Source organism: Cupriavidus taiwanensis, from assembly GCF_900249755.1.
Lineage (GTDB): Bacteria > Pseudomonadota > Gammaproteobacteria > Burkholderiales > Burkholderiaceae > Cupriavidus > Cupriavidus taiwanensis_D.
Window position 1 is genome coordinate 1,945,628 of record NZ_LT976853.1, and the last position, 57,671, is coordinate 2,003,298.

General features: G+C 68.0%; 47 protein-coding genes and 3 tRNA genes (1 of these 50 cut by a window edge). 22 read left to right on the plus strand and 28 right to left on the minus strand.

The genetic code is table 11. The features are described from left to right. Nucleotides 1–132: 132 nt before the first annotated feature. Complete coding sequence (locus CBM2594_RS08895) at nt 133–1,134, plus strand: cysteine synthase A (RefSeq protein ID WP_116356515.1); 1,002 nt, start codon at nt 133–135, stop codon at nt 1,132–1,134. 9 nt (nt 1,135–1,143) lie between these two features. Here the strand turns inward: CBM2594_RS08895 and prpR are convergent, their stop codons facing one another. After that, a complete protein-coding gene (gene prpR, locus CBM2594_RS08900; RefSeq protein ID WP_116356516.1) occupies nt 1,144–3,105 on the minus strand; it encodes a propionate catabolism operon regulatory protein PrpR in 1,962 nt (653 codons plus the stop codon). Nucleotides 3,106–3,386: 281 nt separating this feature from the next. Between prpR and prpB the strand changes: the two genes are divergently transcribed. From prpB to CBM2594_RS08930, 6 genes are all read left to right on the plus strand, one after another. Then, the gene (prpB, locus tag CBM2594_RS08905; RefSeq protein ID WP_116356517.1) at nt 3,387–4,295 is read left to right on the plus strand and encodes a methylisocitrate lyase; all 909 of its coding nucleotides are present in this window, start codon (nt 3,387–3,389) and stop codon (nt 4,293–4,295) included. 88 nt (nt 4,296–4,383) lie between these two features. Next, nucleotides 4,384–5,541: a bifunctional 2-methylcitrate synthase/citrate synthase gene (prpC, locus tag CBM2594_RS08910; protein WP_116356518.1), complete on the plus strand. Its 1,158-nt coding sequence runs from the start codon at nt 4,384–4,386 to the stop codon at nt 5,539–5,541. Between the two features lie 121 nt (nt 5,542–5,662). After that, nucleotides 5,663–8,275 (plus strand): Fe/S-dependent 2-methylisocitrate dehydratase AcnD, encoded by a 2,613-nt coding sequence (gene acnD / locus CBM2594_RS08915; protein WP_116356519.1) that lies wholly within the window; start codon nt 5,663–5,665, stop codon nt 8,273–8,275. Between the two features lie 222 nt (nt 8,276–8,497). After that, nucleotides 8,498–9,688, plus strand: a complete 1,191-nt coding sequence (gene prpF / locus CBM2594_RS08920) for a 2-methylaconitate cis-trans isomerase PrpF (protein WP_116356520.1) — start codon at nt 8,498–8,500, stop codon at nt 9,686–9,688. A 26-nt stretch (nt 9,689–9,714) separates the two neighbouring features. After that, nucleotides 9,715–11,169 (plus strand): bifunctional 2-methylcitrate dehydratase/aconitate hydratase, encoded by a 1,455-nt coding sequence (locus tag CBM2594_RS08925; protein ID WP_116356521.1) that lies wholly within the window; start codon nt 9,715–9,717, stop codon nt 11,167–11,169. A 229-nt stretch (nt 11,170–11,398) separates the two neighbouring features. Then, nucleotides 11,399–12,523 (plus strand): asparaginase, encoded by a 1,125-nt coding sequence (locus CBM2594_RS08930; RefSeq protein WP_116356522.1) that lies wholly within the window; start codon nt 11,399–11,401, stop codon nt 12,521–12,523. 39 nt (nt 12,524–12,562) lie between these two features. Here CBM2594_RS08930 and CBM2594_RS08935 read toward each other — a convergent pair whose 3' ends face one another. Then, the gene (locus tag CBM2594_RS08935; protein WP_116356523.1) at nt 12,563–13,567 is read right to left on the minus strand and encodes a cation diffusion facilitator family transporter; all 1,005 of its coding nucleotides are present in this window, start codon (nt 13,565–13,567) and stop codon (nt 12,563–12,565) included. Between the two features lie 136 nt (nt 13,568–13,703). Beyond that, nucleotides 13,704–14,177, minus strand: coding sequence for a PaaI family thioesterase (locus CBM2594_RS08940; RefSeq protein ID WP_116356524.1), 474 nt, complete (start codon nt 14,175–14,177; stop codon nt 13,704–13,706). 168 nt (nt 14,178–14,345) lie between these two features. Between CBM2594_RS08940 and CBM2594_RS08945 the strand changes: the two genes are divergently transcribed. Then, on the plus strand, nt 14,346–14,597 hold the full coding sequence (locus CBM2594_RS08945; protein WP_116357749.1) for a DUF1289 domain-containing protein: 252 nt from the start codon (nt 14,346–14,348) through the stop codon (nt 14,595–14,597). A 21-nt stretch (nt 14,598–14,618) separates the two neighbouring features. Here the strand turns inward: CBM2594_RS08945 and CBM2594_RS08950 are convergent, their stop codons facing one another. From CBM2594_RS08950 to CBM2594_RS08965, 4 genes are all read right to left on the minus strand, one after another. Beyond that, nucleotides 14,619–15,338, minus strand: coding sequence for an MOSC domain-containing protein (locus tag CBM2594_RS08950; protein WP_116356525.1), 720 nt, complete (start codon nt 15,336–15,338; stop codon nt 14,619–14,621). Further along, nucleotides 15,335–16,042, minus strand: a complete 708-nt coding sequence (locus CBM2594_RS08955) for a glutamine amidotransferase (protein ID WP_116356526.1) — start codon at nt 16,040–16,042, stop codon at nt 15,335–15,337. Before CBM2594_RS08955 ends, CBM2594_RS08950 begins: the two co-directional genes overlap by 4 nt. A gap of 129 nt (nt 16,043–16,171) precedes the next feature. Further along, complete coding sequence (locus CBM2594_RS08960) at nt 16,172–18,628, minus strand: penicillin acylase family protein (protein ID WP_116356527.1); 2,457 nt, start codon at nt 18,626–18,628, stop codon at nt 16,172–16,174. Nucleotides 18,629–18,751: 123 nt separating this feature from the next. Next, nucleotides 18,752–20,185: an aldehyde dehydrogenase family protein gene (locus tag CBM2594_RS08965; RefSeq protein WP_116356528.1), complete on the minus strand. Its 1,434-nt coding sequence runs from the start codon at nt 20,183–20,185 to the stop codon at nt 18,752–18,754. Nucleotides 20,186–20,406: 221 nt separating this feature from the next. Between CBM2594_RS08965 and CBM2594_RS08970 the strand changes: the two genes are divergently transcribed. Continuing rightward, nucleotides 20,407–21,006: a hypothetical protein gene (locus CBM2594_RS08970; RefSeq protein ID WP_116356529.1), complete on the plus strand. Its 600-nt coding sequence runs from the start codon at nt 20,407–20,409 to the stop codon at nt 21,004–21,006. A 68-nt stretch (nt 21,007–21,074) separates the two neighbouring features. Here CBM2594_RS08970 and CBM2594_RS08975 read toward each other — a convergent pair whose 3' ends face one another. The 5 genes from CBM2594_RS08975 to queE all read right to left on the minus strand — a co-directional run bounded on the left by CBM2594_RS08975 (nt 21,075) and on the right by queE (nt 25,680). Then, nucleotides 21,075–22,697 carry an ABC-F family ATPase gene (locus CBM2594_RS08975; protein ID WP_116356530.1) on the minus strand — a complete coding sequence of 541 codons (1,623 nt, stop codon included), beginning with the start codon at nt 22,695–22,697 and terminating at the stop codon, nt 21,075–21,077. Between the two features lie 190 nt (nt 22,698–22,887). Further along, complete coding sequence (gene ldcA, locus CBM2594_RS08980; RefSeq protein ID WP_116356531.1) at nt 22,888–23,844, minus strand: muramoyltetrapeptide carboxypeptidase; 957 nt, start codon at nt 23,842–23,844, stop codon at nt 22,888–22,890. Then, nucleotides 23,841–24,425 carry a tRNA adenosine(34) deaminase TadA gene (tadA, locus tag CBM2594_RS08985; protein ID WP_116356532.1) on the minus strand — a complete coding sequence of 195 codons (585 nt, stop codon included), beginning with the start codon at nt 24,423–24,425 and terminating at the stop codon, nt 23,841–23,843. The genes ldcA and tadA overlap by 4 nt, the downstream gene beginning before the upstream one ends. A gap of 9 nt (nt 24,426–24,434) precedes the next feature. Beyond that, a complete protein-coding gene (locus tag CBM2594_RS08990) occupies nt 24,435–24,911 on the minus strand; it encodes a 6-pyruvoyl trahydropterin synthase family protein (protein WP_012352882.1) in 477 nt (158 codons plus the stop codon). A gap of 133 nt (nt 24,912–25,044) precedes the next feature. Further along, complete coding sequence (gene queE / locus CBM2594_RS08995; RefSeq protein ID WP_116356533.1) at nt 25,045–25,680, minus strand: 7-carboxy-7-deazaguanine synthase; 636 nt, start codon at nt 25,678–25,680, stop codon at nt 25,045–25,047. Nucleotides 25,681–26,137: 457 nt separating this feature from the next. On the opposite strand from queE, the gene CBM2594_RS09000 reads away from it, so the two are divergent. The 3 genes from CBM2594_RS09000 (at nt 26,138) to CBM2594_RS09010 (ending at nt 28,733) form a co-directional block, all read left to right on the plus strand. Then, nucleotides 26,138–26,539: a hypothetical protein gene (locus CBM2594_RS09000; protein WP_116356534.1), complete on the plus strand. Its 402-nt coding sequence runs from the start codon at nt 26,138–26,140 to the stop codon at nt 26,537–26,539. Nucleotides 26,540–26,667: 128 nt separating this feature from the next. Next, nucleotides 26,668–28,197, plus strand: a complete 1,530-nt coding sequence (locus tag CBM2594_RS09005) for an FAD-dependent oxidoreductase (RefSeq protein WP_116356535.1) — start codon at nt 26,668–26,670, stop codon at nt 28,195–28,197. Between the two features lie 95 nt (nt 28,198–28,292). After that, a complete protein-coding gene (locus CBM2594_RS09010; protein ID WP_116356536.1) occupies nt 28,293–28,733 on the plus strand; it encodes a DUF2231 domain-containing protein in 441 nt (146 codons plus the stop codon). Between the two features lie 12 nt (nt 28,734–28,745). On the opposite strand, the gene CBM2594_RS09015 is transcribed toward CBM2594_RS09010, so the two are convergent. Both CBM2594_RS09015 and CBM2594_RS09020 read right to left on the minus strand, forming a co-directional pair. After that, nucleotides 28,746–30,056, minus strand: a complete 1,311-nt coding sequence (locus CBM2594_RS09015; RefSeq protein ID WP_116356537.1) for an NAD(P)/FAD-dependent oxidoreductase — start codon at nt 30,054–30,056, stop codon at nt 28,746–28,748. Between the two features lie 32 nt (nt 30,057–30,088). Continuing rightward, complete coding sequence (locus CBM2594_RS09020; RefSeq protein ID WP_116356538.1) at nt 30,089–31,516, minus strand: homospermidine synthase; 1,428 nt, start codon at nt 31,514–31,516, stop codon at nt 30,089–30,091. Between the two features lie 251 nt (nt 31,517–31,767). On the opposite strand from CBM2594_RS09020, the gene CBM2594_RS09025 reads away from it, so the two are divergent. The 4 genes from CBM2594_RS09025 to CBM2594_RS09040 all read left to right on the plus strand — a co-directional run bounded on the left by CBM2594_RS09025 (nt 31,768) and on the right by CBM2594_RS09040 (nt 35,076). Then, nucleotides 31,768–32,214, plus strand: a complete 447-nt coding sequence (locus CBM2594_RS09025; RefSeq protein WP_232346587.1) for a hypothetical protein — start codon at nt 31,768–31,770, stop codon at nt 32,212–32,214. A gap of 283 nt (nt 32,215–32,497) precedes the next feature. Continuing rightward, the gene (locus CBM2594_RS09030; RefSeq protein ID WP_232346588.1) at nt 32,498–33,199 is read left to right on the plus strand and encodes a VTT domain-containing protein; all 702 of its coding nucleotides are present in this window, start codon (nt 32,498–32,500) and stop codon (nt 33,197–33,199) included. Nucleotides 33,200–33,394: 195 nt separating this feature from the next. After that, entirely contained in the window at nt 33,395–33,727 is a 333-nt protein-coding gene (locus CBM2594_RS09035) for a helix-turn-helix domain-containing protein (RefSeq protein ID WP_116356541.1), read from the plus strand. Nucleotides 33,728–33,729: 2 nt separating this feature from the next. Next, nucleotides 33,730–35,076 (plus strand): type II toxin-antitoxin system HipA family toxin, encoded by a 1,347-nt coding sequence (locus tag CBM2594_RS09040; protein ID WP_198048117.1) that lies wholly within the window; start codon nt 33,730–33,732, stop codon nt 35,074–35,076. A gap of 55 nt (nt 35,077–35,131) precedes the next feature. Here the strand turns inward: CBM2594_RS09040 and CBM2594_RS09045 are convergent. From CBM2594_RS09045 to CBM2594_RS09075, 7 genes are all read right to left on the minus strand, one after another. After that, nucleotides 35,132–35,206: transfer RNA gene (locus tag CBM2594_RS09045), tRNA-Thr, on the minus strand. 33 nt (nt 35,207–35,239) lie between these two features. Continuing rightward, a tRNA-Gly gene (locus CBM2594_RS09050) sits at nt 35,240–35,315 on the minus strand. A 4-nt stretch (nt 35,316–35,319) separates the two neighbouring features. Further along, a tRNA-Asn gene (locus CBM2594_RS09055) sits at nt 35,320–35,395 on the minus strand. 201 nt (nt 35,396–35,596) lie between these two features. After that, a complete protein-coding gene (locus CBM2594_RS09060) occupies nt 35,597–36,613 on the minus strand; it encodes a transcriptional regulator (protein WP_232346589.1) in 1,017 nt (338 codons plus the stop codon). Between the two features lie 554 nt (nt 36,614–37,167). Next, nucleotides 37,168–38,289 carry a hypothetical protein gene (locus tag CBM2594_RS09065; RefSeq protein ID WP_116356544.1) on the minus strand — a complete coding sequence of 374 codons (1,122 nt, stop codon included), beginning with the start codon at nt 38,287–38,289 and terminating at the stop codon, nt 37,168–37,170. Nucleotides 38,290–38,471: 182 nt separating this feature from the next. Further along, nucleotides 38,472–40,181: a hypothetical protein gene (locus CBM2594_RS09070; RefSeq protein ID WP_116356545.1), complete on the minus strand. Its 1,710-nt coding sequence runs from the start codon at nt 40,179–40,181 to the stop codon at nt 38,472–38,474. Nucleotides 40,182–40,462: 281 nt separating this feature from the next. Further along, nucleotides 40,463–41,284 (minus strand): transcriptional regulator, encoded by an 822-nt coding sequence (locus CBM2594_RS09075; protein ID WP_116356546.1) that lies wholly within the window; start codon nt 41,282–41,284, stop codon nt 40,463–40,465. A gap of 17 nt (nt 41,285–41,301) precedes the next feature. Between CBM2594_RS09075 and CBM2594_RS09080 the strand changes: the two genes are divergently transcribed. The 3 genes from CBM2594_RS09080 to CBM2594_RS09090 all read left to right on the plus strand — a co-directional run bounded on the left by CBM2594_RS09080 (nt 41,302) and on the right by CBM2594_RS09090 (nt 44,493). Beyond that, a complete protein-coding gene (locus CBM2594_RS09080) occupies nt 41,302–41,577 on the plus strand; it encodes a hypothetical protein (protein WP_147310418.1) in 276 nt (91 codons plus the stop codon). 368 nt (nt 41,578–41,945) lie between these two features. After that, nucleotides 41,946–43,325 carry an undecaprenyl-phosphate glucose phosphotransferase gene (locus CBM2594_RS09085; RefSeq protein ID WP_116356547.1) on the plus strand — a complete coding sequence of 460 codons (1,380 nt, stop codon included), beginning with the start codon at nt 41,946–41,948 and terminating at the stop codon, nt 43,323–43,325. A gap of 55 nt (nt 43,326–43,380) precedes the next feature. Further along, a complete protein-coding gene (locus CBM2594_RS09090; protein ID WP_116356548.1) occupies nt 43,381–44,493 on the plus strand; it encodes a glycosyltransferase in 1,113 nt (370 codons plus the stop codon). Nucleotides 44,494–44,513: 20 nt separating this feature from the next. Here the strand turns inward: CBM2594_RS09090 and CBM2594_RS09095 are convergent, their stop codons facing one another. From CBM2594_RS09095 to CBM2594_RS09125, 7 genes are read right to left on the minus strand one after another with little or no spacing between them, the layout of a single operon-like run. Continuing rightward, nucleotides 44,514–45,827: a hypothetical protein gene (locus CBM2594_RS09095; protein ID WP_116356549.1), complete on the minus strand. Its 1,314-nt coding sequence runs from the start codon at nt 45,825–45,827 to the stop codon at nt 44,514–44,516. Continuing rightward, nucleotides 45,814–47,013 carry a lipopolysaccharide biosynthesis protein gene (locus tag CBM2594_RS09100; protein WP_116356550.1) on the minus strand — a complete coding sequence of 400 codons (1,200 nt, stop codon included), beginning with the start codon at nt 47,011–47,013 and terminating at the stop codon, nt 45,814–45,816. The genes CBM2594_RS09095 and CBM2594_RS09100 overlap by 14 nt, the downstream gene beginning before the upstream one ends. Further along, a complete protein-coding gene (locus tag CBM2594_RS09105) occupies nt 47,013–48,242 on the minus strand; it encodes a polysaccharide pyruvyl transferase family protein (protein WP_116356551.1) in 1,230 nt (409 codons plus the stop codon). The genes CBM2594_RS09100 and CBM2594_RS09105 overlap by 1 nt, the downstream gene beginning before the upstream one ends. Next, complete coding sequence (locus CBM2594_RS09110; RefSeq protein WP_116356552.1) at nt 48,205–49,284, minus strand: hypothetical protein; 1,080 nt, start codon at nt 49,282–49,284, stop codon at nt 48,205–48,207. The genes CBM2594_RS09105 and CBM2594_RS09110 overlap by 38 nt, the downstream gene beginning before the upstream one ends. Nucleotides 49,285–49,287: 3 nt before the next feature. Further along, entirely contained in the window at nt 49,288–51,522 is a 2,235-nt protein-coding gene (locus CBM2594_RS09115) for a polysaccharide biosynthesis tyrosine autokinase (protein ID WP_116356553.1), read from the minus strand. A 21-nt stretch (nt 51,523–51,543) separates the two neighbouring features. Continuing rightward, entirely contained in the window at nt 51,544–51,981 is a 438-nt protein-coding gene (locus tag CBM2594_RS09120) for a low molecular weight protein-tyrosine-phosphatase (RefSeq protein ID WP_116356554.1), read from the minus strand. Beyond that, nucleotides 51,978–53,117 (minus strand): polysaccharide biosynthesis/export family protein, encoded by a 1,140-nt coding sequence (locus CBM2594_RS09125; protein WP_116356555.1) that lies wholly within the window; start codon nt 53,115–53,117, stop codon nt 51,978–51,980. Before CBM2594_RS09125 ends, CBM2594_RS09120 begins: the two co-directional genes overlap by 4 nt. 520 nt (nt 53,118–53,637) lie before the next feature. Between CBM2594_RS09125 and galU the strand changes: the two genes are divergently transcribed. The 3 genes from galU to bcsB all read left to right on the plus strand — a co-directional run. Next, nucleotides 53,638–54,534 carry a UTP--glucose-1-phosphate uridylyltransferase GalU gene (gene galU / locus CBM2594_RS09130; RefSeq protein ID WP_116356556.1) on the plus strand — a complete coding sequence of 299 codons (897 nt, stop codon included), beginning with the start codon at nt 53,638–53,640 and terminating at the stop codon, nt 54,532–54,534. Between the two features lie 69 nt (nt 54,535–54,603). Further along, complete coding sequence (locus CBM2594_RS09135) at nt 54,604–55,413, plus strand: undecaprenyl-diphosphate phosphatase (protein ID WP_116356557.1); 810 nt, start codon at nt 54,604–54,606, stop codon at nt 55,411–55,413. 441 nt (nt 55,414–55,854) lie between these two features. Continuing rightward, nucleotides 55,855–57,671: the 5' portion of a cellulose biosynthesis cyclic di-GMP-binding regulatory protein BcsB gene (gene bcsB, locus CBM2594_RS09140; protein ID WP_116356558.1), read on the plus strand. 490 nt of this gene lie beyond the right edge of the window; only the first 1,817 of its 2,307 coding nucleotides appear in the window; it begins with the start codon at nt 55,855–55,857; its stop codon lies beyond the right edge, outside the window.

Below are 57,671 nucleotides of genomic sequence, written 5' to 3' on the forward strand. Positions count from 1 at the left end.
CTGAGTGCAAGGCGATCCGGTCACTTCCCCGGCGTTGCCGCGCACCTGCCGCCGCCCTCCCCGCTTGTCATTCCCGCCGCACCGATCTATCACTCAAGGTGACGCCCGCCCCGGGCGCGGCAGGAGTGCACCATGGAAGTCAGGGATGGATTTGCCGGCACCATCGGCCACACGCCGCTGATCCGGCTGGCCGGCCTGAGCGCCGAGACCGGCTGCGACATCTACGGCAAGGCGGAATTCCTCAATCCCGGCGGCTCGGTCAAGGACCGCGCGGCGCTCTACATCATCCGCGACGCCGAGCGGCGCGGGCTGCTGAAGCCGGGCGGCACGGTGATCGAAGGCACCGCGGGCAATACCGGCATCGGCCTGGCGCACCTGTGCGCGGCGCGCGGCTACCGCTGCATCGTGGTGATTCCCGACACGCAATCGCCGGAAAAGATGGAGCGGCTGCGCATGCTTGGCGCCGAAGTGCGCGCGGTACCCGCCAGGCCCTACGCCGATCCCGGCAACTACCAGAAGATTGCCGGCCGGCTGGCCGACGAAACCGACAACGCGATCTGGGCCAACCAGTTCGACAACCTGGCCAACCGCCAGGCCCACTACGAAACCACCGGCCCCGAGATCTGGCAAGCCACCGCCGGCCATATCGACGCCTTCACCTGCGCCACCGGCACCGGCGGCTCGCTGGCGGGCATCGCGCGCTGCCTGAAGGAACACAAGCCCGGCGTGCGCATCGTGCTGGCCGACCCGCACGGCAGCGGCCTGTACCACTTCGTCAAGCACCGCGAGGTCAAGGCCGAAGGCAGCTCGATCACCGAAGGGATCGGCTCCAGCCGCGTCACCGCCAACCTGCAGGACACGCCGATCGACGATGCCGTGCGCATCGACGACCAGACCTGCGTCGACATGGTCTACCGGCTGCTGCGCGAGGAAGGGCTGTTCGTGGGCGGGTCGTCCGGCATCAACGTCGGCGCCGCGGTGGCGCTGGCGCGCGAGATGGGGCCGGGGCACACCATCGTGACGCTGCTGTGCGACCGCGGCGACCTGTACCTGGCACGGCTGTTCAATGCCGAATGGCTGCAGGGCAAGGGGCTGCAGCCGATTCCGTTCCGCCGGGCCAGCCCTGCCGGCTAGCCAGGCCAGCTACGCTGCCTTCAGCCGCCGCCACAGCGTGGTCGGGCTGATGCCGAGGATATGGCAGGCGGCGGTCCGGTCGCCGCCGCACTCCTCCAGCACGCGGCGGATATGGTCGACTTCGCTGGATTGCTTGACGCGCGCCAGCGAGCGGCGCGCGCGTGCGGGCGGCGCCGCAGGCGCGGCTTCGCGTTCAGCGGCAAGCGCGGCCTCGCCGAACAGCTCCGGCGCCGCCGCCTGCAGTTCGCACTGCAGGGCGTCGCCGTCGAGCCGGCGGCCGGCGACCAGCACCGCGATCCGTTCGGTCACGTTCTCCAGCTCGCGGATATTGCCGGGCCAGCGGTAGCGCGCCAGCCGCGCGCGCGCCGCCGCGGGCAGGCGCTGCGGGCGTTCCAGGCCGAGCCGGTCCTGCGCGCGGCGGTACAGCAGCTCGGCCAGTTCGGGCAGGTCTTCGGCGCGCTCGCGCAGCGGCGGCATGGCAATGCGCAGGATGTTGAGGCGGTAGTACAGGTCTTGCCGGAAGCTGCCGTCGCGCACCATCGCGGCCAGGTCGCGGTGGGTGGCGGCGATCACGCGCACGTTTACGGGCACCGCGTCGAGCCCGCCGATCGGCAGCACCTGTTTTTCCTGCAGCACGCGCAGCAGGCGCGTCTGCAGCGCAGGGGGCATGTCGCCCACCTCGTCGAGAAACAGCGTGCCGTTGTGGGCCGATTCGAACAGGCCGGCCTTGCCGCCGCGGCGCGCGCCGGTGAAGGCGCCCTCTTCATAGCCGAACAGCTCGCTTTCCAGCAGCGCCTCGGGAAAGGCGGCGCAGTTGACCGCGACGAACGGGAACGCGCGGCGCGGGCTGGCATCGTGCATGCCCTGCGCCAGCACCTCCTTGCCGGTGCCGCTCTCGCCGCCGATCAGCACGGTGGAATCGACCGCGGCGTAGCGCCGCGCCAGTTCGCGCAAGGCCGCCATTGCCGCCGAGTTGCCGGCCAGGTCGTCCAGGCTGTAGCGCACCGCCGCCGGGCGCGCGCGGCTGCGCGAACGCAGGTTGCGGTCGACGCGCTGGATCGCGCTGGCGTCCTGGATGGTCAGCACCGCGCCGCTGGTGCCGCCCTCGCCCAGGATGGGAATGCGGTTGACCACCACCATCTTGTCGCCCAGCTTGTGGATCGCCTCGAGCTCCTTGTCGCCGCTCTGCATCACGCCTTCCAGCGCCAGGCTCGGCGCCAGCGTCTGCAGCTTGCGCCCCACCGCGGCGGCGGCCGAGGTGCCGAGGAAGCGTTCCATCGCCGGGTTGAACGACTGGATGCGCCCTTGCGCGTCGACCGCCGCCACGCCCTCGTTCAGGTGCGCCAGGATGGTGTTGACGTAGTCGCGCCGGGTGGCCTCGATGCGGCGCAGGCGCGCGGCCTCGATCGCGTCTTCCAGCGCCATGCGCACCGAGTTGCCGGAGTACAGGAACACGCCGGTCAGGCCATGGCGGTCGGCCAGGTCGGTCACCAGGCCTGGGCCGACCACCACCTGGATGCCCTCCTGCTTCAGCGCCTTGACGCGCGCCACGGCGTCATCCTCGGTCAGGTAGGTGTAGGCCGGCACCGACAGCGAGAACGCGCGCACGAATTCATCGACCTCGGCATACGTTGCCGCGTGCGTGACCAGCGCCACCCGCGGCGAGATGCGTCGCGCCGTGGCCAGTGCGCTCATCACGTCGAAGCCGGTGACCTTGACCAGCACCACCGGCACGTCCACATGCTGGCGCAGGTACGCGCCGTTGGACCCGCCCGCCACCACCACGTCGAGCCGGCCTTCGCGCGCCTCGCGCGCCACGGCGCTGGCGGCGGCCTCGAAACCCTTGCCGACGATGCGGAATTCGGCGCGGTCGGCGTAGGCCGGGATCAGGTCGGCAAAGGCGCGCGCGAGGCGGCTGATGCCGATCGCCCAGATGCGCGGGCGGCCTTGCGCGGAAACGGGAGGAGCCATGATGCGGTGCAGTAGGAAAGCGTGATGAAACGCGGGTCGAACAGGCGTACAGTGCTGGCACATTGTCCGCCACGGCGCACCGGATTTCAACTTTGCATTCCAAAACACAGGGTTTGGATTTCAATTGTGATGAAAACCTTGCATGGCGCATCAGGTGCGGTCCCCCGCTTCGCCCGCCACGCTAGTATTGGCAAGGGATCGCGGGTTTTCCGGGGTGTGCCGGCAGCCTCTGGCACATCCCTTGCAGTATCCGGCTTGTCCTGTTCACCAACGCAAACGCCATGACCTACTCCGCTTCCGACCTCGCGCGCTCCGCTGGCGCCCGTTTCCGCCAGGCGCTTGCCGACGAGCATCCGCTGCAGGTGGTCGGCACCATCAACGCCAACCACGCCCTGCTGGCCAAGCGTGCCGGCTACCGCGCCATCTACCTGTCGGGCGGCGGCGTCGCGGCCGGCTCGCTGGGCCTGCCCGACCTGGGCATCTCGAACCTGGACGACGTGCTGACCGATATCCGCCGCATCACCGACGTGTGCGACACGCCGCTGCTGGTCGACGTCGACACCGGCTTCGGCGCGTCGGCCTTCAACGTGGCCCGCACCACCAAGTCGCTGATCAAGTTCGGCGCCGCCGCCATGCATATCGAGGACCAGGTCGGCGCCAAGCGCTGCGGCCACCGTCCCAACAAGGAGATCGTCACCCAGGGCGAGATGGTCGACCGCATCAAGGCCGCGGTCGACGCCCGCACCGACGACAACTTCGTCATCATGGCCCGCACCGACGCGCTCGCCGTCGAAGGCCTCGACAAGGCCATCGAGCGCGCCGTGGCGTGCGTGGAAGCCGGCGCCGACGCGATCTTCCCGGAAGCCATGACCGACCTCGGCATGTACCGCAAGTTCGTCGACGCGGTGAAGGTGCCGGTGCTGGCCAATATCACCGAGTTCGGCGCCACGCCGCTGTTCACCACCGAGGAACTGGGCGGCGCCGGCGTGTCGATGGTGCTGTACCCGCTGTCGGCCTTCCGCGCCATGAACAAGGCCGCGGAGAACGTCTACGCGGCCATCCGCCGCGACGGCACGCAGAAGAACGTGGTCGATACCATGCAGACCCGCGCCGAGCTCTACGAGAGCATCGGCTACCATGACTTCGAGCAGAAGCTCGACGCGCTCTTCGCACAAGGCAAGGGCAAGTAAGCAACACGCACGCGCGGCCGGGCTTTGTCCCGGCCGCTTGCACGACAACAGACAGGCAATACCAGGCATCACACAAAAGGAGACCCAGATGTCCGAAGCGCAACCGCTCGTCACTCCCAAGCCCAAGAAATCCGTCGCGCTGTCGGGCGTGACCGCCGGCAATACCGCGCTGTGCACCGTCGGCCGCACCGGCAATGACCTGCACTACCGCGGCTACGACATCCTCGATATCGCCGAGACCTGCGAGTTCGAGGAAATCGCCCACCTGCTGGTGCACGGCAAGCTGCCGACCAAGTCCGAACTGGCCGCGTACAAGGCCAAGCTGAAGTCGCTGCGCGGCCTGCCCGCCAATGTCAAGGCGGCGCTGGAATGGGTGCCCGCCAGTGCGCACCCGATGGACGTGATGCGCACCGGCGTGTCGGTGCTGGGCACCGTGCTGCCGGAGAAGGAAGACCACAACACCCCGGGCGCGCGCGATATCGCCGACCGCCTGATGGCGAGCCTCGGTTCGATGCTGCTGTACTGGTACCACTACAGCCACAACGGTCGCCGCATCGAAGTGGAAACCGACGATGATTCCATCGGCGCCCACTTCCTGCACCTGCTGCACGGCGAGAAGCCGTCGGCGCTGTGGGAGCGCGCCATGAACACCTCGCTCAACCTGTACGCCGAGCACGAGTTCAACGCGTCGACCTTCACCGCGCGCGTGATCGCCGGCACCGGCTCCGACATGTACTCGTCGATCGCCGGCGCGATCGGCGCGCTGCGCGGCCCCAAGCATGGCGGCGCCAACGAGGTCGCGTTCGAGATCCAGAAGCGCTACGACAACCCCGATGAGGCCCAGGCCGACATCACCCGCCGCGTCGAGAACAAGGAAGTCGTGATCGGCTTCGGCCACCCGGTCTACACCACCGGCGACCCGCGCAACCAGGTGATCAAGGAAGTGGCGAAGAAGCTGTCGAAGGATGCCGGCTCGATGAAGATGTTCGACATCGCCGAGCGGCTGGAAACGGTGATGTGGGATATCAAGAAGATGTTCCCGAACCTGGACTGGTTCAGCGCGGTCAGCTACCACATGATGGGCGTTCCCACCGCGATGTTCACGCCGCTGTTCGTGATCGCGCGCACGTCGGGCTGGGCCGCGCACATCATCGAGCAGCGCATCGACAACAAGATCATCCGCCCGAGTGCCAACTATACCGGTCCGGAGAACCTGAAGTTCGTGCCGATCAAGGATCGCAAGTAAGACCGGCTGCCGGTTTGCTCCGCGTCGGGTTGCATTGATCCGGGCCTGCGGGCAAGGGGTAGTTGGTCGCTTACATGGGACCACTACCCCTTTTTCATACCTATATTGATTTCCCTACACCATGAATTCTGCAAACCGCAAACCGCTACCGGGCACCAAGCTGGATTACTTCGACGCGCGCGCCGCGGTCGAGGCCATCGAGCCGGGTGCCTACGACAAGCTGCCGTACACGTCGCGCGTGCTGGCAGAAAACCTGGTGCGCCGCTGCGACCCCGCCACGCTGACGGCTTCGCTGAAGCAGCTGATCGAGCGCCGCCGCGACCTCGACTTCCCGTGGTTCCCCGCGCGCGTGGTGTGCCACGACATCCTCGGCCAGACCGCGCTGGTGGACCTGGCCGGCCTGCGCGACGCGATTGCCGACCAGGGCGGCGACCCGGCCAAGGTCAACCCGGTGGTGCCGGTGCAGCTGATCGTCGACCACTCGCTGGCGGTGGAATGCGGCGGCTTCGATCCCGATGCCTTCGCCAAGAACCGCGCCATCGAAGACCGTCGCAACGAAGACCGTTTCCATTTCATCGACTGGACCAAGAAGGCGTTCAAGAACGTCGACGTGATCCCGCCGGGCAACGGCATCATGCACCAGATCAACCTGGAGAAGATGTCGCCGGTGATCCACAACGACAACGGCGTGGCCTATCCCGACACCTGCGTCGGCACCGACAGCCACACCCCGCACGTGGATGCGCTGGGCGTGATCGCCATCGGCGTGGGCGGGCTGGAAGCCGAGAACGTGATGCTCGGCCGCGCCTCGTGGATGCGCCTGCCGGATATCGTCGGCGTCGAGCTGACCGGCAAGCGCCAGCCCGGCATCACCGCCACCGACATCGTGCTGGCCCTGACCGAATTCCTGCGCAAGGAGAAGGTGGTCGGCGCCTACCTGGAGTTCCGCGGCGAAGGCGCTTCGAGCCTGACGCTTGGCGACCGCGCCACGATCTCGAACATGGCGCCGGAATACGGCGCGACTGCCGCGATGTTCTTCATCGACGAGCAGACCATCGAATACCTGCGCCTGACCGGCCGCACCGACGAGCAGCTCAAGCTGGTCGAAACCTATGCGAAGGCCGCCGGCCTGTGGGCCGACTCGCTGCAAAACGCCGAATACGAGCGCGTGCTGCGCTTCGACCTGTCGACCGTGGTGCGCAACATGGCCGGCCCGTCGAACCCGCACAAGCGCCTGCCGACCTCGGCGCTGGCCGAGCGCGGCATCGCCGTGGACCTGGACAAGGCGCGCGCGCAGGAGGCCGAGGGCCTGATGCCCGATGGCGCGGTGATCATCGCCGCCATCACCAGCTGCACCAACACCAGCAACCCGCGCAACGTGATCGCCGCCGCGCTGCTGGCACGCAATGCCAACGCGCGCGGGCTGACGCGCAAGCCGTGGGTCAAGTCGTCGCTGGCGCCGGGATCCAAGGCGGTCGAGCTGTACCTGGAAGAAGCGAAGCTGCTGCCCGACCTGGAAAAGCTCGGTTTCGGCATCGTCGCCTTCGCCTGCACCACCTGCAACGGCATGTCCGGCGCGCTCGATCCCAAGATCCAGCAGGAAATCATCGACCGCGACCTGTACGCCACCGCGGTGCTGTCCGGCAACCGCAACTTCGACGGCCGCATCCACCCGTACGCCAAGCAGGCCTTCCTGGCGTCGCCGCCGCTGGTGGTCGCCTACGCCATCGCCGGCACCATCCGCTTCGATATCGAACGCGATGTGCTGGGCACCGACCCGGACGGCAAGCCGGTCTACCTGAAGGACATCTGGCCGAGCGACGAAGAGATCGACGCCATCGTCAGGCAGAGCGTGAAGCCCGAGCAGTTCCGCAAGGTCTATGAGCCGATGTTCGCGCTGACCGCCGACACCGGCGAGAGCGCCGCGCCGCTGTACGACTGGCGCCCGCAGAGCACCTATATCCGCCGCCCGCCGTACTGGGAAGGCGCGCTGGCCGGCGAGCGCACGCTGCGCGGCCTGCGTCCGCTGGCGCTGCTGGGCGACAACATCACCACCGACCACCTGTCGCCGTCCAACGCCATCCTGCTCGACAGCGCTGCGGGTGAATACCTGGCGAAGATGGGCCTGCCGGAAGAGGACTTCAACTCGTACGCCACGCACCGCGGCGATCACCTGACCGCGCAGCGCGCCACCTTTGCCAACCCGACGCTGGTCAATGAAATGGCCGTGGTCGACGGGCAGGTCAAGAAGGGTTCGCTGGCGCGCATCGAGCCCGAGGGCAAGGTCGTGCGCATGTGGGAAGCGATCGAGACCTACATGGAGCGCAAGCAGCCGCTGATCATCATCGCCGGCGCCGACTACGGCCAGGGCTCGTCGCGCGACTGGGCCGCCAAGGGCGTGCGCCTGGCCGGCGTCGAGGTCATCGTCGCCGAGGGTTTCGAGCGCATCCACCGCACCAACCTGATCGGCATGGGCGTGCTGCCGCTGGAGTTCAAGCCGGGCGTGAACCGCCTGACGCTGGGGCTGGACGGCACCGAGACCTATGACGTGACCGGCGAGCGCCAGCCGCGCGCGACGCTGACGCTGGTAATCCATCGCAAGAATGGCGAGCGCGTGGAAGTGCCGGTGACGTGCCGCCTGGACAGCGATGAAGAGGTGTCGATCTACGAAGCGGGTGGCGTGCTGCAGCGGTTTGCGCAGGACTTTCTGGAGTCGAGCAAGGCGGCGGCTTAGGACCGCGGCGTAACTGGTTGCCAAGTGTTTGCTCCCCTCTCCCGCGCGCGGGAGAGGGGCCAGGGGTGAGGGCCAGCGCGTGCAGTACCCAAGCGCTTCACTCCGTGGGGGGCTCCCACCCTCACCCCCACCCCTCTCCCACTTCGCGGGAGAGGGGAGCCTCCGCCAGGGGTGTCGGCTCGATCGGCTTCTTTCGCATACCTAACCAAGACATTCACTCCCATGCCCCACCAACCCCAAATCAAGATCCCCGCCACCTACATCCGCGGCGGCACCAGCAAGGGCGTGTTCTTCCGCCTGCAGGACCTGCCCGAGCGCGCCCAGGTGCCCGGCCCCGCGCGCGATGCGCTGCTGCTGCGCGTGATCGGCAGCCCCGACCCCTACGGCAAGCAGATCGACGGCATGGGCGCGGCCACCTCCAGCACCAGCAAGACCGTGATCCTGTCCAGGAGCACGCGCCCGGACCACGATGTCGACTACCTGTTCGGCCAGGTCTCGATCGACCAGCCCTTCGTCGACTGGAGCGGCAACTGCGGCAACCTGTCGGCCGCGGTGGGCCCGTTCGCGGTCAGCGCCGGCCTGGTCGACCCGAGCCGCATTCCGCATAACGGCGTCGCCGTGGTGCGCATCTGGCAGGCCAATATCGGCAAGACCATCATCGGCCATGTGCCCATCAGCAACGGCGCAGTGCAGGAAACCGGCGATTTCGAGCTCGACGGCGTGACCTTCCCCGCCGCCGAAGTCCAGCTGGAATTCATGGACCCGGCCGCCGAGGAAGAAGGCGCCGGCGGCGCGATGTTCCCGACCGGCAATGTCGTCGATGACCTGGAAGTGCCCGGCGTCGGCACGCTCAAGGCCACCATGATCAACGCCGGCATCCCGACCATCTTCGTCAACGCGGAGAGCATCGGCTACACCGGCACCGAGCTGCAGGACGCCATCAACAGCGACACCAGGGCGCTGGCGATGTTCGAGACCATCCGTGCCTACGGCGCGCTGCGCATGGGCCTGATCAAGAACGTGGACGAGGCCGCCAGGCGCCAGCACACGCCCAAGGTGGCGTTTGTCGCCAAGCCGGCCGACTACGTCGCCTCCAGCGGCAAGAAGGTGGCCGCCGCCGACGTCGACCTGCTGGTGCGCGCGCTGTCGATGGGCAAGCTGCACCACGCCATGATGGGCACGGCGGCCGTCGCCATCGGCACTGCGGCGGCCATTCCCGGCACGCTGGTCAACCTGGCGGCCGGCGGCGGCGCGCGCACCGCGGTCCGTTTCGGGCATCCGTCGGGCACGCTGCGGGTCGGCGCCGAAGCGCAGCAGGTCGACGGCGAATGGGTGGTCAAGAAGGCCATCATGAGCCGCAGCGCGCGCGTGCTGATGGAAGGCTGGGTGCGCGTGCCCGGCGACGCGTTCTGAGCCGAGCCGCCCCCGCGAGGCCGTTCATGTCCACCGACACGCCGTCCGCGCAGCGCCCCGATCCGGACCAGGTGCTGGTCGACATCGTCGACTATGTCACCCGGTACGAGATCAAGAGCGGCCTCGCCTACGACACCGCCCGCAACTGCCTGATCGACACGCTCGGTTGCGGGCTCGAAGCCCTCTCCTACCCGGCCTGCACCAAGCTGCTGGGTCCCGTCGTTCCGGGCACGATCGTGCCCAACGGCGCGCGTGTGCCGGGCACCCAGTTCCAGCTCGATCCGGTCCAGGCCGCGTTCAATATCGGCGCGATGATCCGCTGGCTCGACTTCAACGACACCTGGCTCGCAGCCGAATGGGGTCATCCTTCGGACAACCTCGGCGGCATCCTGGCCACCGCCGACTGGATCTCGCGCAACAACGTTGCCGCCGGGCGCAAGCCGCTGACGATGAAGGCAGTGCTGGCGGCGATGATCAAGGCGCATGAGATCCAGGGCTGCATCGCGCTGGAGAATTCGTTCAACCAGGTCGGGCTGGACCACGTGGTGCTGGTCAAGGTGGCCTCCACTGCCGTGGTCGCGCAGATGCTCGGCCTCACGCGCGACGAGATCCTCAATGCCGTGTCGCTGGCCTGGGTCGACGGCCAGAGCCTGCGCACCTACCGCCACGCCCCCAACACCGGCAGCCGCAAGAGCTGGGCCGCCGGCGACGCCACCAGCCGTGCGGTGCGGCTGGCGCTGATCGCGCGCACCGGCGAGATGGGCTATCCGTCGGTGCTGACGGCCAAGACCTGGGGCTTCTACGACGTGCTGTTCAAGGGGCAGCCGTTCCGCTTCCAGCGGCCGTACGGGTCGTACGTGATGGAGAACATCCTGTTCAAGATCTCGTACCCGGCTGAATTCCACGCGCAGACCGCGGTGGAGGCAGCGATGCAGCTGCACGGCGCGCTGGCGCTCGCGGGGCGCAGCGCGGCGGAGATCGCCGCCATCACCATCCGCACCCACGAGGCCTGCCTGCGCATCATCGACAAGCAGGGTCCGCTCAGCAATCCGGCGGATCGCGACCACTGCATCCAGTACATGGTGGCCGTGCCATTGCTGTTCGGCCGCCTGACCGCCGCCGACTACGAAGACAAGGTTGCAGCCGACCCGCGCATCGACGCGCTGCGGGGCAAGATCACCTGCGTGGAAGACCCCGCGCTGACGCGCGACTACCACGACCCCGGCAAGCGCTCGATCGCCAATGCGCTGACCGTGACACTGGCGGACGGCACCGTGCTGGACGAGGTGCTGGTCGAATACCCGCTCGGCCACAAGCGCCGCCGCGCCGAGGGCATCCCGCTGCTGGTGGAGAAATTCCGCACCAACCTCGCCCGCCGCTTTCCGCCGAAACAGCAGCAGGCCATCCTGGCCGCGTCGCTGGACCAGGCGCGGCTGGAGGCCATCCCGGTCAATGAGTACCTCGATATGTATGCGCTTTGAGTTATCGCCCAGGCATCTTCATGCCGAATCGGCATAACCCTTGCGTCGCGCTTCCAACGCGAATTTCTCCTCACGTATAGTCTGTGCCGCTGCCTGCGCCGGGTCCTGCCAACACGGGCCCTGCCGCGGTCAGCCACCGACTGAACACGGACGGCACCATCGCGCTCACAAGGCAGGTCGTGCCGCTTCCAGTACGGGCCACACGTTCGTATCGATACCGAGGAGAATCATGAAACATTTCGCCCGCGTCACCACGCTGGCCGCCGCCCTGCTGTCGGCAAGCCTGATCACCGGCACCGCGCACGCGCAGCTCGCGCCCGCGGCACAGCCTGCCACCGCCGCTGCCACGGCCCCGGCCGAGGCGCGCAAGGCCAACATCGTCATCATCGGCACCGGCGGCACCATTGCCGGCGCCGGCGCCGCCGCGACCAACACCGCCGCCTACCAGTCCGCCGTGGTCCCGGTCGACAAGATCATCGCCTCGGTGCCCGAGATCTCCAAGGTGGCCAACGTCAAGGGCGAGCAGATCTTCCAGATCGGCTCGGAGAGCTTCAACAACGAACGCCTGCTCAAGCTCGCCAAGCGCGTCTCGGAACTGCTCAAGCAGCCTGACGTCGACGGCATCGTGATCACGCACGGCACCGACACCATCGAGGAAACCGCCTACTTCCTCAACCTGACGCTGAAGAGCGACAAGCCGGTGGTGGTGGTCGGCTCGATGCGCCCGGGCACCGCGCTGGGCGCCGACGGCGCGCTGAACCTGTACGACGCCGTGCTGGTCGCCGCCAACCCGGCCTCGAAGGGCAAGGGCACGCTGGCGGTGCTGAACGACGAGATCCACACCGGCCGCGACGTCTCCAAGACCAACACCTTCAAGACCGAAACCTTCCGCTCGCCGTTCGGCCCGCTGGGCTACGTGGTGGAAGGCCGCACGCTGTTCTACCGCCTGCCGGCGCGCCCGCACACGCTGCAGACGCAGTGGGACATCGACAAGATCGACAAGCTGCCCGAAGTGGCCGTGGTCTATGCCTACGGCAACGCCAACCCGGCCGCCGTCGACGCCGCGGTGAAGAGCGGCGCCAAGGCCATCATCTACGCCGCCACCGGCAACGGCAGCGTCGGCGACTACATGGTCGAGCCGCTCAAGGCCGCGCGCGCCAGGGGCGTGCACATCGTGCGCGCGTCGCGCACCGGCAGCGGCGTGGTGGTGCGCAACGCCGAGCAGCCGGACGACAAGTACGACTGGATCGTCACCGACGACCAGCTGCCGCAGAAGGCGCGCATCTTGATGGCGCTGGCGCTGACGCAGACCAACGATACCAAGGCGCTGCAGCAGGTGTTCTGGAAGTACTGAGCCAGGCCGCACCCATGCGGCGGCGCGCCGCGCGGCGATTCAGCCCGCTGCGCGCGCGCCCGCGGTCATCAGCCGGGCCTCGATGAAGATCCGGCTGACTTGCGGAAAGCGGGCGCGGATGCGCCGCTCGATCCGGTCGATGGCGCCTGCGGCACCATTGGCAACGGTTTCCGGATGGAATTGCACGTCTAGCGTCACCAGCACGTCGGCGGGCCCGAGGTGCATGGTCAGCGGCAGCCCTGCCGACCGCACCGCGGGGTCGTCCAGCACGACCTGGCGCAGCGCCAGCGCCATGTCCTTGTCTACCCCTTCCCCTACCAGCAGGCTGCGGCTCTGCACGATCAGCAGCGTGGCCACGCCGGCCAGCAGCAGCCCGATCAGCAGCGACGCCGCACCATCCAGCACCGGCATGTCGAGCCGGTGGCTGGCATAGACGCCAAGCGCGGCGATCACCAGGCCGGCGAGCGCGGTGGCATCTTCGGCCAGCACCGTGACCGTGGTCGGATCCTTGCTGTGGCGCAGCGCCCGCCAGAATGGCTGTGCGCCCTTTTCCCGCGCGAACGCCCGCAGCGCGATGGCAAAGCTGATGCTCTCGAACACCAGCGCGAAGCCCAGCACGATGTAGTTCCAGTGCGGATCGGTCAGCGGCGCGGGGTCCAGCATATGCAGCACGCCCTCATAGGCCGAAATGCCGCCGCCGACGCTGAACAGCAGCACCGCCACCATCAGGCTCCAGAAATACAGCTCCTTGCCGTAGCCGAACGGATGCATGGCGTCGGCCGGCCGTCGGCTGCGGGCCATGCCGACCAGCAGCAGCAGTTCATTGCCGGTGTCCACCGTCGAATGGATGGCCTCGGACAGCATGGCCGAGCTGCCCGTCACGGTGGCGACCACGAACTTGGTGGCCGCGATCGCCACGTTCGCGGCAATCGCGCCATAGACGGCGATGCGCGAGGCGGAGGGCGCCGCAGGTGCGGCTGAAGAAACGGGGCCCGCAGGCCCGGATGCCTTACCCTGCCGCGCCGCCTCATGCCCCTGCTTCATCGCGTCCCTCCCCGGCTCCCCGCTCGTTGCGGGCAGATCGCGCCAGTGTAACTGGCGCGCACAGGGTGTGCCGCTCAAGGCATGGCGGTTAATTGCGTTAATGGGAGAGGGGCGGCGCCCGCGCCGCCGCACCGGTTCAGAACATGACGCTGCTCATCAAGGCCCGGGCCACCAGCACGCCCTCATCGGGCGCCCCGGCATACACCGACACATCCGTGACCACCTGGCGCCGGCCGCGCCGGGCCACCGCGGCAACCGCCCTCAGCGCGGCCCCCTGCGCCGGCGCCAGGTACTGGATCGCCAGCGACCCGGTGGCCCCGCCCTTCACTTCGTCAGCACTGGCGCCCGACGCCGCCGCGGCGGCGCCGGCGATATCGATCAATGTCGCGATGACGCCGCCATGCACGATGCTGCCGTGGGTCACGTTGGTCGGCAGGAACGGCATTTCCAGCTCGACATGGTCGGGCGCGAGGCTTGCCAGCCGCACGCCGAGGGCGCGCGCGACGGGCGAACCCAGCAGCACGTTGTCGACCATGGCGCGCATGCGCGGGTCGACGCCGGCTGGAGGGCGGTCTTGGGAAAGAGGCACGGCGGCGATGGTCTGGGGCATGGCTGGGCTCCGGTGATGGCTCGATGCCTGTCGCAGCGTAACGGGCGCCGTGGCACGGCTCAATGACCTCCGAGGTAATCCCCGGACCCACGGCACGGCCTTTGTCCGGGCTGCTCCGCCACTGCCGATATAATGAGCGGCCGTTTCACCCTCCGCCCTGCCGCCACCATGCCGTCACCTTTAGAATCCGCCCCGCTCCGCCCCGAACCGGACCACGGCGCCACGGATTCCACGCTGTCCGAACGCCCCGACAGCCCCTGCATCGGCATCTGCTCGACCTTGTTCGACGAGGTCTGCCAGGGCTGCGGCCGCACCGCGGCCGAGGTCAGCAACTGGGTCTTTTTCAGCGACGAGGAAAAGCGGCAGGTCTGGGAGCGCATTACGCGCGAAGGCACCGGCAAGCGCTTCCGCCAGGGCTGACACGCCCGCCCCCGCGCGCCGTCACTCCCCTGACAGGCGCCGCTCCATCGCTTCGACTTCGCGCCGTTCCAGGCGCTGCCGTGCCAGCTTGCGCCAGCTCTCGGCCAGCGGCGCCAGCGCGGCCATTTCCTCGAGCGCGGCATAGTCGAGCCGGTCGACATACAGCACCTGCAGCAGCCGCTGCAGCGACCATCCGGGACATGGCCGCGCCGCCAGTTCCAGCATATCGCCGGCCGCCACGTCGCCGGTTTTCAGCACGCGGTAGTACCAGCCGGTGCGCAGGCTCTGCTGCACGGCGCGCGACATGCCCGCATAGCCGAAGCGGTGGTTGAGCTTCCAGCACGGCTGGCGCGCCTGCGACACCTCCACCAGCGCCGTGCCCAGCCGGAAGCGGTCGCCGATGCAGACGTCCGCCTCGGTCAGGCCGGTGGTGCTCAGGTTCTCGCCGAAGGCGCCGGGCGTGTCGAGGACGCCGTCGCCAGACGCGCCGTACTCTTGCAGCGTCTGCCGCCACGCCGGGTAGTGGTCGAACGCGTAGTGATGCAGCGCCTTCTCCGGGCCGCCATGGTGGCGCGGATCGCCCTGCCCGTCGCCCTCCAGCCCGGTCGGGGTCACGCGGATGCGCGCGCGCGTTGCGGTCTTCTCTATGCCGCTGGGTACGCCCCTGGGGCCGAACGGACGCACGGCTCCGGTCAGCACCGCAGCGATCGGCACGCAGATGTCGGATACGGGCTGGCTCATAGTCCGGCTTGCTCCAGCCAGCGCGCGAACATGCGCTCCCCCGCCGCGGCCACGGTGGCGCCGGCTTGCGCGGTGCGCGCGCGGATGGTGCGCGGATCGATGCCGGCCTTGGCCAGTTCGACGGTATGGCCGATCAGCCAGGCCTCGATATCGCGCGGCATGACCTCGGGATGGAACTGCAGCGCCAGCACCTGGTTGCCGATGGCATAGGCCTGGTTCGGTACCGCCGCAGTCGACGCCAGCAGCTGCGCGCCGCCGGGCAGGTCGAAGGTGTCGCCATGCCAGTGCAGGACTTCCCATTGGGCCGCTGCCAACTCGGCCAGCGCGGAATCGTGTCCGGCCGGCGTCGGCGTGATCGGTGCCCAGCCGATCTCGCGGGTGCCGGGGTAGACCCTGGCACCGGCAGCGCGCGCGATCAGCTGCGCGCCCAGGCAGACGCCGATGATCTTGCCGCCGCTGGCCAGGCGCTGGCGGATCAGCGCGATTTCCGACTCAAGCCACGGGTAGGCTTCGGTCTCGTAGACGCCGATGGGACCGCCGAGCACCAGCAGCAGGTCGGCCGGGTCGCTGGCGATGGGCGACAGGTCGTCGACCCCGGCCTGGAACACCCGCAGCGTGTGCCCGCGCGCGCGCAAGGCGTTGCCGATCACGCCTGCGTGTTCGAAGGCGACGTGCTGGATCACATGGGTGGTACGCGTGGTCATCAGGGGCTCCTGCCAGGAGAAGGGAGAAGAAGGCCCTCATGTTAGCGTCTGTTGCCGCATCTCCGTCAAAACCCCGGCACGATATCGCCCATTTGCGACCCTTCTCAGCCAGCCATGCCGCGCGCCGCGCTATTTTGTCGCAGGCGCCAGCACCAGGGCACGGGTAGCGTCTTGCGACGCCGCGGCCGAAGGCGGCATCGTGATGTACTCGACCGCCGCCCACTTGCCGGTCCAGTCGCGGTAGCGCGGCAGCAGCGCATTGCCTGACTGCCCGGTGGAATCCATGAAGCGCGACGCCGCCAGGTCGGACAGGTCATAGAGCGCGCGCACGCTGGCCGCGTGGGTGTTTTCGAACGGCGCCTTCTCGTCGCGCAGGTTGTGCCGGCCCACGTTGACGGTGTAGGTGTCGCCGCCGGTGGGCACGCGCAGGTTGAACAGCGGCGCCAGGTACGCGACCTTGCCGAACGGCTTGTGTTCGGCGCGCGCGGCGTGCGCCTCGCCCCAGCGCCAGTGCGCGGGGTCGTCGCCATAGCGGCGCGACAGGTCGGCGATGGCCTGGGTCCAGGCATCGGCCACGGCATCGTCGCAGCTCTCGGCCGGTGCCGTGTGCGGACGGTCGCACCAGAACGCGCCCAGCCGGCGCGGATCGCGCAGGATATTCAGCATGGGCTGCTGCACGTTGCGCTGCTCCCACATGCGGGCAAAGATGGCTTCGCCGGTCTTCTCCTCGAACAGCCGGCGCGACAGCTCGCGCAGCCACGCGGTGACCACCAGCGGCTCGGCGCGGGCGGCGTCCATGGTGCCGTCCCACTGGCGCAAGGCCTGCAGCAAGGCGCGTTCGCGCGCCGGGCGCGCGGCGTCGCGGCTGAGCGGTGCGGCCAGCAGCAGCGGCAAGGCGTCGCGCACCGCCAGCGAGACCACGTCCTTCTGGATCGCGGCGAAGCTGTCCAGCGTATGCCTGGGCGTGGCCGCGAGCAGCGTGCGGATGCGGTCGAAGCGATACGGCACCGTCCACTCGCTGGTGATGAAGTACGGATAGTCGGGCGCGACGATGCGCTGGTTGGCCGTCACGATCACGCCGTCGGCGGGGTTGTACTGGTGCGGCAGCGCCTCGAACGGGATAAAGCCGGTCCAGTCGTAGCGCGCATCCCAGCCGGGGGCCGGCGCCAGTCCCTTGAGGTCGTTGTCGGCGCGGCGCAGCGGCACGCGGCCCGGCGCGTAGAAGCCGATATTGCCGTCGACGTCGGCATAGACGATGTTCTGCTGCGGCGAATGGAAATCGCGCAGCGCGGCGGTGAAGCTGTTCCAGTCGCGCGCCTGGTTCAGCCGCAGCCCGGCCTGGAAGGTGCGGTCGTCCGGACGCAGCGCGGTCCACTGGAACGCCACCACGTATTGCGCGCCCAGCGGCGCGGCGGCGCTGGCGAGCGACTCGGCCACATCGGAAATCACTGGCCCGTGGCGCGTGCTGCGGACCTTCAGCGTCACGTCGGCGGCGCCCTTGACGCGGATGGTCTCGGTGCGGGTCTCGAACGCGGCCCAGCCCTGCGGCGTCTGGTACTGGGTGTCGTTGCCCGGGCGCACGCGCTCGATATACAGGTCCTGCACGTCCGGCGCGGTATTGGTCAGGCCCCAGGCAATGCGGTCGTTGTGGCCCAGCACCACCAGCGGCATGCCGGGCAGCGTGGCGCCGGCAACGTCCAGGCCCGGCGCGCTCAGCCGCGCGAAGTACCACAGCGCCGGCGCCTGCAGTCCCAGGTGCGGATCGTTGGCCAGCATCGGCTTGCCCGATTGCGTGTGCGCGCCGGACACCACCCAGTTGTTCGAGCCCATGCCCTCGACATAGCCCGGCGGCGCCTTGTCGCCGACGCTGGCCATCGCGCTCGCCAGCGGCGCCAGCTGCCGGTACAGGTGGCCGTAGTCCATGGTGCGTACCGGCTGCTCGCCCGGATACGGCGCCAGCAGTTCGCTGATGCGCGCCACCGGCAGCACCTGCGCCAGCCGCATGCGCAGCGTCTCCTGGGTCCAGTTGCCGCCCAGGTCCCACGCCATCATGGTCTGCCAGCCCAGCGTGTCGGCGGGTTCCCAGCGCTCGGGGCGGGTGCGCAGCAGCAGGAATTCGGGCGGCAGCGGACCCTTGCGCTGGTCGATCCAGGCATTGACGCCGTCGGCATAGGCCTGCAGCGCCGCGCGCGCTTCGGGCGAGGCCTGCGCGAGGATGGCCTCCGCGTTGCGCCGCACGCCCAGCGTGCGCAGGAACTTGTCGTTGTCGACGGCCGACGGGCCCAGGATTTCCGCGAGGCGGCCCGCGACGATGCGCTTGTTCATCTGCATCTGCCACAGCCGGTCCTGCGCGTGGACGTAGCCCAGCGCGAACCACGCATCGGCCTTGCTGGCGGCGCGGATATGCGGCACGCCATGGTTGTCGCGCACGACCGTGACCGGTGCGCCCAATCCCGCCAGCACTTCCTGGCCCGAAACCGGCGGCTGTGCCGCATGGCGATACCAGACCAACGCGCCCGCGGTGCCGGCCACCGCCAGCCCCAGCAGCACTGCCAGCCATCTGGTCAGCCGACCGAACCCGCGCATCGTTGCTCCCCCTTTTGTCGTTGTCATGTCGTTTGGCGCATTATCCGCGTATTCCGCGCACGCAAAAATGCCCGGACCGGCCGGGCATTTTCCTCGCTGCTGTCCTGCTTGCGTGCGGTCCCGTCAGGCGGCGGGCTTCTTCAGCTGCAGCGACTTGTACTCGAGGAATTCCTCGAGCCCGTACTTGCCGGCTTCGCGCCCGTTGCCGGACTGCTTGTAGCCGCCGAACGGCGCCTGCATGTTGAACGGTCCGCCGTTGATATCGACCTGCCCGGTGCGGATGCGGCGCGCCACGCGGATCGCGCGCGCCTCGTCGCCGGACCAGACGCCGCCGCCCAGGCCATAGATGCTGTCGTTGGCAATGCGCACCGCGTCTTCCTCGGTGTCATAGCAGATGATCGACAGCACCGGCCCGAAGATCTCTTCCTGCGCCACGGTCGCGCGCGGCTCGACATTGCCGAGCACGGTCGGCTTGACGTAGAAGCCCTTGTCCAGCCCTTCCGGGGTCTCGGGGCCGCCGGCCACCAGCTCGGCGCCCTCGTCCAGGCCGCGGCGGATATAGCCGGTCACGCGGTCCTTCTGCACGGCGGAGATCAGCGGGCCCAGCTTGCTGGTTTCCTGCAGCGGATCGCCCACGGTAAAGCCGGCGACCACCTTCTGCGCGATCGCCTTGACTTCGTCATAGCGGGCGCGCGGCACCAGCATGCGCGTGTGCGCCGAGCAGGTCTGTCCGGAATTCAGGAAGCAGGCGTTGATGGTGCCCTTCACCGCCGACGGCAGGTCGGCATCGTCCAGGATCACCGAGGCCGACTTGCCGCCCAGCTCCAGCGCGACGCGCTTGACGGTCTGCGCGGCCAGCTCGGACACGCGCTTGCCGGCGCGGGTAGAGCCGGTGAACGACACCATGTCGACTTCCGGATGGCTGGCCAGCACCTCGCCCACCACCGGGCCATAGCCAGTCACCAGGTTAAACACGCCGGGCGGCAGCCCCGCGGCCTCGATCACCTCGGCCAGCACGAAGGCATTGAGCGGCGCCACCTCGGACGGCTTGAGCACCACGGTGCAGCCCGCGGCCAGCGCCGGCGCCACCTTCAGCGTGATCTGGTTGAGCGGGTAGTTCCACGGCGTGATCGCGCCGACCACGCCCACCGGCTCGCGCACCACCAGCGAATTGCCGACCTCTTCCTCGAAGCGGAACCCTTCGACCAGCCTGGCGGCCTGGCCCCAGTTGTAGACCGGGCCGCCCACCTGGATCGCGCGCGCCAGCTTGATCGGCATGCCGACTTCGCCGGCGATCAGCTGGGCCAGTTCTTCGCTGCGCGCCTTCAGCCCTTCGGCGATCCTGGCGATATAGCCGGCGCGCACGGCCGGCGGCGTTGCCGACCAGCCGTCGAAGGCCGCGCGCGCCGCCTGGATGGCGTCTTCCGCGTCGCGGGCCGAGCCTTCGGGAATGGTCCCCATCACCGCTTCGGTGGCGGAATGGATGACGTCGATCTTGCCGGTGCCGTGGGGCGCAACCCACTTGCCGTTAATAAAGAGTTTGTCTCGTTGTTGCATGGCCACAGTTCTCGGTTTGGTGAATTGGCGATTGCAATTTTTTGTTACTTTTATGGTGCAGGCACATTGTAGAGCGGATTCGGGCCTATGTTTTGGCGCTGCGGGATATGCCGCCGGCTGCGCCCGCGCCCGGCACAAGAATATGGCGATAATCGGCCGCGGCTCGCGCACGGGATCCTCGCCACGATGGCCGCACATAACAAGACTAAGGGGGCGAGGGCATGGTCGATCCGATCTACCGCAAGACGGAAGCCGGGCAGGACGAAATCCGCAGCCGCGCGCGCAAGCTGGACCACAAGCTGCGCGCGCTGCTGCTGTTGGTCAACGGCGAGCGCCGCGAGCAGGCATTGCTGGCGCAGGTGGCGGGCATGGGGCTTGGCGCCGAGGCCATGGCAACGCTGCTGGACCAGGGGCTGGTCGAAGCCGTCGCCGAGCCGGCGCAGGCGGCAGACCCGGCGGCGCAGCAGCCGGCGCACACCGCCCAGGCGGCCGCCGATACCAACCTGTTCTCCGTGTACGCGATGCGCCATGCGCCGGCCGCCGCGGCCGCGGCGCCGCCACATCCCGTCGCCGACGCCCACGACCCAGCGGAGGTGCAGGCGTACCAGCGCCTCTACCACTTCTACACCGACGTGATCGGGCAGCATCTCGGGCTGCGCGGCTACATGCTGCAGGTCAAGGTGGAGAAGGCCGCTGACCTGCCCGCGCTGATGGCGCTGCGCGAATCGCTGCACGCGGCGCTGCTCAAGGCCCGCGGAGAAATCACCGCCCGCGCCATCATCGCCCAGCTGGACCAGGTCCGCGACGGCAGCGGCGCCTGACACACCCGCCCCGGCAGCAAAAAGGCCGCCCGGAGGCGGCCTTCAGCACGAAGCGGATGCGGCGGCGCTCAGCCGTCGATGCCCTGCGACTGCAGGTACTCGTCGTACGTGCCGAGGTAGTCGGTCAGCGTGCCGTCGGTGCGGATTTCGATCACGCGCGTGGCCAGCCCGCTGACGAATTCGCGGTCGTGCGAGACGAAGATCAGCGTGCCCTGGAACTTGTCCAGCGCGATCTGCATCGACTCGATCGATTCCATGTCCATGTGGTTGGTCGGCTCGTCCAGCGCCAGCACGTTATGGCGGCCCAGCATCAGCTTGCCCCAGATCATGCGGCCCTTCTCGCCGCCGGACAGCACCTTGACATTCTTCCGGATGTCGTCGGCAGAGAACAGCAGGCGGCCCAGCGTGCCGCGCAGCGAGGTCTCGTCATCGCCCGCCTGCGTCCACTGGCTCATCCAGTCCATCACGTCGCGGTCGTCGGGGAATTCTTCGTACGTGTCCTGCGGCATGTAGCCGACGTTGGCGTTCTCGGCCCACTTGACCGTGCCGCGGTCGACCTCGACGCCGCGCTGCACGCCGGTCTGCACCGCGCCGTTGAGCAGGCTGCGCAGCAGCGTGGTCTTGCCCGCGCCGTTCTCGCCGATGATGGCGACGCGCTCGCCAGCCTGGATCGCCAGCGACAGGTTGTCGATGATCTTGCGGTCGTAGGTCTTGGTGATGCCTTCGACCTCGACCGCCAGGTTGTGCAGCTTCTTCTCGAACTCGAAGCGGATAAACGGGTTCTGGCGCGACGACGGCTTGATGTCCTCGACCTTGATCTTCTCGATCTGCTTGGCGCGCGAGGTCGCCTGGCGCGCCTTGGACTTGTTGGCCGAGAAGCGGCGCACGAAGTCCTGCAGCTCGCTGATGCGCTCCTTGGCGCGCGCGTTGGCGGCCACCTGGCGCTCGCGGGCCTGCATCGACGCTTCCATGTAGTCGTCGTAGTTGCCCGGGTAGACCTTGAGCGTGCCGTAGTCCATGTCGGCCATGTGGGTGCAGACCGAGTTCAGGAAGTGGCGATCGTGGGAGATGATGATCATGGTGGAGTTGCGCTCGTTGAGCACGGTTTCCAGCCAGCGGATCGTGTTGATGTCCAGGTTGTTGGTCGGTTCGTCCAGCAGCAGCACGTCCGGGTTCGAGAACAGTGCCTGCGCCAGCAGCACGCGCAGCTTCCAGCCGGGAGCGACGTCGCTCATCGGGCCCTGGTGCTGCGCGGTCGGGATGCCCACGCCCAGCAGCAGTTCGCCGGCGCGCGCCTCGGCGGTGTAGCCGTCGTACTCGGCGTACTTGGCCTCGAGCTCGGCGGCCTTCATGTAGTCTTCGTCGGTCGCTTCCGGGTTGGCGTAGATGGCGTCGCGCTCCTGCGCGGCGGCCCACATCTCGGTGTGGCCCATCATCACCACATCCAGCACGCGCATGTCTTCATAGGCGAACTGGTCCTGGCGCAGCTTGCCCAGGCGGATGCCCGGCTCCAGCATGACGTTGCCCGACGACGGCTCGAGGTCGCCGCCCAGGATCTTCATGAAGGTGGACTTGCCGCAGCCGTTCGCGCCGATCAGGCCGTAGCGGTTGCCCTCGCCGAACTTGACCGAGATATTCTCGAACAACGGCTTGGGGCCGAACTGCATGGTGATGTTTGCGGTAGAAAGCACGTCTTGAACCTTGTCTGGAGATGGTGGCGCCGCGGCGCGGGCCGGAACGATTCCGGCGGCCATGGCTGGCGTTGCGGCACGGGCCACGCCCGGTTCATGCGAGAACCCGGCAGGAAATCAGGAAATAACCGCGCATTCTATCATCCGGAGGCATTCCTTGCCGACCGGCGCGCGCGGCGCGATGGTTGGCTCAGGCCGGCGGCGGCAGCACCGGGTAGCCCGAGAACGCCATGCTGAAACCATCGTCGCGTGCCGACAGCCGCACCTGCGCGCCGACCGGCAAGGTCAGCTTGCGCGCGCAATGCCCGAACGGCAATCCGGTCAGCACCGGCACCGGCAACTGCTCGCGCAGGTAGGCCACCACGGCGTCCATGTCGTAGCCGTTGTCGTAGTCGGTGACGCGGTAACTGGAGAAATCGCCCAGCACGATGGCGCGCTGCGCCCCCAGCACGCCGGCCTGCTGCAGCTGGACCAGCATGCGCTCGACCCGGTACGGCGGCTCGTTGATGTCTTCCAGAAACAGCACCCCGCCCTGCACGCGCGGCATGAACGGCGTGCCCAGCAGGCTGCACAGCATCGCCAGGTTGCCGCCCCACAGCGTGCCCTCGACGGTGCCGGGGAACGGCTGGCCGCCCGACTGCGGCGCGGCGATGTCGACGCCGTAGGCGGGGTTGCGCAGGATGCCCTCGAAATGCTCCCACATGTAGGGATCGACCGGCTCGGCGCCGAAGTCGGCCAGCAGCATCGGCCCGGCAAAGGTGACGCCGCCGGTCGCCGCCAGGTAGGCCAGCTGGAACGCGGTGAAGTCGCTGTGGCCGACGATGGGCGTGCCGCTGGCGCGCGCCTGGGCGGCGATGCGGGCAAAGTCGACCTGCGCCAGCAGCCGCGCGATGCCATAGCCGCCGCGCACCGCCAGCGTCAGCTCATGCGGCGCGCCGGTGCCGATCGCGTGCAGGTCGGCCAGCCGCTCCGCGTCGGTACCGCCGAAGCGCAGGTAGCGCCGCGCCAGCACGTCGGGGTTGGTCATGTGGTAGCCATGGTGCCTGAGCCAGGCACAGCCGCGCGCGGCGATGGCGACATCGTGCGGATATCCGGACGAGGCGATCAGTCGGACTTCGGTATGCGGCCTGGGGTTCGGCGTGCTCATGCTTCAGTGTCGTGGTTCTGGTCGGGGCCGGCGGCCGGCACCTGCTGGCGTGCCGCCTTTTGCGCGCGGCGCCGGGCGCCGAAGAAATCCTTCAGCATCTGGCCGCAGTCGCCGGCCAGCACCCCGCCGGTGATGGTGGTCTGGTGGTTCAGCTGCGCCTGCTCGAACAGGTTGACCACGCTGCCGGCGGCGCCGGTCTTGGGATCGCTCGCACCGAACACCACATGGCGCAGCCGCGCGTGCAGGATCGCGCCGCTGCACATGGCGCACGGCTCCAGCGTCACGTACAGCTCGCACTCGGGCATGCGGTAGTTGCCGATGACCTGCGCGGCAGCGCGCAGGGCCTGCATTTCCGCATGCGCGGACGGATCGACCGAGCGGATCGGCAGGTTGTGGCCGCGCGCGATGATGGTGTCGTTCCAGACCACCACGGCGCCCACCGGCACTTCGCCGGCGGCTTCGGCCAGGCGGGCTTCTTCCAGCGCGGCGCGCATGTAGCGCGCATCGCGCTCGGCGGCCTCGGCCGGGTCCTCAGGCAGGGCGCGCAGCGCGCGCAACGGCAGCGGTGGCGTCTCTGGCATCGTCCCCGCTCAGTCCTGCGCCGGCAGCACCGCCGGGGCGCTGACCTCGGCCCAGCAGTTGGGCGTTTCGAACAGCACCAGCCGGGTCAGTTGCAGGTGGTGGCCGAAGCAGTCCTTGAACACCGGCGCCAGGATGTCGAAGGCCACCTGCGCCAGGTTCTCGACCGTCGGGATCGCGTCCAGCACCACGGTCTTGTGCCCTTCCATCGATTGCAGGAAGTTCAGCAGCGCGGTGTCGCCGCGGTAGATCAGGAAGGCGTGGTCCCACTTGCTGACCAGGTGCTCGTTGGCCAGCGCCTTGATGTCGCCGAAGTCCAGGATCATGCCGTCGTCCGACGCGCCCTCGCGGTGCAGGACCTCGCCGGACAGCGTCAGGTCCAGCCGGTAGCGATGGCCGTGGATATTGCGGCACTGCCCGCAGTGGTTGGGGATGCGGTGGCCGGAGTCGAACTCCAGCCGGCGGGTGATGGAAACTTGTTTGCTCATGTGTACCGGCGCCGGTGCCGGCCGCCTGCGTTGAAGCGGACGCCGCGCGGGCGTCCGAAGCCTGTATTGTGGACTGAATTCGGTCCGTGATGCCGACCTCGCGCCCGCCAGGCGCGGCGCCGGCACTTGCCGCTCAGCGGATGCCCAGCAGCTTGTGGGTCTGCAGCGACAGCCGCCAGCGCGGGTGACGCTGGCAGAAGGCCACCGCGGCGGCGGTATTTTCCCGCGCCAGCGGGCCATCCATGGCCTGCACCAGGAAATGGCGGAAATCAAGCTTCTCGTATGCGGCGAAGTCCTGCCCGTCTTGCGGGATCACCACCTTCAGCTCGTCGCCGCGCGTGACCACCAGCTCCGCGCCCATCTTGGGGCTGACGCAAACCCAGTCGATGCCGGGCGGCACGGCGATGGTGCCGTTGGTCTCGATCGCGATCTCGAAGCCCTGCGCATGCAGCGCGTCGATCAGCGGCGTATCGAGCTGCAGCAGCGGCTCGCCGCCGGTGCAGACCACCAGCGGCTTGCCGCCGGCGCCCTGCGGCCACTCCGACGCGACCACCGCCGCCAGCTCGGCGGCGCTGCGGTACTTGCCGCCGCGCGTGCCATCGGTGCCGACGAAATCCGTATCGCAGAACTGGCACACCGCGCTGGCGCGGTCCTGCTCGCGGCCGCTCCACAGGTTGCAGCCGGCAAAGCGGCAGAACACCGCGGCGCGGCCGGCGTTGGCGCCTTCGCCCTGCAGCGTATAGAAGATTTCCTTGACGGCGTAAGTCATGCGTGGGGTCTCTCTCGGACCGTAAACAGCGGTTCGCAGCGATTCGGCAGCACCTTGCTGGCCGGGGTTCAATAAAGGGTGGGCAGGGCCGGGTGGGCAGGGCCGGAGCCGGACCTCGCGCCGCGTGGTCGCATTGCAGCGTGGTCGCGCCCTCGATGTGGACCGAAACGTATCGATCGGGGCGGCGGTGCTGGCAGCGTGGGGCTGCCGGGTGGGGCTGTCCTGGCCTGTCGCAGGCTGCGCCCGGCACGGCGCCGGACGTGCCGCAAGTATACCAGAGGCCCCAGGGTTTCCGCTTGGCCGCTGGGGGCCGAAGGCCACCTGGCACAGGCGGGCCGCGCGCAGGGACCGGATCGGACTTAGCTGCCGGACGCTGCACTGCTGGCCGGCATCCTGATTTAACATATCCGGCCATCGTCCCCCGCAATCCCGCCGCCCTGCCCTGCCCGCGCCCGACATGAACGCGCCGTTCCCCCTCCGCACGGAATGCCCGCCCGGCGCCTGCATCTGCGGGCGCGAAGCGCTGCTGAGCGACCCGGATGCCGACCTGCGGGTGCTGCGCCTGACGCGCCCCGAGGAAAAACGGCTGGTCGAGCGGCTGGAAAACCTGACCAGCCTGGCCGAGCTGCAGCGCATCGAGGGCCTGATGCAGGCCCAGCTCGGCATTGTGCTGAGCATCACACCCAGCGCGCGCGGCGTGCGCACCGTGCGCGGCATCAGCATCCAGGTGCAGGAGCAGCCCGGCCTGTGCCGCAAGATCCGCCAGTCGATCCCGGCCGCGATCCGGCGCAGCATGGAGGCGCACCCCGAGATCGCCTATGCGATTCTCGATGCACACGACCTGCTTGGCGGAGCCTGAGCGCGCCGCGGTCCGCCAGCGCCCAACGCTGCCCTCACCCGCCCGCCTGTAGGACCGCGCCCGATACCTGCGCCGGCACCGCTGACCTATCACTGAGACATAGGCAGAACAAGCGGAGGCCGGGCGGCATGACGATTTCCTACTGGGCAGCCGGGACCACCCTGACCAGCCCGCCCCTGGACGGCGATGCGGTGTGCGACGCCTGCGTCATCGGCGCGGGCATCGCCGGCTTGTCGGTCGCTTATGAACTGGCCGCGGCAGGACAGGCCGTGATCGTGATCGACGCGGACGGCCCCGGCGCCGGCGAAACCGGCAGGACCACCGCGCACCTGATGACGGCGTTCGACGATTACTTTTTCTACATCGAACGCCATCTCGGGCACCAGGCGGCACGGCAGGTAGCCCAGAGCCACGCGGCGGCGGTCGCGCGCATGGAATCGATCTGCGCGGCGGAAGCCATCGACTGCGATTTCCGGCGCGTCGATGGCTACCTCTTCGCCGAATCGGCCGATGGCGACGACTTGCTCGCCAGGGAACTCGAAGCCGCCCATCGGGCGGGCCTGGAACAGGTCGAGCGCGCCAGCGACGTGCCGACCGGCAAGGTGGCGCTGCGCGCGGCGCTGCGGTTTCCGCGGCAAGGGCAACTCCATCCGCTGAAGTACCTGGGCGGCCTGGTCGATGCGATCCGGCGCCGCGGCGGCAAGGTCTACGGCAAGACCCGCGCGATGGAAGTCAGCGACGGCCACCCCGCCACCGTGCAGACGGCCAGCGGCGCGCGCATCGAGGCCGGCAACGTGATCGTCGCGACCAATACGCCGTTTATCGACCGCTTTGCCATCCATACCAAGCAGGCCGCGTACCGGACCTTTGTGGTGGGCATGAAAGTGCCGCGCGGCAGCATGCCGCAGTGCCAGTTCTGGGACACGCTCGATCCCTACCATTACGTGCGCATTGCCGGCGATTTCGACGATGGACACCAGATGCTGATCAGCGGCGGCGAAGACCACAAGGTCGGCCAGGCCGACGATGCCGGGCAGCGCTTCGCCCGGCTGGCCGACTGGACCCGCCAGCGCTTCCCGGTGGTCGGCGACCCCGTGTTCGCGTGGTCGGGACAGGTGATGGAGCCGGTCGATGGCGTCGCCTTTATCGGCCGCAACCCGGGCGACGCCCATGTGTATGTGGTCACCGGCGATTCCGGCAATGGCATGACCCACGGCGCGATCGCCGGCATGCTGATCCGCGACCAGATCACGGACCGCACCAATGACTGGGCCGACCTTTACGATCCGTCGCGCAAGTCCGTGACCGCAGTGCTCGAGTATGCGCGCGAGAACGCCAATGTGGTGGCCCGCTACGCCGACTGGCTCGGCAAGGATGACGGCGTGGCGCTCGATGCCATCGCCCCGGGCGAAGGGCATGTGGTCAGGGCCGGCGGCCGCCACGTCGCGGCATTCCGCGATGCGGACGGCGGCCTGCACACCTTCGATGCCACCTGCCCGCACCTGAAATGCCTGGTCCAGTGGAACAGCCTGGAGCAGTCCTTCGATTGCCCCTGCCATGGCTCGCGCTTCGGCGTTGACGGCTCGGTGCTGCACGGTCCGGCGAAAGGTGGACTGGCGCCCGTCGACGTGACGCAGGACGACCTGCGCCATCATTGAACCGGGGAAGGCACGCCGCGCCGGCATTGCAGCGGGATTGCGGCGGCGCGGCGAACGCACGGGCCCGTGCGCGCCGGGGACGTAAAGGAGTTGCCATGCTTACCCCCGCCAGCATTGCCAAGCACCCGATCCATCCGATGCTGATCACCATCCCCATCGGCCTGTGGATCTTTTCCTTCGCCTGCGACCTGATCCGCTATTTCGGCGGCACCAGTCCCAACTGGCCGGTGGTCGCGCTGTACGCCATGGTCGGCGGCATCATCGGCGCGCTGCTCGCGGCGCTGCCCGGCCTGATCGACCTGCTGTCGCTGCCCAGCGGCATCCGCCGCATTGCGCTGCTGCACATGGGCATCAACCTGACCGTGGTTGCGCTCTATGTCGTCAATGCCTGGTGGCGCATGCGCGGCGCCGGTGCCGGCGCCATCGTGCTGTCGGCGATCGCCATCGGCCTGCTGGTGGTGTCCGGCTGGCTGGGCGGGAAAATGGTGCACGTCCATGGCGTGGGCGTGCAGACGCCGCCGGCGCCGCTGCGCTAACCAGCCCGCTGCCTACAGCAGGTCGCGCAGCTTGTAGTACCACATCCCCAGCACCAGCGCGGGGGTCCTGAACAGCGCGCCGCCCGGAAAGCGGTGATGCCGGATGCGGGTGAAGACGTCGAACTTCGAGGCATCGCCGCTCATCGCCTCGGCGATCAGCTTGCCGGCCATGCCGGCAAACGACAGCCCGTGGCCGGAAAACCCCTGCGCGTAGTAGAGGTTGGTGCCGATGCGGCCCAGGTCGGGCGCCCGGTTCATGGTGATATCGACGAAGCCGCCCCAGGAGTAGTCGATCTTCAGGTCCGCCGTCTGCGGAAAGACCTGCAGCATGCGCGCACGGATGCGCTGCACCAGGTTCCCCGGCGGGCGCGCGCTGAAGGTCTCGCCGGCACCGAACAGCAGGCGGTTGTCGGCGCTGAGGCGGAAATAGTCGACGATCAGGTTGTTGTCGGATACCGCGACCCGGCTCGGCATCAGCGCGCTGGCGCGTTGCGCGTCCATCGGCTCGGTGGCGATCATGTAGGTTCCCACCGGCATGATGCGCGCCGCGATTTCCGGCGCCAGATGGTCGCCGAATTCGCCCAGGTAGACGTTGCCCGCCAGCACCACCTGCCGGCACCGCACTTCGCCCTCGGCCGTCCTCACCACCGGCGCATGGTCGCGCTCGACGCGATACGCGGCCGAGTTCTCGAACACCTCGACCCCCTGCCGGCGCGCCGCGTCGCCCAGCCCCAGGCAGTACTTCAGCGGATGCAGGTGGCCCGAGTGCGGGTCGAATGCCCCGGCGGCAAAGCGCTCGCTGGCGACATGGCAGCCAAGCTGCGCGCGCTCGACCCATTCGAGCGGATAGTCATAGCGCTCGCGCATATGGCGCACCCAGCGGCGCAAACCCTCCACCTTGTGCGCCTTTGGCGCCAGCGTCATATAGCCGCGCACGTGGTCGCAGGCAATGCCGTAGGCGGCGATGCGCTGCTCCAGCAGGCGCATGCCCTCGACCGACGCATTCCAGGCGGCCTGCGCCACTTCGGCCGGGCACTGGCGCTCGATCGCGCCCTCGCCTTCCGCGCCGAAGCCGACGATGGCCTGGCCGCCATTGCGCCCGGAAGCGCCCCAGCCGATCCGCTGCGCCTCCAGCAGCGCGACATGAAAGCCGCGCCCGGCCAGTTCCAGCGCGCACGACAGGCCGGCATAGCCGCCGCCCACCACGCACACCTCCGCGTCGGTGCGCCCCCGCAGCGGCGGGCTCGGCGCGGGCCGCTCGACGCTCGCCTCGTAATACGAGTTCTCGATGACTCCCAGTTCCTTTTGCAGCAGCCCCGACATCGTCTTCGGCTCCGGTTGCGCCAGGCCGGCGCCTATGGCACGCGCACGTTGAGAAACTGCCAGGGATCGTCATCGCGCGCTTCGGGATACAGCTGCGAGTGCTGCGCCAGCGGCGTCCAGTCGCCATAGACGCCGACCAGTTCTCCCAGGTAGGGCCGCGCCACGCGCAGCACGGCTTCGTAATCCAGGTCATCGGGCTCGACCACGCCCGCGCGCGGGTGCTCCAGCGCCCAGACCACGCCGCCCAGGATGCCGGCGACCACCTGCAGGCTGGTGGCGGTGTTGTGTTCCACCAGTTGCCGGGCGCGTTCCGTGGTCAGCCTGGAGCCGTACCAGTAGGCGCCGCGCGCATTGCCCATCAGCAACACGCCGAGCTCGTCCATGCCGGCGACGATGTCGTCGCGCAGGATGCGCTGGTGGTCTTGCTTGCGGCCGCCGTTGCCCATCAGTTCGCCGATCGACAACAGCGCGTCGTCGCAGGGGCGATAGGCGTAGTGCACCGTCGGCCGGTACACCACTTCGCCGCTGTCGCGCAGGGTCAGGTGGTCGGCGATCGAAATCGACTCGCCGTGCGTGATCAGGAAGCCGTGGTACGGGCCGCCCAGCGGCGTCCAGCTGCGCACGCGCGTGCCGAAGCCCGGGCGTGTCAGGTACACCGCAGCGTCCGAGCCAAACCCGTGCCGCCGCGCATCCGCGGGCCAGTGCCGTTCGTGCGTGCCCCAGCCCAGCTCCGCCGGCTGCATTCCTTCCTCGATAAACGCATCGACCGACCACGTATTGACGAACTCGTTGGCGGCCTTGCGCCGCTCGCCGACCTGCGTGTCCTGCTCGGCAATGTGGATGGCGCGGATATCGAGCTGCCGCGCCAGCGCCGCCCAGTCCTCGAAGCTTGCCGGCGGTTCATGGTCAACGTCGTTGTCCGCCGCGATATTGACCAGCGCCTGCTTGACGAAGGCCGACACCAGGCCCGGGTTGGCGCCCTGCGTCAGGATCGCGGTGGGCCCGTCGCGCTTGTCGAGGCGGAAGGCCAGCACGCCTTCGCGCAAGGCATAGTTGCTGCGGCGTGACAGCGGCGCGGCCGGGTCCGTGGCCGCGCCCGCCCATGGTTCGATCGAGGTATCCAGGTACAGCGCGCCGTGCTCCCAGCAATAGCGCACCAGCGCCTCGCTCGATACGTTGACCGACAGGTTCAGCACGAAGTCGCCCGCGCCGACGAGGTCTTGCAGGACTTGCTTGTGGTTGGCCTCGGTCAGCGCCTTGGCGACGACGCGTATCCCATATTCGCGGGCAATCGACGTATCGTTGCCCGGCGGACAGACAACGGTGATCTGGCCGGCGGTGATGTCGAGATGGCGCAGCAGGATGGGCAGCACCGAACGCGCGATGCTGCCGAAGCCGACGATCAGCAGGCGGCCGCCAAAGCCGCCGAATTTCTTGAAATTGGTTGCCGGCGCTTCCATCGCATGCTCCCAGGATATCGCGATGCAGGGAGGTCCCCATTGCTGCACAAGCAAGCGGTATGCCGGATGCCGGTCATCACGGTGCTCGCCGCGATATACCGCGGCCTGCCGCGGCAAACCCGGGCCCATGTGGCTTCAGGTAACTCTTGCCGGCCGGCACCGGCAAACCTTGCAACGGCGTGCGCGGCAGCACACGCGCCCGGGTGGAACGCCCCTTGCGGCTACCGTGCTTCCTACGCAAGGAGACGACGATGAAAGCACGGACATGGATGATGGCCTGGCTTGCCTGCACCGCACTGGCAAGCGGTGCGGCATTGGCACAGGGCGGGGGCGGCGCTGGTGGCGGCGGCGGCTCGGGCGGCAGTTCGGGCGGCGGCAGCGCCGGCACAGGTCCGTCGGGAACGCCCGGCACGCCGGGCAGCCCGGGCACGCCCGGAACCGGCACCAGCATGACCGACGGCGGCGACAAGCCAGGCAGCTCGCGCGCCTCCGGCACGCGCCATGGCACCGATGCCGGCGCCGGCCGCGCAGCGGGCGCATCGGGCGTGGCCGCGCCTTCCGGCTCGACCGGTTCGCCTTCGGTCACCGGTTCGAGAACCACGCGTGGCAGCGGACCGGACGCGCCGAGCACGGGCACCGGCGGCCGGGGCACGACCGGGCCGTCGGGCGGCGCGCCCGGAACCGGCATGGGGCGCTGAGCGCGTCTGGCTGCGCGGGGGCGGCGCCAGCGCGCCTGGCACCGTCCCGGACCCTCCACCGACAGCTTGCCGGGCCGCCATGACGGCCCGGTCGTGCTGGAACACGATCGCCAGCAGCCGCCGCGCGTTCGACGGCAGCAAGGCTTCGCGCGCCGTGGGCAGCGCCCGCAGCTGTGCCATGCGGTGTGCACGCGCCGGCGTACTTGCCTGCAGCGGCCAGTGCTGCAAGCTGCCGAAACTTTGCCCGCTGGCCCGCGTTCTAAATTTTCATATGCGGAGCAAATTGTCTGCCACATTGTCTGGCAAGCGACACACCATCAGGCGCGCCCTGTGGTTCTGGCTTGCGGTCGGCGTCTGCGCCGCGCTGCTCGCCGCGGTCGCGATGTCGCCTGCCTTCAAGGACGTGGTCGGGCTGGCGGTGGGCTGGGCGCAGGAGATCATGGCACAGCACCGCGCGGTGGGGGCGGCGGTGTTCTTCGTGTTCTCCGCCGTTTCCGCGATGCTGGCCTTTGCCTCGAGCGTGGTGCTGGTGCCGGTGGCCAGCGAGGTCTGGGGCAAGCCGCTGACGGTGCTGCTGCTGTGGGGCGGCTGGCTGCTGGGCGCGTGCGCGGCGTATGGCATCGGCCGGCTGGCCGCGCCGCTGCTGGCGCGTACCGGCTACGCCGACAAGCTGGAGAAGTACCGGGGCTATGTGTCGAAGCGGATGAAATTCTGGGCGGTGCTGCTGTTCTGCATCGCGGTGCCTTCGGAGATTCCCGGCTACCTGTTCGGCACCATGCATTACCCCTTCATGAAGTTCCTCGCGGCCATGGCCATCGCCGAAGCGGGCTATGCCGTCGGCATCGTCATCGCGGGCGAAAGCCTGGCCATCGACCGGCCCCTGCACTTCCTGGTCGCCGTCGGCATCCTCGCGGTGGTGGCGGTGGCGGCGGGCCTGGCGCTGCGTGCCAGGAAGCACAGGTCGAGCCGCCTGCCCCAGCGCTGAGCGTCATCGCACACCGTGGCGTTGCAGGCGCGGCGGCGCCTGCCCTTGCCGGCCGGAATTCTCACAGGTGATACCCGATAATCCATGGATACAGCAGATAGCCTGTTTTCTTTGATAACAGGCTATCGCTTGTAAATTTTCCTAACAGGTAATATCCTGTATCCGTCCGGCGCTCCGCCGGCCCGGGAGCGCGCCATGCACTACGCCATCAAGACCGTCCACCAGTTGCGTCCGATCCTGCAGGGATTCCGCAAGTCGCGCGGCATGACCCAGGCCATGATGGCCGGGCACCTCGGGGTCACGCAGCAAACCTATGCCGAACTGGAAGCCAACCCCGCCGCCGTCAGCGTCGAGCGGCTGCTGCGGGTGCTGCGCGTGCTCGGCGTCGAACTGGTGCTGTCCCAGGCGGCTGAGGGCGATACCGCGCCGGCTGCGCCAGCCCGGCCCCGGGCCAGGGCGAAGGCCCCGGCAAGCCAGCCGGAAACGGCCCGCGCCGCGACCGGCCGGCGCGCGCGGGAGGACTGGTGACCATGGCACGCGCGCGGCACGCCAACCGGCTCGACCTGTGGATGAACGGCATCCCGGTCGGCCATTGGGAAACCGGCGCCGGCGGCGACCGGCTGGTCTATCGCGAAGACTGGATCGCCGACCCGCAGGGACGCCCGCTGTCCTTGTCGCTGCCGTTCACGCCGGGCAACCAGCCGCATCGCGGCGCCGCCGTGACCAACTATTTCGACAACCTGCTGCCCGACAGCGATGCCATCCGGCGCCGGATCGCGGCGCGCTACCGGGCCGGCGGCACCGACGCCTTCGCGCTGCTGGCCAGGGTGGGACGTGACTGCGTCGGCGCCATCCAGATGCTGCCGCCCGGCGAAGCGCCAGAAGCGCTGCAGACGGTCAGCGGCCGCGCGCTCAGCGAAGACGAGATCGCGACGCTGCTGCACGAAACCACGTCGGCCCCGGTGCTCGGCCAGCGCGAGCCCATCGACGACCTGCGGCTGTCGATCGCCGGCGCGCAGGAGAAGACCGCGCTGCTGCGCTGGCGCGGACAATGGCAGCTGCCCCAGGGCAGCACGCCGACCACGCATATCTTCAAGCTGCCGCTCGGGCTGGTGGGCAATATGCGCGCGGACATGCGCACCTCGGTGGAAAACGAATGGCTGTGCGCGCAGATCGTGGCGGCCTATGGCCTGCCGGTGGCGCAGTGCGAGATCGCCCGCTTTGCCGGCACCAAGGCGCTGGTGGTCGAACGCTTCGACCGCAGGCCGTCGAGCCGCGGCACCTGGCTGCTGCGGCTGCCGCAGGAAGACATGTGCCAGGCCACCGGCACCTCGGCGTTGCAGAAATACGAGTCCGACGGCGGCCCCGGCATCCGGCAGATTGCCGAGATCCTGTCCGGCTCGCGCGCGGCGCTGGCAGACCGCCGGCAATTCTTCATGGCGCAGATGGTGTTCTGGCTGCTGGCCGCAACCGACGGCCATGCCAAGAACTTCAGCATCAGCCACCTGCCCGGCAGCCAGTATGAGGCGACGCCGCTGTACGACGTGCTGTCGGCGCATCCGGTGACCGGCCGCGGCCGCAACCAGCTGGCGCCGCAGAAGGCGCGGCTGGCGATGGCGCTGCATGGCAGGAACAGCCACTACGCCATCCACGAAATCCGCCGGCGCCACTGGCTGGCACAGGGGCAGCGCATCGGCTTCGCGCCCGCCGAAGTGGATGACATGCTCGACTACGTGACCGCGCAGACCGCGCAGGTCATCGATACGGTTGCATCCGCGTTGCCGGCCGACTTCCCGCTGGATGTGGCCGACGCGATTTTCGACGGCATGCGCCGGCACAACCGGAAGCTGGCGGCGCGCACCGAGCCAGAGCTGTGAACGCGGGCGTTCGCCGGCACGAGGCTCGGCCAGATCAAAAAACCGGATGGGGAGATGGTGCCCATGGGCAGGATCGAACTGCCGACCTCTCCCTTACCAAGGGAGTGCTCTGCCACTGAGCCACATGGGCGTGTGTTCCGGCGTGGAACCACGCGGAACCGAATGGAGCGGGAGACGAGTCTCGAACTCGCGACCTCAACCTTGGCAAGGTTGCGCTCTACCAACTGAGCTACTCCCGCATGCTGGCTCCCCGACCTGGGCTCGAACCAGGGACCTGCGGATTAACAGTCCGTCGCTCTACCGACTGAGCTATCAGGGAACATATCGCCGTTCAGCGAAGCGCGAATTCTACAACATCATCGCGCGGTTTTGAAAGCCCTTTGAATGGCCCATTGATCGTCCCGTTGATCGTCCCGTCTTGAAAGCCCCTTCCGCGCTGAATCCCGGGGCCTGCGCCAGCGGGATCGCCGATAACGGCGACACAAAGGGCGATGCAAGATCGCCCGTCATGCCGGCAGCGCTACGCGTAGCTTTCCAGATTCCCCGCCATGGCGGCTTCGCCCCATGCCAGACCCGGCCGGATGCGATGCCCCAGATTCAGCTCGGCCACCTCGAGCGGCGGCACGGCGTACCGCTGCGGCTGCGGCGGCGCCTGGTGCGCTTCGTGCGCTTCAAGCTCGACGCAGTGCGCGAAGTCGCTCGCAGCCAGGCGCGTGCCGATGAACTGGCCGAAGGCATCGAGCTGAACCTGCGACGTCATGCCGGCGCTGCCGCCGATGGCGGGGCAGATGATCCACGTGGTTCCGTCCTTGTTGAACAGGTGCAGGCGCCTGGCCTGGTCCGCCGGCCGCAGTGCGTGCTCTTCGCCCGCGATGCCCTCCAGCGCAAAGGCTTCGAGGTATTCGTCGGTATGGCGGTGGCTCAGGCAGACCACCACCTTCGGACGCCAGCGCTCGCGCGTCCTGGCAATGAAGCGGAAGCGCTCGCCCTCCCGGCACAGCGCGACATAGCGCTTCTGCGGAATCAGTTCCGGCTGGCCGCGGAACGCCTTGGACCATGTGGTTCTGCCGTCGACATGCGCCGGCAGCGGAAACAGGCTCAGCCTGAATTCCGCGCCGCCCGGCGAGTACAGGTGGCTCCAGTAATAGTGTTCCCAGTCGTTGTCGCCGAGCCGCACCCCCAGCGCCTCGGCCCGCGCGGCCGCCATGATGCGCGCCACGCACTGGTGGCCGAACCACCTGGCCATGTCTTGTCGATGCTGCTGGCGGAACACGGCATCCCAGGCCGGTGGTGCCAGCTGCGGATTAAGCGGTGCGACGATAGGCTCCGACCACGCGGGGCTTTTGTCGCATATCCAGACGGCAGCCCCTGGATTGCCTCCTTCCATCCCGACGTAGGAGGCAAAATAACGGTCCAGTTCCTGACGCGTGAACATCCGTGAATGCTGCATTTTATCCCTTGCTGCTTGGTGGGACCCCCAATATTTAATGCCGCAGCATGCCGCCGCCGCAATGGGCGTACGTACTGCCGTGGTCATATGCAAATTCTTTATTTGTGCAGGAAAGCAGATGGACGAACGCGGAATGCCCCTCCCCCGAGCGGCATGCTGCCATCATTTTTTATAATGCCCTGGACTGCCCACCGGAATGAATGAAACAGGCGCGCGCCGGCATGCGGCGCCGCTTGCCAGGCGATCCGGTCACGGGGATTTCGAAAGCCGCTGCTGGCTCCGAGAAGGCGCGTTGCTCCCGGGCTTATTTAAACAGGTCGAATTTTGTTCATTATTTTACTTCCCCCAGGAAATACAAAATATTACAAATGTTTCGAACCTCGTAATAAAACGTGCACAGAACTGGCACACACGCCTTTCACAAAACGCACCATGCCGGTGCTGGTTCGACTGATTTAGGGCTCTATAGCCCTTTCTTGATTGAGATGATTTTATCCAATGCTTTCGGATATAGGAATTTCAATCTTCTAAGGTCTGAAATAAACGGTCTGCTGCGCTGCAATATATTCGGGGCGCGATTTTCCATCCCCTCGCCGGAGGGGATAAAAAACAACTGACGGATTACCGGATCCGGGCGGTGCTCAGAATCCCGAAAAGCGGATGCCGATCGAGCCGTAGCCGTAGTAGCGGTCCAGCTTGCCGGCGGTGGTCGCGTTGTAGAGGAACGGGATGGTGCCGACGAAGTTGTACAGCGACGCCTGGCCGCGCACGAACACCTCGACGTTCTTCGCCACCCCGTACGACAGCTCCAGCCCCAGCGTATGGTTGGAGCGGATCGGCGCGTTGCCGTAGGTCTCGGCGCGGCTGTCGACATTGCTGCGCAGCAGGTACTGGAACTGGTAGCCCAGGCGCGCCGCGAAGCGGTTGTACTTCCAGCGCCACGACGCGCCCAGGTTCAGGTAGCCGGCGGTGTAGTTGAAGTCGTCGTTGAAATCCAGGCCGAACTGGCTGGCGTTGACGGCAAACGAGGCCGACTGCAGGGTCACGTTGCCCACGTTGCAGGGCGCGGCGAGCTGGCCTTTGGCGAGATTGTCGGAACCGATGCCGACATTGAAATTGCAGTTGCCGCGCTGCAGCCGGGTATTGAGGCTGCCGACCGAGACCCGGCTGATGCCGAGCCCGACAAAGCCGGTAAGCTGGTTGCGCTCGCTCAGCTCGCCCGAGAAGATCACGTCGGCCTGGGCCTGGACATCGTTGGCGTTGTTGACGGTAAGGCTGTTGAAGGTGGTGTTGCGCACCATCACCGGCGACGAGCGCTCCAGGCTGCCGGCGTGGTCGCCCCACAGCGAGAAACGCAGCATGATGCGATCGCGCGCGCCGGCTTCGGCCAGCGGGTCATAGTGCATCGCCAGCATCCACGTGTCGATGTGGTTGCGGTCCTGCCCGTAGTCGATGCCGCGGCGCCAGTAGGTGGCCGATCCCGACCAGTGCGGCGAGAACTTGTAGCCCAGCATCAGCTTGCCGCCGCGGTAGTCGCCCGCGTTGTCCGACACCGGCCCCTGGCGCCCGCGCAGGTTGAACACATCGACGCTGCGGTTGACCATGTCGTAGCTGGCCTCGACCCGCACCGAGGTGAATTCGCCGGTGGCGGGCTCGGCTTGCATGAACACATCGTCCGGGGCGGCCCTGGCCGTACCGGCGGCACACAACCCCAGCATCAGGGCGCAGGCCTGGTCGAGCCGGCGCTTGCGAAACAGCTGCATAGGAAACTCCGAGGCCCCCGGGCGAGCCTCATGCGCGGCGCGTTCCGCGGAAAGCGCCGACGCAGACAGAACATGACCCGGCCACCCTGTGTTGCAGTCGCGCGGCACGCGTTGGGGTGACCGGGAGCCTGGCCTTCCCCGTCCTGGCGGAAGGCCCCTACTCCAGCGGCGCTACGCGCCGGTCACGGGTTGAGCGTGACCGTGGTCTTGAGGCCGTCGCCGACCACCATCTCGGCGTCGGTCTTGACCAGCGCCGTCTTGGCGAAGGCCACGTCGTTGTTGACCAGCATGCCGACGCGCACATCCCGGCCAGGCCGGCCGGTGGTGGTCGCGAACGTCACCGGGAAGGTGCTGGTCGCCCTGGGCGTGAGCGCGTCGACCTGCGCCTGGCTCAGCGCGCCGGAAGACCTGAGCTTGCCGAGGAAGGTCGTGAACGGCAGGTTGAGCGAGCCGCCGTTGGCGCTGGAGAACAGGCTGTCGGCGGCGGCGTTGGTCAGGCTTGCAGCGACCGACAGGTTGCCGCTGACACGGAACGAATACGCGGTGTTGGCCGGCACCACCGCATCGACCAGCTGCGAGCCGTTGAAGGTCAGCGTCACGTTCTCGATGATGACGTCGACCTGGTTGCCGTTATAGGTGTAGCTCAGGCCCGCGCGCACTTGCGTCGGTCCGCCGTTGAAGGCGTCGCCGTTCTGCGCCAGGCCCACCTGGATCGCATCGAGCGAGCCGCCGGTGGCGGTGATGGTGTCGGTGATCGGCTGCGTCACGCCGTTGATGGTCAGGTTCGACAGCACCAGCGAGTTCTTCAGCCGGACCGCGTCGGCCACGCTGTTGATCGCGCCCGCGTCGACCACGCCGCCGAGGTTGGCGGCGACCTGCTGGATCTCCGCGGCGCTGCCGCCCGAGACGGCGTCGCCGAGTTGCGCCAGCCCCGCCGCGTTGGCGGCATTGGTCAGTGCGCCGGCCGTGACCGCCTGCACCAGCGCCGTGGTCGTGTTGGACTGAGCGCTCTGCGTAACGACGTTGATCGACCCGCCCTCGACCAGCGCCGACAGGGTTTCGGTGGGGCTGCTGCTGACGTCGATCGCTTCCAGCGCGGTGTTGACGCTTGCCACCTCGCTGGCGATCACCGGCGCGGCCAGTGCGGCCACGTTGGCGGCGACCGCGCCGACGTTCGACTGCAGCGCGGCGGGCAGCCCGGCTTGCGCGTTCTGCACGGCGCTGGACACCACGCCCGCAACCAGCGCACCGCTGGCCAGGTCCGCCGTGCCCGATGCGCCCGCCACCGCGGTGGCGACCGCCTTCGACGCCGCCACGGCCGAATCCGCCGGCGTCAGCGTGCCGCCCTGGCCCAGGCCGGTCAGCGTCTTGGAAACGTGGTCGACCAGCTGCCGCACCACCACCGCCGCGCGCAGCGCGGCCGCATCCTGCATCGGGTCGAGCGTGGCCAGGTCCTTGCCCGCCAGGCCTAGCCCGGTTGTCAGCGGCGCGACCTGGCCCCCGCCCAGCTGCACCGCCAGCGTGGTCAGCGGCGACACCACCTGTCTCACGCCCTCGCGGAAATCGATCGCCGCGGCCTGCAGCACGCCGGCGAACGGCAGGCTGGTGCCGACGTCAGTGCCGCCGGTCACGCGCAGCGCGCTCTTGGTGCAGCCTGCCGGGAAGGTGAAGTCGCCGGTGGCGTTGGTGACCGCGGTCTTGTTCTCGCAGTCGGTGAAGGTGACGGTCGAGCCCGACAGGTAGAAGTCCACCGCCTTGCCGCTCACCGTGGCAGAGGGTTGGGACGGCTGGGACGGCGGGGGTGAGTCGTCGCCGCCGCCGCAAGCGACCAGCGTTGCCGCCGCGCTTGCCATGATGCCAAGGATGAAGATGTTCCGGGTTTTGCTTTGCACGCTGCTCTCCTGAGTTCAATACTTCGCTACGACGAAACATGGTGGGGAAGCCTGCGACGGTGAACCTGCCTCGCACAGTCTCCAGCGCCCTGCACTGCCTCTGCTGCCACGCGCGAAACCGCGAGCGGATGCCGCCGCAGCAGCTTGCCGATCGCGGCAGCACGCAGATAAACGCCTCCACCAATCCGTGTCACCCCTGCATCGCGGGGGAAAGTCAAAGCGCCGCCACCGCGGATGCCAGGGCCCGCACGCGGGCGCCGCTGACGCGCGCCGACGAGGCCTCATGGCAGGCTCACCGGCTCGCGCGCCACAGCCATGACGTGCCCGGAAAAATCGTCGGGCCGCAGCCAGCGCGCCAGGTACTGCCCCATCGCGTCGAGCAGCACGTCGGACATCATTCCGCCGGCGCCGGCCAGCGGCGGGCAGATCAGCCACGTGGTGCCGTCGCGCTCGAGCACGCGCAGCGTCTTGGGCTGGTCGGCGGGTTGCAGCACGTGGTCGCTGGCGCGCGCCTGCGCCAGCACGAAGGCCTGCGCGAAGTCGTCGGCGTGGCGCTCGCCCAGGCATACCACCACCTTCGGCTTCCAGCGCCGGCGGATCGCGTCGATAAAGGGAAAGCGCCGGCCTTCGCGGCACAGGTCGAGATAGCGCTGGCGCGGGAACAGCTCGGGCTGGCCGCGAAACGCCTTCGACCATGGCAGCTCGTCGGTCAGGCGCGCCGGCAGCGGGAACAGGCTGAGCTTGAACTCGGCGCCATGCGGCGCGTACAGGTGGTGGTCGAAGTAGTGCCGCCACTCCTGCTCGCCCATGGTGGTCCTGAAGACCCTGGCGCGCGCCGCCGCCATGATGCGCGCGATCTTCTGGTGCGATTGCCAGCGCTCCATGTGATGGCGGAACCTGTAGCGGTAAGCGGCATCCCACGCGGTGGGCCGCGCATGCGGAACCAGCGGCCCCGACAGCGGCGCCACGCCGGGATGCGGAGCGCTGTCGCAGAACCAGACCGCTGCGCCTGGATTGCCGCCTTCCATCCCTACGTACGACGCGAAATACGCATCCAGCTGTTCGCGCGTGAATACCGTATGTGGCTCTGTGTTCTTTCTCATTCCTCTACCGCGATGGAGTGAAGGATGCCCAGACGCTGAGCCGCATCCGCATTACCGGCGCCTCGCAAAAACCGGCGCTGCCGAAGCCGCTCGCCAACGCTTTTTATTCTCACCCCCGCAGCGAGGGGTGCGCTGCCCTGTCGTTTCCCTCCTTGCGCGGGGTAACGGCGAAACGCGAATGGCGGCATTTTCGCGCGCGAAAAAACGCGCGCAAGTCGATCACGTCCCCCACCGATCGCCATGCACGCGCCTGCGCAGCACTGCTTCAGACCGCTGCGGAGTTTCCCTTCTGATGAAGGGTACCGACGCTTTTGGCCGCGCCGCACTATTCGCTCCTGAAAACACGGAGCACGCCGGCACCGTCAGCGCGCCGGCAGAAAGAGAGCGTTGCGATTCCATGCACGGCCCCTCGACGAGGCGGCCCGTGGCCGGTCATCCGCTGACCACGGCCACGCCATGGAAGCAGCTGCCGCAAGGCGGCCGCGCACGACTCTGCCTGATCACGTCATGAGCCTGCACAGCCAGATGCAGGCCATGCGACGAGCCGGTCCGCCACGTCGCGCGGAGCGGGAGTTCGGAGGAGACAACAAGGGCGTGGGCACTCGCTTGAGCGCCCATTACTCAACGCTTCTGGGAGAAGCAATTGGGTATCTATCGCGATATGTTTGCCAGGCACCATGATCAGCTCGCGCTGATGGCTCGCCTGCTCGACGCCGGCGCCATCTGGGTGGCGGCAATCCTGGCCAGTGAAGTGCGGTTCGATACCGCGCAGGCGCCAATCCACCAGTTCATCCAGTACTTTGCCTGTGCCATTGCCTTCATCGTGCTGCCAGGCTTCGACGTGTACACGTCGTGGCGCGGGCGCAGCCTGTTCTCGCTCGCCGCGCGGCTGTTGTCGGCATGGAGCCTGGTCTGGCTGGTCAGCCTGCTGCTGACCTACCTGCTGCACCAGACCGACTCGCTGTCGCGCTTGTGGATGGTCTACTGGTACGTGTTCTCGCTGGTGGCGCTGGTGGCGCTGCGCGTGGCCAGCCGTGCCGCGCTCAACCTGCTGCGTGTCGCCGGCGCCAACAACAAGCGCGTGATCATCGTCGGCTTCGGCCGCACCGGCCAGGAGATGTACCGCCGCGCCACCGCCAGCCACACCACCGGCTACAAGATCAGCGGCATCTATGCCGCCGAAGGCGAACCCACGCCCGAAGGACGCCGCCGCATCGACGACAGCGCCGACATCGCCGCGTTCGCGCGCGAGCACGGCATTGCCGAGATCTGGCTGACGCTGCCGATGAGCGAGCACCGGCTGATGCAGGAAATCGCCTTCTCGCTGCGCAACGACTTCATCGACATCAAGTGGATGCCGAGCGTGCTCGACTTCGACCTGCTCAACCACAACGTCGGCAATTTCCTCGGCATGCCCGCGGTGGAGATGAACAAGCCGCCTTCGCTGGGCGTGCGCGGCACCATCAAGGCCATCTTCGACCGCGCCTTCGCCGCGCTGGTGCTGGTTTCGCTGTCGCCGCTGTTCCTGCTGATCGCGGTGCTGATCAAGCGCGACTCGCCCGGACCGGTGTTCTTCAAGCAGGAGCGGCTGGGCATGGACGGGCGCGTCATCCACGTCTACAAGTTCCGCAGCATGAAGGTGCATAGCGAGCACGGCGCCGTCACCCAGGCCAGGAAGGGCGACAGCCGCGTCACGCCGATCGGCGCCTTCCTGCGGCGCACCAGCCTGGACGAGCTGCCGCAGTTCATCAACGTGCTGAAGGGCGAGATGAGCGTGGTGGGTCCGCGCCCGCACGCCATGGCGCACAACAACATGTACAAGGAGCAGCTCGACTTCTACATGCTGCGCCACCGCGTCAAGCCGGGCATCACCGGGTGGGCGCAGATCAACGGCTATCGCGGCGAGACCGACACGCTGGACAAGATGGCCAAGCGGGTCGAGCACGACATCTTCTACATCCGCAACTGGTCGTTCTGGCTCGACCTTCGCATCATTTTCTGGACCGCGTTCCGCGGCTGGATGGGCAGCAACGCCTACTGAGCCACGCCCGCCCACTCCGCATCCGCAACCGCTACCCCATCGAATCCGCAAGCCAATGATCAAAGTCCTGCACGTGACCGAGTGCCTGGGCGGTGTCGAGACCTACCTGCACCTGCTCGCCTCCCATATCAACGACGAGCACATCAGCTTCCACTTCGCGCTGCCGAAGCAGTGCTCGGTCTCGGCGGTTGCCGATGCGCGCAACTTCGGCGTCAGCTACCTGCCGATCCCGCGCAAGCTCGATCCGCTCAACGACCTGAAGGCGGCGCTCAGCCTGCGCGCGCTGGTCAGGCGCGTGGCGCCGCAGATCGTCCACCTGCACAGCTCCAAGGCGGGGCTGGTGGGCCGGCTGGCCTGCATCGGGCTGGACGTGCGCGTGGTCTACACCCCGCACGCCTACTATTACCTGGGCCTGCGCGGCATCAAGCGGCGCGTGTTCCTGATGGCGGAGCGCTTCCTGCACCGCCTGACCGATGCGGTGCTGGCCACCTCGCCGTCGGAGCGCGACCGCGCCATCCATGACGTCGGCCTGCCGCGCGAACGCGCGCATGCCATCCTGAACGCGGTCGAGCCCCGCTCCGTGCCGGGCGAACGGCAGCTGGGCGCCGGCGTCAAGCGCGTGATCATGGTGGCGCGGATCAGCCCGCAGAAGAACATCCCGATGTTCCTGGACGTGGCCAGGCTGTTCCAGGGCCGCCAGGACATAGAGTTCATGCTGGTGGGCTACGGCCACTACGACAACGACCGCGCCACGCTCGATGCCATGCTGCAGGAACGCGGGCTGGTCGAGGGCCGGGACATCACCGCGATCGCGTGGATGAGCCGCTCCGAGCTGCAGGAACTGCTGGCGCATGCCGCGGTGGTGGTGCTGACCTCGCACTACGAGAGCTTCGGCTACGTGCTGGCCGAAGCCAATGCGCTGGCGATCCCGGTGGTCGGCACCGACGTCGACGGCATCAAGGACATCATCGTCGATGGCAGCAACGGCTTTATCGTGCCGGTCGACGACGCCCCTTCCATGGCCAGTTCGATCGAAGCCATCGTCGGCGATGCCACGCTGTGGCAAACCATGTCCGAGCACGCCGTGAGCCGCGCCAAGTCCGAGTTCAATATCGTGACGCAGGCGAGGAAGTTCGAGTCGTTCTACTCGAGCGCCGCGCTGGCCTAGCACGGCATCGGCCGCGCTGGTCAGGGCGGCGCCTTGCCGCCGGACCAGCTGGCCAGCAGCATCGCCTCATCGGCGAGTCTTGCGCTGTCCTCCGCGCTGTCCCGCAGCAGCGCCGCGCACGGCAGCGCCTTCTCCGCGGTGCCCAGCACCCTCACCGTGCAGCCATCCGCCGCTTGCGCCAGCGCTTCACGCAACAGCGTGCGCCCTTGCGGCCCCCAATAGATGCGATGGGCCACGCCGCCCTTGCGCAGCGACAGCACGAAGCTGTCCTGGCGCTGGCGCCAGTGCGCGTCCTGCGCCCCGGCCAGCACGCCCAGCAGGTCGCGCAGCATGGCGATGACCGGCTTCTCCGAGCCATCGTTCCTCAGCAAGCCGAAGTTGGCCTCGCGGTCCCACCGCGCCTGGCCGCGGTCGCGCCATGCATAGATGCCCAGCATCGGCACTTGCGCCATCACGCCCGCGAGCACCTGCCTGGCGATGAGCGTCGCCTGCGTGGCTTCGCTGCGCACCGGCAGGTACGAGGCATAGCCCCATTCGCTGACAATCAGTTGCGCGCCCGGGCGCGGCGAGTTGCGGATGCGCTCGCTCAGTTGCCGGTAGTCGCGCAGCAGCGTCTCGGGTATGGCGCGGTACGGATGGATGCTGAGTCCCTTGATGCAGCCCAGGCGCGGATCGGTCAGCAGGCGCGACAAGGACTGTTCGCCCGCGGGATTCTCCGGTTTCGGCAGCCGCGCCAGGCCGAACAGGTACACCGATGGTTGCGGCGCCGTGCCGGCTTGCGCCAGCGCGTCGCAAATCTTGCCGGCGCTGGAGATCAGGCGCGAGATCGGTACCGAGGGATGCAGGAAGGTCTTGTTGTCGGGCTCGTTCCAGATCTCGTACGACAGGTCCGGCCCCGCGTTGCGCCGCATGAAATCGGCCGCGAACGCGGCGAACTTCGCTTCGCTGGCATCGCTGCCACCATCCTTGCCGTCATCGCCCCAGATATACCGCCCGCCATACAGCGTCACCAGCATGTGCAGGCCGGCCTGGCGCGCCTGCGCAATGACCTGCGCGTAGCGCTGCGGCGGCAGGTGCCCGCGCACCACCTCGGGCCGCACGCCGAAACGCACATGCGAGAAACCCAGGCGCCGGATCTCCGCCAGATCGCGGGCCGACACCGTGGCGGGATCGATCTGCACGGCAAACGCGGGCATCGACGCAATCCGGCCAGAGGCCTGCGCGGCTTCGGCATGCGCCGGCCGCCCGGGCAGCCAGCCCGACACCGCCACCAGCGCTGCCAACGCCAGCGCCCGCGCAGCGGCGCGCGGCGCCGCTGCGCTATGCGGCGCCATGCCTGCGCAGTACGCCCATGGCGAGCGCACCGGTCTGGAACAGCGCGATGACGACGAACGACACCAGCATCACCTGCGCCGCGACGAGGTAGTCGAGCCGCGGATAGCGCCATGCCCCCAGCGCGACGCCGGCCAGCAGGCCGACGCCCGCGGCAACGAAGATGGCGCGCGCCATGCCGAAGGACTTCAGCAAGGTGCGCAGGCACATCACCACCGCAAACACGATCGGAAACAGCGAAAAGAAGCGCACGTCGAGATCTCCATAGGCCGCGCCGAACAGCATGACCACGAGCTGGTCGCCGAACAGAAGCAGCAGCACGCTCAGCGCGCCGGACAGCACCACGCCGCCCAGCACGAACCCGGCTGCGTTGCGGACCAGCGTCAGCGTGTCGTCCTGCCTGAACGACGCCGCGAACCTTGGCATCAGGTGGTAGCCCAGCGCCATCAGGACATATTGGGCCGGCAGCAGCACCGTCAGCAGGATGCGGAACTTGGCCGACTCCGCAAAATGCCCGAGCGAGCCGAGCAGCACCACCAGCCCCGGCCCGACCAGCCAGCTCATCAGCTGCGCGCTGGCCGAGCTGGCCCCGAAGCCCAGCCACTGGCGCGGCGAGTCGGGCCGGCCCGGGACGATCTCGATGCGCCCGCGGCGGCGCAGCGTGGCGGCGGCCACCAGCGTGGGCAGCAGGATCGCGGCGGCGAGCATCAGCATCGCCGCCGGCGCCGGCTGCGTGCCGGCGGCCAGCCCGATCATGGCCACGCCGGCGCCGACCAGCGTGTGGCAGACCAGCAGCCCGGCATAGCCGCGCGCCTTCGCGCCCACGGTCCTGAGCACCCAGTAGGCGGTATAGCTGGCGAACAGCACCGCGGCCGCCGCACACGCCGATGTGCTCAGGCCATGCCCGTACAGGTAGAGGATCGAGCCGGCCGCAACGGGGAATACCGTCAGCACCGCGACTTCGACCGAGAAGCGCACGCGCAGCCGGATCCCCTCGATCAGCGCCGGCTCGTGCAGGAACGCGACATAGAAGATGTTGATAAACACCACCAGCGACAGCACCACCGCCACCAGCCCATAGCCGGCCACGTCCATCGAGCGCGCCAGCGCCACGTTGATGCCGAACTGGACCGCCGTATACGCGGCCTGCTCGAACACCGCGCCCAGCGCCGACAGCATGCGGCGCATTATGGCGTCCCCTCGAGCGAAGGCGCGGCCTTCAGCGGCGCCGGCGTGGCCGGCACTGCCGGCTTCTGGCTGAACAGCTGCGCCAGGCCCTGGGTAATCTCGCGGCCCAGCCGCGCCGAACGCTTGAACTGCGCCGCGCCCAGCGAGCGCGCGCAGGCCAGCCTTTCGATCACGTCGTCGGCGCTGGCGCTCTGCCGCACCGCGAAATCGCCGCGCCCGCTCAGCTTGAAGAACGACGCGACCTTGGTGTCCCAGACTATGCCGACCGAAGGCACGCCGAAGCTGAAGGCGATGATGTTGGCGTGCATCCGATGCCCGACCATGCTGTGGCAGCCGGCGATGATTGACGCCAGCTCCGCCGGGGTGTCGGGCAGCCTGACATCCACGCCGATCAGTCCCTCCGCGCCCAGCCGGCTGCTGACCGCGGCCGCGGCAAGGTTGTCTTCCTCCGCGCCGTTGGTGAACAGCACCACGCGCTGTCCGCCCTGCCGCAGCTTGTGCACCAGCTCCACGAACATGCCCAGCCCCCCGCCCTGCTCCGATCCGGCGCCGAGGTCAGCGTTGTAGTGCAGCGATTCGACGTCCGAGACGCAGATGCCGACGTCCCAGCGCTTCTCCACCCCGTACTCCGCATACAGCGCCGAACTCAGGATGGCCGGATCGGGAATGATGGCGACGTCGCAGGCCTCGCCCGCGCCAAGGCCGACGATATGGCGCCGCGAGCTTTCATCGCGGACCGAGACGTATTGCGGTGCCGCCAGCGCGAAGAAGCGCGACACCAGGTAGCGCCCCAGGCGCGACCAGCCGGCCGCCACGCCCACCGACACCAGCGCGACCCGCGCGTTCTTGCCGAGGCAGCGGGCAAGCAGGTAGAGCTTGAGCGGGAAGTTCAGGTCCACGTCGCACAGCAACTGGCCGCCGCCGACCACCACCATATCCGCATCGGCGAGTTGCTGCTGCCAGCGGGCGCGCCATTGCCGCCGGTATTTCAGCCAGATCGCAGCGGTCAGCACCGGCACCCGGGCCCAGCCCGGCAGCCGCGAGAACAGCCGCATCAGGCGTCCCTTCTTCAGCGAGTTCTCCCCCAGGCGGGTGCGCCCGGCAATGTCCAGGTAGCTGACCCGGCAATCCGGCACGGCCTGGCGGATCAGGTGGCCCAGCGTTTCGGCGATCACCGCATCGCCGAGGTTGTCACTGTACGGCACCGCGCATATGACGACGTGCTTCATCTTGTTTGGCCGGCAAGGCAGTTAGCAAAGGGATGAGAAACAAGCTGACCGAGGTGAGATGGCGAACATAGCTGCCCAGGTCCGGCTCGAAGATAAACTGCACCAGGATATGCGCAACGACCAGCGTGGCGAACCAGCGGCGCTTGCGCTCGTCTTCGCTCACCGCCGGCGTACCCGACAAGCCGCGCAGCGCCACGCGCAGGATTGCCGCGTGCATCAGCATCATGGCCAGATCGACCGGCGCGCGGAAGCTGATCACCGGCAGCACGAACATGACCGCAGCGTACAGGTAGTTGATGAGGAAGTTCACACCGGACGTGGGCGGATACAGGTTCCAGATCATGGTGCGGTTGTCGCTGCCGATGCTCAACGCATAGTTGTTCGAGATATCGCGCGGCGACTGCAGGATGTACAGGATCTCGGACGGCGCCACCAGGATCGCGCCCAGCACGCAGGCCAGCACCAGCGCCTTCCACGCCGGCGACAGCCGCGCCGACACACGGATGCCAAGCGCCAGCACCAGGATCATCGCGTAGTAGTTGCGGATGAAGAGCGCGTAGCACCCATACAGCACCATGGTCATCACGACCAGCCCGCGCCACGACACGCCGCGCGCCATCCCGGCCATGACCAGCACGATCGACATCGCGATCACCACGGTCTCCTTGCCGGGCGACAGCAGGTTCAGCAGCATGCAGGGCAGCACGAACAGCCAGCGCGTGGCCAGGTCGCGCAGGCTCGCCACGCGGCTCGACGCCATCGCCACGTAGGCCACGCCGACCGTGGCGGTGACCACGTTCACATACTCCGCCCCGAACACCGAAAACACCCTGGCGGTCGCGGCGAACGAATCGTCAAGGTCGGTCGAGCCGCTGACCAGGAATTCCAGCATCTTGTTGGAATCGGTGACCCATTTTTCCGGCAGCGCGTCGCGGCCGAAGAAATAGACCGTCAGGTACAGCAGGCTCAGCACCAGGCTGGCCACGGTGGCCAGCCCGCGCTCGGCCAGGATCCAGTCGCGGTCCAGTCGCGCGGCGTGCATGGCTTACGCCTTCTCGCTCTGCGAGTAGCCGTAGTAGGCATAGCGGTAGCGCCCGTACTTGGAGCCGTAGCCGTAGCGGAACGCGTTGGGATCGAGGCCGTTGAAGATCACGCCCTTCACGCTGACCTTCACTTGCCCCAGCTGCTTGGCACACTCCGAGATCTCGCCGATCGAGCTCTTGGCGAAGCGCGTGACCAGGAACACCGTGCCGCAACGCTCGGCCAGGATCGCGGCATCGGCGACGGCCAGCACCGGCGGGGAATCGATCATCACCATGTCATAGCGCGCGCTGAGGTCTTCCAGCAACCGCACCATGCGCTCCTTCAGCATCAGCTCGGCGGGATTGGGCGGGATCGTGCCGGTGCCGATAAAGTCCAGTCCCTGCACCACGTCGCGGTGGATCACGTCTTCCAGCGCCAGCTTGCCGGCCAGCACGTCCGACAAGCCCGGCTCGCGGTCCTTGCCGAAGTACTGGTTCAGGTAGCCCTTGCGCATGTCGGCGTCGACCAGCAGCACGCGCTTGCCGCCCGACGCCATCAACGCGGCCAGGTTGACCGAGACGAAGGACTTGCCCACGCCCGCCGTTGCACCGGTCAGCAGCACGCGGTTGTTGGGCGCGTCCAGCATGGCGAACTGCAGCGAGGTGCGCAGGCTGCGCAGGCTTTCCACCGAAGGCTCGTTGGGGAAGCGGTCGGCCAGCAGGTAGTGGCCGCGCTTGCGCGCCTGGATGTCCTTGCTGAAGGTAAGCTGGTGCTCGGACTGGGGCACGGTGGCATAGACGTTGAGGCCGGTATGTTCCTCGATGTCCTTGGGATCGGTAATGCCGCCATAGAGCGCGTTGCGGACAAAGGCGACCACCGCCCCGGCGAGCACGCCCAGCACCGCGGCCAGCACGATCACCAGCGCCTTCTTCGGCTTGACCGGCTCTTCCGGAACCGGCGAGCTGTCCACCAGGCGCACGCTGCCGACCTTGCCCGCCTTCACCAGCTTGAGCTGCTGCATATTGTTCAGCATGCCGACATAGAGGTCGTTGTTGACCTGGACGTCGCGCATCAGCCGCACGGTGTCCTGCTCCAGGTTGGGCAGGGTCTTGACCCGGCCGGCGACCGTTCCCGCCTTGGCGGCAAGCGCGGCAATCTGCTTGTCGACCGCCTGCATCGACGGGTGGCCGGGCGCGAAGCGCGTCACCAGCTCGGCGCGCTTCTGCTTCAGTTCCAGCAGCGAGGTTTCCGCGGTCACGCTCTCCTGCAGGAAGGCCTTGCCTTCTTCGCTGAGGTTGAAGGTGCCGCGCTCGTTGCGCATGGCGTTGTACTTCACTTCGGCGCGTTCGAGTTCGCCCTTCAGCTGCGGCAGCAGGTTGTTGAGGAACAGCAGCGATTTTTCCGCCTCGGCGGCCTTGCGGTTGATGTTCTGCGCCACGTACTCGTCGCCGATCTCGTTCAGGATCGCCGCGGTAAGCCTGGCGTCGTTGCCTTCCAGCGAGGCCCCGATCACGCCGCTCTGCTTGCCCTTCTCCGCGATATTCAGCTGCTGCTGCAGCTGCTCCAGCGTCTTCAGCCGCGACTGGCGCACCAGGTTGAAGGCAACGCCGGGCTTGGCCTTCAGCGCCGTCACCAGCAGCCGGATCTCGCCGACCGCATGATGGGCCTCGATGGCTTCGCCGACGCGGCCGACGATGGGCTTGTCGAGGCTGCCCTGCTCGAGCCGGTAGCGGCCATCGCCCAGGCTCACCAGCACGAAGGTCTCGCCCTGCAGCATCTCCGGCACGTCGAAGGTCGGCACCTCGATCGCTTCCGCGCCCCAGGCATAGCCGCCCATGCCGAACAGGCCGGGCTCGGACAGCCCCTTCGACTGGCTGGCGATCCACGGTCCGACCAGCGGAAAGTACTTGGGCTTGGCATCGATGTAGAGCCGCAGGTTGTCGACCGCCTTGCCGACCACCATGCGCGAGCGCAGGATCTCGATTTCCGCGGTCGCCTGCGTCTTGACGTCGAACAGCGAAGAGACGTCGCCCAGCAGGCCGTTGGGGCTGTTCTGGCTGTCCTCGACCTGCACCAGGATGTTGGCCTCGTACACCGGGCGCGCCAGGAACGCGTAGGCAACCCCAAGCGCCAGGATGGAAAAGGCGATGGCCGCGATCAGCCAGCGGTTCGACACCAGCACGTCCAGGTAGCGAACGACGGCGATCTCGTCCGACTGGGCCGGCGCCGCGACGGGAAGATAAGTGGACTGGTTCATGGCAGGCAGCACAGTATCGGTTTAACCCAGGGCCCGGATGCGCGGCACCCAGGACTCCACGCCGCGCTGGATCAGCTGCAGCGCGTTCTCGAATGCCGCACGCGGCTGGCGGTAAGGGTCTGGCACATCGAACTTGTCCAGCTCGCCCAGGCGGAACACGCGTCCGGTGGTGGCCGGATGCAGCCGCCGGATTTCCTGCCGCTGCGCGCCGTCCATCACCAGGATCAGGTCCGCGCGCCGGATCAGCACGGGATTGAGCTGCTGGGCCCGGTGCCCGGAAATGTCCACGCCCTGGCGGCTCATCAGATCCACCGCATGCGGATCCGCCGCGTGCCCGGCGAGCGCGCCCAGGCCGGCCGACACCACCTCGCCCTCGGGCAGCGCCTGCCTGAGCAGGCCCTGTGCCATCGGGCTGCGGCAGATATTGCCGATGCAGACCACGAGTACGGTCTTGATCATTTGACTGCGTTCGCCGTGGAGGTGAAGAAATTCCCGCTCGGCACCAGCTGGTTGATCACGCGGCTCCAGCGCACCACGCCCGCGGCATCGACATAGACCACGTCGCGCGGCTTGAGCTCGAACGCCTCGGCCAGCGCAAACGAGACCGGCGACTTGCCGTCGAGGTGGAACACCTCGGCCTGCCCGTCGGCGGCCTTGCGGATCACGTACAGTTCCTTGGCGTTGGCGGAATTGGGGTTCAGGCCGCCGGCCTCGCCGATCGCTTCGCTGAGCGTGAGCCGGCCGTTGCGCGGCATCACCGGCGTCGGCCGCACGACCTCGCCGGTCACGAAGACCTTGCTGTCCTCGCGCTGCTCCACGCGCACGATATCGCCGTTGCGCAGCAGGATGCGCGCCGGGTCGATGCCTTGCTGCAGCAAACCCGGCAGGCTGACGTAATAGGTCTTGCCCTCGCGCGAGATGCGGATGCGGCTGTTGTCGCCGGTCAGCACATTGATGCCGCCGGCGCGGTTGAGCGCCTCGACCAGCGTCATCGGCACGTCGTCGATATTCTGCGGGCCCGGCGTCTTGACCTCGCCGTCGAGGTACACACGCTTGCTGCGAAACGCCAGCACGCGCACGGTGACCTGCGGCATCGTCACCACCGGCTTGAGCTGGGTGCTGAGCTGCCCACGGATCTGGTCCGGCGTCTGGCCGAGCACCTTGAGCACGCCGGCATAGGGAAACTGGATGGTCCCCGCCGGACTGACCACGTAGCCGGGAATGTTGGCCGCACCGCTGTAGCTGGGGATCTCGTAGGCAGCGCCGATCGAGTAGGTCTGCGTGGGGAATACCAGTTCCGGGTGGTCCCACACCACGATCGAGAGAATGTCGCCGATGCCCACGGTATAAGGCCCGGGCTCGCCGAACAACGCTTCGACGCCGGCGTTCACGGGCGGCGTGGCGGCCTTCAGCGTACGCACCAGCGCCGGCGTGATCTGCGTGACTTTGGGCACCGACTCCGGGTCCTCCGGATCCAGCGGGCGCTGCGGGTCGAAACGCATGCCCGGCGCCAGCGCGCACGATGCCAGCAACGGAACGATCCCCAGGCACATGGCGGCCCTGCCAAACCTCAAGCTGCTTGAAAGCTTTAGCACTCTCGATGATTCCCTTGTTTGCAAGAAGACCCGCATGGCCCGCCGCCACCCTGCCGCAGCGCGCAGCGCGCAGCGGTGACTCCGCTGGTTCGACATGGCACCCGGGGTGCCTGTCCGCTTGTTTGCATGGCCGCGGAACTGAACCTGGCGGTGTTGACTGGTTGTGCCCGGCGCGCTGGGCGCGCTCTTTTCTGCACTGCGTCATCCGCAAATGACCGGCGAAGTTTATGGCTCGCGGGACTACATCTTCAAGGCGCGGCCGGCGTTTTTACCAAGTTTCCGATCCCCCCATCGGAGTGGAAACGAATTCCGTCCCAACGCGTGAGGGGTACCGCGGGTGGTGCGACGCAGCACAATCGCGGGTGGCACCCCGTGCCGACTTAAGGGTGTAGGCGATTGATTCCCTGTTGCGCCTACACCCTCTTTCTTTGCCGCGGACGAACGGTCGACCATCGCCGCAATCGGCTCGATCGCCGCCATCGCCCCGAGCTTTGCCGAACCTTTGAAGGGAACCACTGAAATGACAAGTCGCGTTAGCAAGGCCGTCTTCCCGGTCGCAGGCCTGGGCACCCGCTTCCTGCCGGCCACCAAGGCCAGCCCCAAGGAAATGCTGCCGGTGGTGGACAAGCCGCTGATCCAGTACGCCGTGGAAGAAGCCATGGCCGCCGGCATTACCGAGATGATCTTCGTCACCGGCCGCTCCAAGCGCGCCATCGAAGACCATTTCGACAAGGCGTTCGAGCTCGAGGTGGAACTCGAAGCCAAGAACAAACGCGCCCTGCTCGACGTGGTGCGCTCGATCAAGCCGGCCAACGTCGAATGCTTCTACGTGCGCCAGTCCGAAGCGCTGGGCCTGGGCCACGCGGTGCTGTGCGCGGCCAAGCTGGTCGGCGACGCCCCGTTCGCGGTAATGCTGGCCGACGACCTGATCGACGGCACCCCGCCGGTGATGAAGCAGATGGTCGACGCCTACGACCACTACAACTGCTCGGTGCTGGGCGTCGAAGAGATTTCGCCGGAACAGAGCCGCTCCTACGGCGTGGTCGAGGGCCGCGAGTGGGCCGAGGGCGTGATCAAGGTCTCGGGCATCGTCGAAAAGCCCGCGCCGGAAGAAGCGCCGTCCAACCTCGGCGTGGTCGGCCGCTACATCCTGACCCCGCGCATCTTCGACCACCTGCGCGCACTGAAGCCCGGCGCCGGCGGCGAGTTCCAGCTGACCGATGCGATCCAGTCGCTGCTCAGCCAGGAACAGGTGCTGGCCTATCGCTACCACGGCACGCGCTATGACTGCGGCAGCAAGCTGGGCTACCTGAAGGCGACCGTCGAGTTCGCGCTGAAGCACCACGAGACCGGCGCGCATTTCCGCAGCTACCTCGAGCAGCGCGAGCCGCAGCTGCTGCACAGCCTGGCGGCCTGACGATCGCCGGCAACGCGCCCTCTCCGCCCCTCAAAGGCCAACGTAAAGCCACCACAAGGCAGCCGCCACATGATCGACTGGATCCACCTGGGAAAGGCCTTCTTTCTCGGCCTGCTCGAGGGCCTGACGGAATTCCTGCCCGTTTCGAGCACCGGGCACCTGATCCTGGTCGGCGACTGGATCGACTTCACCTCGCACGAGGCGCGCGTGTTCGACGTGGTGATCCAGCTCGGCGCGATCCTCGCGGTGTGCTGGCTGTACCGTGCCAAGATCGCGGACCTGTGCGACGGCGTGGTGCGGCGCGATCCCGACGCGCTGCGCTTCGCCACCGCGGTACTGGTCGCCTTCCTGCCCGCCGCGCTCATCGGCGCGCTGTTCATCGGCCCGATCAAGCACCACCTGTTCGATCCCGCCGTGGTCGCCGCCGCGCTGATCGCGGGCGGGCTGGTCATCCTGTGGGTCGAGCGGCGCAGCGCCGTGCCGCGCATCCACGCCATCGAAGACTTCGGCTGGAAGCAGGCCATCGGCATCGGCTTCGCGCAATGCGTGGCGATGATTCCCGGCACCTCGCGCTCGGGCGCCACCATCGTCGGCGGCATGCTGTCCGGCGTGTCGCGGCAGGCGGCGACCGAATTCTCCTTCTTCCTCGCCATCCCCACCATGCTGGGCGCCGCCAGCTACGACGCGATGCGGCACTACCACTTGCTCAGCATGCAGGACATCTGGTCCATTGTCGCCGGCTTTACCGCCGCGTTCATCTCCGCGCTCTTCGTCGTCAACGCGCTGGTGCGGCTGGTGGCGCGGCATTCGCTGCGGGTGTTTGCGTGGTATCGGATTGCGCTGGGGGTGGTGATCGGGGTGGCAAGTGTGATGGCCTGACCGTGGGCCATTCCCTTAAGCATCGACCCCACTAGAACCTGGGCGACCCTGCCACGTGGCATCGCCGGGGGCGCCGGCGGGTCCTTCGCCGTGTGCAAATGCCAGTGCTTCGCCTACAAAGCGAGATCGAAAACGCGTCCTTTGGCAAGAGGCTCGCATTTCTATTTCTTTTAGTCGCTGTTGAATCTTTTTTAGACCAACAGCGTCATGTGGAGTCTGCCGTGCTTTGCCGCTACACTGGCCCAGCCCGATTCCTGAAGCGTATAGCCTGCCGCAGTGCGCCGAGCCATCGAGAGCGGGTATAGGCTCTGGCGCCGCGCGGTCCGTCCGTGCAGTTCGTTCGTGCAGTTCGTTCGTGCAGTTCGTTCGTGCAGTTCGTTCGCGCAGTTCGTTCGCGCAGTTCGTTCGTTCTGAAGCATGCAAAGGAACCGCCGTCTACCCATGACCCGCTCTGTTTCGCTCAGCTTCCCCCGCGCTTCGCTGTGCGCCGTCGCGAGCCTGCTCGGCCTGTGCTGGTCGTGGCCGGCCAGCGCGCAGCCTGGCGCTGTCGCCCCCACGCCTGCCGCGACGCAGGTTGCCGCAATCGCGGATCCGGCAGGCACGGCGTCGGCCAGGGTCACCACGCGCGTCCTGACGCTGCGCCAGATGGGCGCCTACGGCCCCATCGCGCTGCGTGGCGTGGACCATGCGCGCCGGCTCGATGTCGGCGTGCGGCTCGATGAAGTGGTCACGGCTGCGAAGCTCAAGCTGGCCTTTACCTATTCGCCGGCGCTGGTGTTCCCGCTGTCGCATATCAAGCTGACGCTGAACGACGAAGTCATCGCCACGCTGCCGCTGGAAGAAAAGGAAGCCGGGCGCCTGGTCACGCGCGAGCTCGATATCGACCCGCGCTTCTTCACCGACTTCAACCACCTGCGCGTGCAGCTGATCGCGCACTACACGCTGGACCATTGCGAGGACCCGCTGCACTCAAGCCTGTGGGCCGACATCAGCCCGGCGACCACGCTTACGCTCAGTACCTCGCGCGTGACGCTGCCGGACAACCTGGCGCTGCTGCCGGCGCCGTTCTTCGACCGCCGCGACAACCGCCGCGTGACCGTGCCGTTCGTGCTGCCGGCCGGCGCCGACGGCGCGACGCTGCGCGCCGCCGGCGTGGCGGCATCCTGGCTGGGCGCGCTGGCCGCCTGGCGCGAGGCGCGCTTCCCGGTGACACGTACCGCGCCGGCCGGCAGCGACGCCATCGCCTTCGTCACGCCGCAAACCATCCCGGCGGGGCTGAACCTGCCGGCCATCTCCGGCCCTACCGTCAGCGTCATGCCGAACCCGGCCAGCCCGGAACGCAAGCTGCTTGTGTTGGCCGGCCGCAATGCGCAGGAACTGCAGACCGCCGTCAATGCGCTGGTGCTGGGCAAGGTGGCCTTGGCCGGCAACAGCGCGCGCGTCGAGTCGGTCGACATCGGCAAGCCGCGCCGGCCCTATGACGCGCCGGCATGGGCGCCGACCGACCGCCCGGTGCTGTTCCGCGAACTGGTGCCGGACCCGCAGGACCTGCAGGTCGCCGGCAGCAACCCGAACCCGATCCGCGTCAACCTGCGCGTGCCGGCGGACCTGTACGACTGGACCCGCAGCAACGTGCCGCTGAACCTGCGCTACCGCTACACCGCGCCGCCCACCTACAACGACTCGGTCCTGAGCATCGACATCAACGACCAGCTGGTGCGCTCCTACCGCCTGCGCCCGCTGGCCAGCACCGACGACCACAACGTGGTCAGCGTACCGCTGCTGTCGGGCACCACCGCGTCGGTGGCGCAGCGGGTCGGCATCCCGGCGTTCCGCGTCGGCAGCAACAACCAGATGCAGTTCCAGTTCCATATCGATTCGCAGAAGACCGGGCTGTGCACGTCCACCGCGACCGACGTGGCGCGCGCGGCGATCGACCCGGACTCGACCATCGACTTCAGCCGCTTCTCGCACTACACCGGGCTGCCCAACCTGGCGTTCTTTGCCAACAGCGGCTATCCCTTCACCCGGCTGGCCGACCTCGCCGACACGGCCGTGGTCGTTCCCGACCAGCCCACCGCGATGGACCAGGAAGCGCTGCTGTCGCTGCTGGGCCATATGGGCAAGTGGACGGGCCTGCCGTCGCTGCGCGTGAGCGTGGTGCCGACGGCAAGGATCGACAGCGTGCGCGACCATAACCTGCTGCTGATCGGCACCGGCAGCGGCGCCGCCACGCTGGAAAAATGGGGCAAGTCGCT

Coding starts and splice junctions, on each gene's coding strand:
- galU (WP_116356556.1), top strand. CDS start 53,638: ATGACAAGTCGCGTTAGCAAGGCCGTCTTCCCGGTCGCAGGCCTGGGC.
- CBM2594_RS08965 (WP_116356528.1), bottom strand. CDS start 20,185: ATGCAACAACGAGACAAACTCTTTATTAACGGCAAGTGGGTTGCGCCC.
- CBM2594_RS09095 (WP_116356549.1), bottom strand. CDS start 45,827: ATGGCGCCGCATAGCGCAGCGGCGCCGCGCGCCGCTGCGCGGGCGCTG.
- CBM2594_RS08950 (WP_116356525.1), bottom strand. CDS start 15,338: ATGAGCCAGCCCGTATCCGACATCTGCGTGCCGATCGCTGCGGTGCTG.
- CBM2594_RS09065 (WP_116356544.1), bottom strand. CDS start 38,289: ATGCAGCTGTTTCGCAAGCGCCGGCTCGACCAGGCCTGCGCCCTGATG.
- CBM2594_RS09035 (WP_116356541.1), top strand. CDS start 33,395: ATGCACTACGCCATCAAGACCGTCCACCAGTTGCGTCCGATCCTGCAG.
- prpC (WP_116356518.1), top strand. CDS start 4,384: ATGTCCGAAGCGCAACCGCTCGTCACTCCCAAGCCCAAGAAATCCGTC.
- CBM2594_RS08935 (WP_116356523.1), bottom strand. CDS start 13,567: ATGAAGCAGGGGCATGAGGCGGCGCGGCAGGGTAAGGCATCCGGGCCT.
- prpB (WP_116356517.1), top strand. CDS start 3,387: ATGACCTACTCCGCTTCCGACCTCGCGCGCTCCGCTGGCGCCCGTTTC.
- CBM2594_RS08925 (WP_116356521.1), top strand. CDS start 9,715: ATGTCCACCGACACGCCGTCCGCGCAGCGCCCCGATCCGGACCAGGTG.
- CBM2594_RS09085 (WP_116356547.1), top strand. CDS start 41,946: ATGTTTGCCAGGCACCATGATCAGCTCGCGCTGATGGCTCGCCTGCTC.
- prpF (WP_116356520.1), top strand. CDS start 8,498: ATGCCCCACCAACCCCAAATCAAGATCCCCGCCACCTACATCCGCGGC.
- CBM2594_RS08940 (WP_116356524.1), bottom strand. CDS start 14,177: ATGCCCCAGACCATCGCCGCCGTGCCTCTTTCCCAAGACCGCCCTCCA.
- CBM2594_RS08970 (WP_116356529.1), top strand. CDS start 20,407: ATGGTCGATCCGATCTACCGCAAGACGGAAGCCGGGCAGGACGAAATC.
- ldcA (WP_116356531.1), bottom strand. CDS start 23,844: ATGAGCACGCCGAACCCCAGGCCGCATACCGAAGTCCGACTGATCGCC.
- CBM2594_RS08930 (WP_116356522.1), top strand. CDS start 11,399: ATGAAACATTTCGCCCGCGTCACCACGCTGGCCGCCGCCCTGCTGTCG.
- CBM2594_RS09135 (WP_116356557.1), top strand. CDS start 54,604: ATGATCGACTGGATCCACCTGGGAAAGGCCTTCTTTCTCGGCCTGCTC.
- CBM2594_RS09010 (WP_116356536.1), top strand. CDS start 28,293: ATGCTTACCCCCGCCAGCATTGCCAAGCACCCGATCCATCCGATGCTG.
- CBM2594_RS09110 (WP_116356552.1), bottom strand. CDS start 49,284: ATGCACGCCGCGCGACTGGACCGCGACTGGATCCTGGCCGAGCGCGGG.
- CBM2594_RS09025 (WP_232346587.1), top strand. CDS start 31,768: ATGAAAGCACGGACATGGATGATGGCCTGGCTTGCCTGCACCGCACTG.
- tadA (WP_116356532.1), bottom strand. CDS start 24,425: ATGCCAGAGACGCCACCGCTGCCGTTGCGCGCGCTGCGCGCCCTGCCT.
- CBM2594_RS08955 (WP_116356526.1), bottom strand. CDS start 16,042: ATGACCACGCGTACCACCCATGTGATCCAGCACGTCGCCTTCGAACAC.
- CBM2594_RS09120 (WP_116356554.1), bottom strand. CDS start 51,981: ATGATCAAGACCGTACTCGTGGTCTGCATCGGCAATATCTGCCGCAGC.
- CBM2594_RS08990 (WP_012352882.1), bottom strand. CDS start 24,911: ATGAGCAAACAAGTTTCCATCACCCGCCGGCTGGAGTTCGACTCCGGC.
- CBM2594_RS09060 (WP_232346589.1), bottom strand. CDS start 36,613: ATGACCACGGCAGTACGTACGCCCATTGCGGCGGCGGCATGCTGCGGC.
- CBM2594_RS09090 (WP_116356548.1), top strand. CDS start 43,381: ATGATCAAAGTCCTGCACGTGACCGAGTGCCTGGGCGGTGTCGAGACC.
- CBM2594_RS09100 (WP_116356550.1), bottom strand. CDS start 47,013: ATGCGCCGCATGCTGTCGGCGCTGGGCGCGGTGTTCGAGCAGGCCGCG.
- queE (WP_116356533.1), bottom strand. CDS start 25,680: ATGACTTACGCCGTCAAGGAAATCTTCTATACGCTGCAGGGCGAAGGC.
- CBM2594_RS08895 (WP_116356515.1), top strand. CDS start 133: ATGGAAGTCAGGGATGGATTTGCCGGCACCATCGGCCACACGCCGCTG.
- CBM2594_RS09075 (WP_116356546.1), bottom strand. CDS start 41,284: ATGAGAAAGAACACAGAGCCACATACGGTATTCACGCGCGAACAGCTG.
- CBM2594_RS09105 (WP_116356551.1), bottom strand. CDS start 48,242: ATGAAGCACGTCGTCATATGCGCGGTGCCGTACAGTGACAACCTCGGC.
- CBM2594_RS09040 (WP_198048117.1), top strand. CDS start 33,730: ATGGCACGCGCGCGGCACGCCAACCGGCTCGACCTGTGGATGAACGGC.
- prpR (WP_116356516.1), bottom strand. CDS start 3,105: ATGGCTCCTCCCGTTTCCGCGCAAGGCCGCCCGCGCATCTGGGCGATC.
- CBM2594_RS09020 (WP_116356538.1), bottom strand. CDS start 31,516: ATGGAAGCGCCGGCAACCAATTTCAAGAAATTCGGCGGCTTTGGCGGC.
- acnD (WP_116356519.1), top strand. CDS start 5,663: ATGAATTCTGCAAACCGCAAACCGCTACCGGGCACCAAGCTGGATTAC.
- CBM2594_RS09115 (WP_116356553.1), bottom strand. CDS start 51,522: ATGAACCAGTCCACTTATCTTCCCGTCGCGGCGCCGGCCCAGTCGGAC.
- CBM2594_RS09000 (WP_116356534.1), top strand. CDS start 26,138: ATGAACGCGCCGTTCCCCCTCCGCACGGAATGCCCGCCCGGCGCCTGC.
- CBM2594_RS08945 (WP_116357749.1), top strand. CDS start 14,346: ATGCCGTCACCTTTAGAATCCGCCCCGCTCCGCCCCGAACCGGACCAC.
- CBM2594_RS08960 (WP_116356527.1), bottom strand. CDS start 18,628: ATGCGCGGGTTCGGTCGGCTGACCAGATGGCTGGCAGTGCTGCTGGGG.
- CBM2594_RS09015 (WP_116356537.1), bottom strand. CDS start 30,056: ATGTCGGGGCTGCTGCAAAAGGAACTGGGAGTCATCGAGAACTCGTAT.
- CBM2594_RS09005 (WP_116356535.1), top strand. CDS start 26,668: ATGACGATTTCCTACTGGGCAGCCGGGACCACCCTGACCAGCCCGCCC.